The sequence below is a fragment of the Rubrobacter tropicus genome (genome assembly GCF_011492945.1).
GTDB lineage: Bacteria > Actinomycetota > Rubrobacteria > Rubrobacterales > Rubrobacteraceae > Rubrobacter_D > Rubrobacter_D tropicus.
On sequence record NZ_CP045119.1, the window covers coordinates 169,738 to 227,408 of the forward strand.

At 68.5% G+C, this 57,671-nt stretch carries 44 protein-coding genes (2 of these 44 only partly in view); 39 read left to right on the top strand and 5 right to left on the bottom strand.

Annotated elements, in window-relative coordinates:
• Positions 1 to 969: the 5' portion of a helix-turn-helix transcriptional regulator gene (locus GBA63_RS00895; protein ID WP_166172600.1), read on the bottom strand. The gene continues 414 nt to the left of window position 1, outside the view; the window shows 969 of its 1,383 coding nt (coding positions 1-969); the start codon lies at positions 967 to 969; its stop codon lies beyond the left edge, outside the window.
• Positions 970 to 1,114: 145 nt separating this feature from the next.
• Between GBA63_RS00895 and GBA63_RS00900 the strand changes: the two genes are divergently transcribed.
• From GBA63_RS00900 to GBA63_RS00955, 12 genes are all read left to right on the top strand, one after another.
• Positions 1,115 to 1,762 (top strand): V-type ATP synthase subunit D, encoded by a 648-nt coding sequence (locus GBA63_RS00900; RefSeq protein ID WP_166172602.1) that lies wholly within the window; start codon positions 1,115 to 1,117, stop codon positions 1,760 to 1,762.
• The gene (locus GBA63_RS00905) at positions 1,759 to 2,112 is read left to right on the top strand and encodes a V-type ATPase subunit subunit G family protein (RefSeq protein WP_166172604.1); all 354 of its coding nucleotides are present in this window, start codon (positions 1,759 to 1,761) and stop codon (positions 2,110 to 2,112) included. Before GBA63_RS00900 ends, GBA63_RS00905 begins: the two co-directional genes overlap by 4 nt.
• Positions 2,113 to 4,080, top strand: coding sequence for a V-type ATP synthase subunit I (locus tag GBA63_RS00910; protein WP_166172606.1), 1,968 nt, complete (start codon positions 2,113 to 2,115; stop codon positions 4,078 to 4,080).
• Positions 4,081 to 4,157: 77 nt separating this feature from the next.
• Positions 4,158 to 4,376: an ATPase gene (locus GBA63_RS00915; RefSeq protein WP_166172608.1), complete on the top strand. Its 219-nt coding sequence runs from the start codon at positions 4,158 to 4,160 to the stop codon at positions 4,374 to 4,376.
• A gap of 13 nt (positions 4,377 to 4,389) precedes the next feature.
• Positions 4,390 to 4,989 carry a V-type ATP synthase subunit E gene (locus tag GBA63_RS00920; RefSeq protein WP_166172610.1) on the top strand — a complete coding sequence of 200 codons (600 nt, stop codon included), beginning with the start codon at positions 4,390 to 4,392 and terminating at the stop codon, positions 4,987 to 4,989.
• Positions 4,986 to 6,095, top strand: a complete 1,110-nt coding sequence (locus tag GBA63_RS00925) for a V-type ATPase subunit (protein ID WP_166172612.1) — start codon at positions 4,986 to 4,988, stop codon at positions 6,093 to 6,095. Before GBA63_RS00920 ends, GBA63_RS00925 begins: the two co-directional genes overlap by 4 nt.
• A 135-nt stretch (positions 6,096 to 6,230) precedes the next feature.
• On the top strand, positions 6,231 to 6,437 hold the full coding sequence (locus GBA63_RS00930) for a hypothetical protein (protein WP_166172614.1): 207 nt from the start codon (positions 6,231 to 6,233) through the stop codon (positions 6,435 to 6,437).
• On the top strand, positions 6,434 to 8,227 hold the full coding sequence (locus GBA63_RS00935) for a V-type ATP synthase subunit A (RefSeq protein ID WP_207957007.1): 1,794 nt from the start codon (positions 6,434 to 6,436) through the stop codon (positions 8,225 to 8,227). Before GBA63_RS00930 ends, GBA63_RS00935 begins: the two co-directional genes overlap by 4 nt.
• Positions 8,224 to 9,678, top strand: coding sequence for a V-type ATP synthase subunit B (locus tag GBA63_RS00940; RefSeq protein WP_166172616.1), 1,455 nt, complete (start codon positions 8,224 to 8,226; stop codon positions 9,676 to 9,678). Before GBA63_RS00935 ends, GBA63_RS00940 begins: the two co-directional genes overlap by 4 nt.
• A 62-nt stretch (positions 9,679 to 9,740) precedes the next feature.
• Complete coding sequence (locus GBA63_RS00945) at positions 9,741 to 10,130, top strand: hypothetical protein (protein ID WP_166172618.1); 390 nt, start codon at positions 9,741 to 9,743, stop codon at positions 10,128 to 10,130.
• Between the two features lie 25 nt (positions 10,131 to 10,155).
• Positions 10,156 to 10,458: a hypothetical protein gene (locus tag GBA63_RS00950; RefSeq protein ID WP_166172620.1), complete on the top strand. Its 303-nt coding sequence runs from the start codon at positions 10,156 to 10,158 to the stop codon at positions 10,456 to 10,458.
• Positions 10,455 to 11,075 (top strand): hypothetical protein, encoded by a 621-nt coding sequence (locus GBA63_RS00955; RefSeq protein WP_166172622.1) that lies wholly within the window; start codon positions 10,455 to 10,457, stop codon positions 11,073 to 11,075. The genes GBA63_RS00950 and GBA63_RS00955 overlap by 4 nt, the downstream gene beginning before the upstream one ends.
• Before the next feature lie 399 nt (positions 11,076 to 11,474).
• Here the strand turns inward: GBA63_RS00955 and GBA63_RS00960 are convergent, their stop codons facing one another.
• On the bottom strand, positions 11,475 to 12,041 hold the full coding sequence (locus tag GBA63_RS00960) for a YqhA family protein (protein ID WP_166172624.1): 567 nt from the start codon (positions 12,039 to 12,041) through the stop codon (positions 11,475 to 11,477).
• An 85-nt stretch (positions 12,042 to 12,126) separates the two neighbouring features.
• Between GBA63_RS00960 and GBA63_RS00965 the strand changes: the two genes are divergently transcribed.
• The 3 genes from GBA63_RS00965 (at position 12,127) to GBA63_RS00975 (ending at position 17,282) form a co-directional block, all read left to right on the top strand.
• Entirely contained in the window at positions 12,127 to 13,059 is a 933-nt protein-coding gene (locus GBA63_RS00965) for a TerC family protein (RefSeq protein ID WP_166172626.1), read from the top strand.
• Positions 13,060 to 13,247: 188 nt separating this feature from the next.
• Positions 13,248 to 16,013, top strand: a complete 2,766-nt coding sequence (locus tag GBA63_RS00970) for a cation-translocating P-type ATPase (protein WP_166172629.1) — start codon at positions 13,248 to 13,250, stop codon at positions 16,011 to 16,013.
• A gap of 57 nt (positions 16,014 to 16,070) precedes the next feature.
• On the top strand, positions 16,071 to 17,282 hold the full coding sequence (locus GBA63_RS00975; protein ID WP_166172631.1) for a universal stress protein: 1,212 nt from the start codon (positions 16,071 to 16,073) through the stop codon (positions 17,280 to 17,282).
• Here the strand turns inward: GBA63_RS00975 and GBA63_RS00980 are convergent.
• Positions 17,279 to 17,971: a carotenoid biosynthesis protein gene (locus GBA63_RS00980; RefSeq protein WP_166172633.1), complete on the bottom strand. Its 693-nt coding sequence runs from the start codon at positions 17,969 to 17,971 to the stop codon at positions 17,279 to 17,281. The genes GBA63_RS00975 and GBA63_RS00980 overlap by 4 nt on opposite strands.
• A gap of 73 nt (positions 17,972 to 18,044) precedes the next feature.
• Between GBA63_RS00980 and mutS the strand changes: the two genes are divergently transcribed.
• Positions 18,045 to 20,402: a DNA mismatch repair protein MutS gene (gene mutS, locus GBA63_RS00985; protein ID WP_166172635.1), complete on the top strand. Its 2,358-nt coding sequence runs from the start codon at positions 18,045 to 18,047 to the stop codon at positions 20,400 to 20,402.
• The gene (gene mutL / locus GBA63_RS00990; RefSeq protein ID WP_166172637.1) at positions 20,399 to 21,991 is read left to right on the top strand and encodes a DNA mismatch repair endonuclease MutL; all 1,593 of its coding nucleotides are present in this window, start codon (positions 20,399 to 20,401) and stop codon (positions 21,989 to 21,991) included. Before mutS ends, mutL begins: the two co-directional genes overlap by 4 nt.
• A gap of 180 nt (positions 21,992 to 22,171) precedes the next feature.
• Here the strand turns inward: mutL and GBA63_RS00995 are convergent, their stop codons facing one another.
• Positions 22,172 to 22,336, bottom strand: a complete 165-nt coding sequence (locus tag GBA63_RS00995) for a hypothetical protein (protein ID WP_166172639.1) — start codon at positions 22,334 to 22,336, stop codon at positions 22,172 to 22,174.
• A gap of 94 nt (positions 22,337 to 22,430) precedes the next feature.
• Here GBA63_RS00995 and ggt point away from each other — a divergent pair, with 94 nt between their 5' ends.
• From ggt to GBA63_RS01025, 6 genes are all read left to right on the top strand, one after another.
• Positions 22,431 to 24,101, top strand: coding sequence for a gamma-glutamyltransferase (gene ggt, locus GBA63_RS01000; protein WP_166172641.1), 1,671 nt, complete (start codon positions 22,431 to 22,433; stop codon positions 24,099 to 24,101).
• Positions 24,102 to 24,148: 47 nt separating this feature from the next.
• Entirely contained in the window at positions 24,149 to 24,586 is a 438-nt protein-coding gene (locus tag GBA63_RS01005) for a QueT transporter family protein (protein WP_207957008.1), read from the top strand.
• A 66-nt stretch (positions 24,587 to 24,652) separates the two neighbouring features.
• Entirely contained in the window at positions 24,653 to 25,045 is a 393-nt protein-coding gene (gene queF / locus GBA63_RS01010; RefSeq protein ID WP_166172645.1) for a preQ(1) synthase, read from the top strand.
• Positions 25,046 to 25,146: 101 nt separating this feature from the next.
• Complete coding sequence (locus tag GBA63_RS01015) at positions 25,147 to 26,442, top strand: Nramp family divalent metal transporter (protein WP_166172647.1); 1,296 nt, start codon at positions 25,147 to 25,149, stop codon at positions 26,440 to 26,442.
• Between the two features lie 234 nt (positions 26,443 to 26,676).
• Positions 26,677 to 28,290 carry a BCCT family transporter gene (locus GBA63_RS01020; RefSeq protein ID WP_166172649.1) on the top strand — a complete coding sequence of 538 codons (1,614 nt, stop codon included), beginning with the start codon at positions 26,677 to 26,679 and terminating at the stop codon, positions 28,288 to 28,290.
• Between the two features lie 7 nt (positions 28,291 to 28,297).
• Entirely contained in the window at positions 28,298 to 31,360 is a 3,063-nt protein-coding gene (locus GBA63_RS01025; RefSeq protein WP_166172651.1) for a non-ribosomal peptide synthetase, read from the top strand.
• Positions 31,361 to 31,403: 43 nt separating this feature from the next.
• Here GBA63_RS01025 and GBA63_RS01030 read toward each other — a convergent pair whose 3' ends face one another.
• Positions 31,404 to 32,081: a PRC-barrel domain-containing protein gene (locus GBA63_RS01030; protein ID WP_166172653.1), complete on the bottom strand. Its 678-nt coding sequence runs from the start codon at positions 32,079 to 32,081 to the stop codon at positions 31,404 to 31,406.
• Between the two features lie 196 nt (positions 32,082 to 32,277).
• On the opposite strand from GBA63_RS01030, the gene GBA63_RS01035 reads away from it, so the two are divergent.
• From GBA63_RS01035 to GBA63_RS01110, 16 genes are all read left to right on the top strand, one after another.
• Positions 32,278 to 34,971 (top strand): ATP-dependent Clp protease ATP-binding subunit, encoded by a 2,694-nt coding sequence (locus tag GBA63_RS01035; RefSeq protein WP_228282252.1) that lies wholly within the window; start codon positions 32,278 to 32,280, stop codon positions 34,969 to 34,971.
• Positions 34,972 to 35,136: 165 nt separating this feature from the next.
• The gene (locus GBA63_RS01040; protein WP_166172655.1) at positions 35,137 to 36,105 is read left to right on the top strand and encodes a GNAT family N-acetyltransferase; all 969 of its coding nucleotides are present in this window, start codon (positions 35,137 to 35,139) and stop codon (positions 36,103 to 36,105) included.
• Positions 36,106 to 36,391: 286 nt separating this feature from the next.
• Positions 36,392 to 38,224, top strand: a complete 1,833-nt coding sequence (locus GBA63_RS01045; protein ID WP_166172657.1) for a CHASE domain-containing protein — start codon at positions 36,392 to 36,394, stop codon at positions 38,222 to 38,224.
• Positions 38,224 to 43,833 carry a PAS domain S-box protein gene (locus tag GBA63_RS01050; RefSeq protein ID WP_228282428.1) on the top strand — a complete coding sequence of 1,870 codons (5,610 nt, stop codon included), beginning with the start codon at positions 38,224 to 38,226 and terminating at the stop codon, positions 43,831 to 43,833. Before GBA63_RS01045 ends, GBA63_RS01050 begins: the two co-directional genes overlap by 1 nt.
• A 100-nt stretch (positions 43,834 to 43,933) precedes the next feature.
• Positions 43,934 to 44,623, top strand: a complete 690-nt coding sequence (locus GBA63_RS01055; RefSeq protein WP_228282253.1) for a response regulator — start codon at positions 43,934 to 43,936, stop codon at positions 44,621 to 44,623.
• Positions 44,624 to 44,786: 163 nt separating this feature from the next.
• Complete coding sequence (locus GBA63_RS01060) at positions 44,787 to 45,137, top strand: hypothetical protein (RefSeq protein WP_166172663.1); 351 nt, start codon at positions 44,787 to 44,789, stop codon at positions 45,135 to 45,137.
• Positions 45,138 to 45,209: 72 nt separating this feature from the next.
• On the top strand, positions 45,210 to 45,551 hold the full coding sequence (locus GBA63_RS01065) for a hypothetical protein (protein ID WP_166172665.1): 342 nt from the start codon (positions 45,210 to 45,212) through the stop codon (positions 45,549 to 45,551).
• A gap of 178 nt (positions 45,552 to 45,729) precedes the next feature.
• A complete protein-coding gene (locus tag GBA63_RS01070) occupies positions 45,730 to 49,158 on the top strand; it encodes a PAS domain S-box protein (protein ID WP_166172667.1) in 3,429 nt (1,142 codons plus the stop codon).
• A gap of 175 nt (positions 49,159 to 49,333) precedes the next feature.
• Positions 49,334 to 50,206, top strand: coding sequence for a sensor histidine kinase (locus GBA63_RS01075; protein WP_166172669.1), 873 nt, complete (start codon positions 49,334 to 49,336; stop codon positions 50,204 to 50,206).
• On the top strand, positions 50,203 to 50,853 hold the full coding sequence (locus tag GBA63_RS01080) for a response regulator (protein ID WP_166172671.1): 651 nt from the start codon (positions 50,203 to 50,205) through the stop codon (positions 50,851 to 50,853). The genes GBA63_RS01075 and GBA63_RS01080 overlap by 4 nt, the downstream gene beginning before the upstream one ends.
• Positions 50,854 to 50,955: 102 nt before the next feature.
• Positions 50,956 to 51,558 (top strand): DUF1775 domain-containing protein, encoded by a 603-nt coding sequence (locus GBA63_RS01085; RefSeq protein WP_166172673.1) that lies wholly within the window; start codon positions 50,956 to 50,958, stop codon positions 51,556 to 51,558.
• Positions 51,555 to 52,088 carry a copper resistance CopC family protein gene (locus GBA63_RS01090; RefSeq protein WP_166172675.1) on the top strand — a complete coding sequence of 178 codons (534 nt, stop codon included), beginning with the start codon at positions 51,555 to 51,557 and terminating at the stop codon, positions 52,086 to 52,088. The genes GBA63_RS01085 and GBA63_RS01090 overlap by 4 nt, the downstream gene beginning before the upstream one ends.
• A gap of 37 nt (positions 52,089 to 52,125) precedes the next feature.
• On the top strand, positions 52,126 to 53,079 hold the full coding sequence (locus tag GBA63_RS01095) for a CopD family protein (protein WP_166172677.1): 954 nt from the start codon (positions 52,126 to 52,128) through the stop codon (positions 53,077 to 53,079).
• Positions 53,080 to 53,416: 337 nt separating this feature from the next.
• Positions 53,417 to 55,060 carry a multicopper oxidase family protein gene (locus GBA63_RS01100; protein WP_166172678.1) on the top strand — a complete coding sequence of 548 codons (1,644 nt, stop codon included), beginning with the start codon at positions 53,417 to 53,419 and terminating at the stop codon, positions 55,058 to 55,060.
• A gap of 298 nt (positions 55,061 to 55,358) precedes the next feature.
• Positions 55,359 to 57,296 (top strand): multicopper oxidase domain-containing protein, encoded by a 1,938-nt coding sequence (locus tag GBA63_RS01105; protein WP_166172680.1) that lies wholly within the window; start codon positions 55,359 to 55,361, stop codon positions 57,294 to 57,296.
• Between the two features lie 29 nt (positions 57,297 to 57,325).
• On the top strand, positions 57,326 to 57,671 hold the 5' portion of the coding sequence (locus tag GBA63_RS01110; protein WP_166172682.1) for a hypothetical protein. It continues 173 nt past the right edge of the window; only the first 346 of its 519 coding nucleotides appear in the window; its start codon is at positions 57,326 to 57,328; its stop codon lies beyond the right edge, outside the window.

The following is a 57,671-nucleotide window of genomic DNA, read 5'->3' on the forward strand; positions in this document are numbered from 1 at the left end:
CACGCAGATAAACGAGCCGGCGTCGGGCGGCAGGTCGTCGCCGAGGTGCTCCCGCAGCCCGGCGAGGTCGAGGAGACGCTCCGGGCGGCCCGTCTTGAGCACGAGCGGCGTGCCGTGGTTCGCGGCCGCCTCCAGGGGGCGCCGGGACTCCTTCAAGTCTATGGCGCCATTCTCCCTGAGCGCGGCGGCGGTGCGTTGGATGGTCGAGCCGTCCTGCAAAAGGTCGACAAAGCACCACTCGGAGAGCTCGGGGATCGCGAGGCGCGCCGCGTTGGCGAGGACCGTCGGGCGGTCCGGTGAGGCCGAGAGCAGGGCGTTTGATTCCGTCAGGAACTCGAAGCGGCGTTCGGCGGCCTCGGCGCGCTCCGTGAGCTCCGCCAGCGCGTAGCGGGAGCGTTTGTCGGCGAGATCCCGGCGCATCGCCGCTCCGAGGACGTCGGCCACGTCCTGCACGAAGCGCACCTCCGATGCGTCGAAGACGCGTCGCCGGGAAGTGTGGGCCCCGATCACGCCGTAGTGCCGGCCGTCCACCCTGATGTTGGCGGTGACGCCGCTCGTGATCCCATGCTCGTGTAGCAGCGGCGCACCCTTGAACCTTACCTCCTCCCGGAGGTTCTCGGAGACCACCGGGGCGTCCGAGATGAGCGTGTAACCCGCCTGCGACTCGAGATTCGTCCCGACGGTGGCGTGCCCGACGTAGCCGTCCCGCCACCCCACGCCCGCGCGCAACAAGAGCCTCTCACCGTCGGGCATCACCTCCAGTACCTTCACGAATCCCACGTCGAGCGTCCCCGCGACCACCCTCACGGCCTCGTCGAGCAGACCCGGAAGCTCCTTACCGGAGAGCGCGGTGAACCCCAGCCTCGCCACCGCCTCTTGCTGGCGGACACGCTCCCTGAGCTCGTCCTCGGCCGACTTGTTCACTACCGCGAGGTGCTTTACGGTCTTCTGTGATCCCGTCCGATTCATCCACGGATCACTATACGCCGCGGCTCGAAAATAACCAACTTTCGCCGCGAAAATGGCCGAGTTTGGTCACGTCGTTGGGGATGCGCCGTGTGAGACTCCTTTGCGTGAGGAGTCGAAAAAGATCAGATGATCGGGGGATGGGCTGGTGGACCGGGTAAGCGCCACGCGCAGCGAGCTTTTGGTCCGCCGGGCCCAGATCGGGCTTGCCGTGCAGGGCCGCGACCTCCTGAAAGAGAAGCGCACCGCGCTCATGCGCGAGTTCAACCGCCTGAGCCAGAACGCCCTGGCCGCGATGAAGGACCTCGAAGAGCGCGCCCGGGACGCCCGCGGCGCCCTGAGCGAGACGACCGCCCTAGACGGCCCCGAGGCCGTGGGCTCTGCGGCGCTCGCCTCCGGCGGCGAGATCGGGGTCGGCCTCAAGAGCAAGAGCGTCGCCGGCGTGAAGATAGTGGAGCTGGAGCACGACCCCGTCGGCCGCGCCCGAACCGACCGCGGCTACAGCCTGGCGGCGACCACGCCCCGCATAGACGGGGTGGCCGAGGGTTTCGAGGCGGTGCTCGACGGGCTGCTTGACTTCGTGGCGGTCGAGCTGTCGCTGCGGCGGCTGGCGGAAGAGATCACACGCACCACCCGCCGCGTCAACGCCCTCGAGCACGTGGTAGTCCCTGGCCTCGAAGGGGAGAGGGATTTTATAGCGATGGTGCTCGAAGAACGCGAGCTGGAGAACCGCGTGCGTCTGATGCGCGCGAAGGCCCGGGCCAACAAGGAGACCACGGAGAGAGGCCCCGCTTGAACGCCACGGAGGCGACTTTGGACAAGAACAGGGACACCACCGCGCTCGAATCGGTGCGCCGCCTGGAGGAGAGGCTCGACGACCGGCGCGCGGCCGAAGAGGCGGCCGAGGCCCGCGTCGCAGCCGCGCGTGAGGAGGCCGGACGCGTGGTGCGCGGGGCCCGCGAGCGGGCCGAAAAGGACGCCGCCGAACACCGGAGGGCGACCCTCGCCCGCGCCGACAAAGAGGCCGCGCGCGTGCTCGCCGGTGCGAAGAGCCGGGCCGGGACGCTACGCGCCCTGGCCGAGGGCGACCGGGCGGATGCCGCGCGGGAGGTCGTCGGGATGGTCCTGCCGGGGCGGGGGGCTTAGGTGGCGCTCGTTCGGATGGCGAAGGTCCGCATCCTCGGGCCGAAGCGGCGGCTAGAAGACGCGCTGGAAGAGCTGCACCGGCTCGAGCTCGTCCACCTCGGGGACGTCGAGGAAGAGGGCTACGCCGTGGAGCCGCTGCCTGCGGAGGCCGGCCGTTCGGCGCGGGCAGACGAGCTGCGTTTCCTGGCCGCCGAGCTCGAAGCCCTGCTCGACCTGCTCGGCCCGGACAGTTCCCACCGCGAGGCGCGCGCCGACCTGGTCCCCGGCGCCGTCGATCTCGGGGCCATTCGGGCGAGGCTCGATGGCGTGATCCCCGAGGTCGAGACGCTGCAGTCCCGGCTCGAAGCGCTGCGCGACGAGGAGGTGGTGCTGCCGCGCTACGTCGAGCCGCTGGAGCAGTTGTTGCCGCTCGTGCCCGAGCTGGCCGAGATGGACGAGGAGGACCTCGACCGTCTGCGGCTCGACACCGTCGCGCTCGTGCTCAACACGGACGATGAGTCCCTGATCCAGGCGCTGCGCGAGGAGTTGGCGGGTGAGATCGGGGCCCGCTTCGAGCTGGTACACAAGAAGATCGAAGCCGGCGTCATAGGCTGCGTGCTCGTCTTTACGCACGACGACTCACGCGCCGTCCATTCGTTGCTCGGCAAGGAGCACGTCCGGCACGTGGCCCTCCCCGAGGAGTACGATAAGCACTCGCTGGCCGCGACCGTCTCGATGATGCGCGGGCGCATGGGGGCGGTGCCGGGCGAGATAGAGGCGGCCGAGAGACGGCTCGAAGCCGTTCTCAGGCCGCGGGAGGAAGAGTGGCGCCGCCAGCTCGCGGGCCTGCGGGCCGAGCTGGAACAGCTCGAAGCCGTGGGCCTCGCCGGCGGCACCGGCCGCGCCTTCGTCGTCGCCTGCTGGGCCCCGAAGAACGAGCTGGCGCGCCTGCGCACGGAGCTCGAAAAACGCGTCGGCGTCGCGGTCGTGGTCGAGGAGCTTACCGGCGACCGCCACGACGCCCGCGCCCCCGTCCTGATGAAGAACGCGAGGGTGGCCAAGCCGTTCGAGTTCTTGGTCCGGTTCATGGACCTTCCGAAGCCCGGCACGTTGGACCCCACGGGCCTCATGACGCTGTTCTTGCCCATTATCTTCGGCGCGATGGTCGCCGATGTCGTCTACGGCCTGCTGCTCCTGGCGGTCGCGGTTATCGTCAAGCGCCGCCACAGGGAGCCCGGGGCCGTCCGCGACCTCTCCTCCGTGCTGCTCGTGGGTTCGGCGTGGTCGATAGTCTTCGGCTTCGTCTTCGGCGAGGCTTTGGGCAACCTGGGCAAGGACCTGCTCGGCCACGACTTCGCGTGGTGGTTCTACCGTCCGGACGGGCTGGTGCCGCTGCTCCTCTTCGCCATCGCCCTCGGCGCCACGCACGTGGTCCTCGGGCTGTTGCTCGGCATCTGGCAGGGCTTCCAGGAGCGCCACCGCGGTGAGGTCACGGAACGGTTCGGGACGCTGCTGGCGATCATGGGCGTCTTCGGCCTGGCCGGGCTCGCCGCCGGGATGCTACCGGGCGGGGCGGTAACGCCGGCGGTGGCCGCCATCGTCGTCGGGCTCGTGCTGATGATGGTCTCCCACGGCAGGATGGGGCTCCTGATGGGCCCGCTGGAGCTGATCGGGGCGATAGGCAATATCCTTTCGTACCTGCGTATTGCGGCCGTAGGCCTCGCGAGCGCTTATCTGGCGATAGTCGCCAACGAGTTCGCGACCGTGGGGCCGCTCTGGCTCGGGGTCATCATCGCGGCGTTCTTCCACGCGCTCAACCTGGCGCTCGCCGGGTTCAGCCCCATGATCCAGGCCATGCGCCTGCACTACGTCGAGTTCTTCTCCAAGTTCTACTCCGGCGGCGGCAAGGCTTTCCGGCCCTTCGGGTCGCGCGCCATCCCGCCCGAGACCACCGAGAAACCTCTGGATTACGGGACGGTGGCCCCATGAAATAAGGGTTCGTGGGCGGCGCGCCCGACGGCCCGCGCCGGGGAAGGGTAGTGGACACTCCAGGAGAGGAGAGCGTAATGGAACTAGGGTTGATCGCGATAGGCGCCGGGCTCGCCATCGGGCTTGCGGCGCTGGCCTCAGGTCTGGCACAGGCCCGCGTCGGGTCGGCGGCGATGGGCGCCATCGCGGAGAAGCCGGAGCTTACCGGCCGGGCCATCCTGCTCATGGCCATCCCCGAGACGCTCGTCGTCCTCGGCTTCGCCGTGGCCGCCATGATAATCCTCCTACTCGGCTGACGGAGGCCCGACGTTGCCGCTCAAAGACCTGCTGAACGCGATAGAGGCTGAGGCGGACGAAGAGAGGGCCCGCCTGCAGAGCGAGAGCCGGGCTGAGGCCGAGACCATCCTGGCCGGGGCCCGCGCCGACGCGGAGAGGGCGCGCGAGAGAGTCCTGCGCGCCCACGCCCCGGCTACCGCCGACGAGGCGAACCGCCGCGTCGCCCTGGCCCGTCTCGAAGCCTCCCGCCTCGAACGCGAAGTCCGCGAGGAGGCCTTCTCGCTGCTTATCGACGAGGCCCGGTCCAGGCTCGCCGCCGCCCGCGACGAGCCTGGATACCGCGACACGCTGCGCGACCTGATGACCGGGGCGCTCGCCGCCCTCCCCGATGCCTCGACCGCCCGCGTAAACCCGCTCGACGAAACGCTCGCCGTCGAGCTGGCGCGGGAGGTCGGGGCCAACGTTTCCGTCGCGCCGGACCCCGACGTAGGCGGCGGAGTCGTGCTCCGGAGCGCGGGCGGGCGCGTGGTCAGGAACACCTTCGAGGAGCGGCTCGCGACCGCCGCGCCGCAGCTACGGCCCTGGTACGGACAGAGGTTGCGGGCCATCGAGAGCTCCGCGGTGGGGCTTTGAAGCTTCTCACGCGGCGGGCCGACTTCGGGTACGGCAACGCGCGGTTGCGGGCGCGCAGGGCGGACCTGCTCGGCCGGGCCGGGTACGAGGCCCTGATCGGCAAGGACGTGGACGCCATACTCGGCGCCCTCTCCGAGACGCCCTACGGCCCCGAGGTAGAGGCGGCCCTCACCCGCCACCACGGCGCCCACAGGTTGCGCGAGGCCGTGCGCCACCACCTCGCCCGCGTCCTGGAGGAGATGCGATCCTTCTACAAGGATCGCGCCGGTGACCTCCTGGACGTCCTGCTCTCGCGCTGGGACCTCCACAACACCGTAACCCTGTTGCGCGGCGAGGCCGTCGCCCCGCACACCGAAGACGCCCTGCTCCACGTCTACCCGATGGGCGCGCTGGGCGACGCCCTCGCGCGCGAGGTTGCCCGCCAGAACGAGTTTGCCGCCGCCGTGCAGCTCCTGGTGCGCTGGAAGCTCCCCGACCCCGAGACGGCCCGCGGCCTCGGCGAGGCGTGGCCCGACTACGAACGCACCGAAGACTTCCCCGCCTTGGAGCACGCCGTGACCGCCAACTGGACAGCCCGAACCGATGGCATCCTGACGACCACCGGGAACGACGGCGCCCCCCTGCGGCGCTTCTTCGGGCGCGAGACCGACGAGAAAAACCTGCTCGTGGCCCTGCGCCTGCGCGAGGCGCTGCGGCGCGGCGAGACGGACGGCCTGCCCGTCCTCGAAGGTTATGGTGTCTACTTGCCCGGAGGGTCCACAAAAATAGCCCGCTTCGACGACGCCATCCGGCTCCCCGACGCGGGCAACGCCGCCACCGCGCTCGCCGCCGGCCACGAGGAGTGGCGCCGGCCGCTGGAGCGCTGGGCGGACTCAGGCGATCTGGCCGGGCTCCAATACGAGCTGGAGGCCCGCCGCGTCCGGGACGCGGCGGGCCTCTTCGCCACCGGAGACCCGCTCGGGGTGGACATACCCATCGCCTACGCCGTCGCCAAGGAGACCGAGGCGAGGAACCTGCGCCTCATCGGCGAGGGGGCCGCCCGCGGCCTCGACCCCGCGCGGGTCAGGGCGCGCCTCGTGCTCTTCGACGAAGGGGGCGTGCCGTGAGCCGGCTGGTCGTGCTGACCACCCCGGACCTCGCTCCCGGGTACCGGCTCGCCGGAGCCACCACCGTTCCGGTCGCCTCCAAAGAGGAATCGGCCTCGGAATTGCTCTCGCTCGTGGACGGGCGGGGGAGCGGGGGTGATAGCCGTACACGAGCCGTTCCATTCGGCCCTAGACAAGGAGTTGCGGCGCCGCTTCGACGCGACCACCGAGCCTTTGGTGGTCGCGTTGCCGGCCGGCGAGCCGGGTGAGGGCGACGGGGGGCGGCGGGAGCGGTTGATGAAGATGCTCTGGCAGGCGGTTGGGTACGAGATCACGTTCGACGCCGAGGGAGGCAAAGAGTGACGGATACGATAACGACGGGAAGCTCCCGCACCCCCGAGACCGGCGACGCCGGCGCGGTCTGGCGGGTCGCGGGGCCGGTGGTGGTGGCGAAGGGGCTCAGGGACGCGCGGTTGTACAACGTGGTCTTTGTCGGGGAGGAGCGGTTGCCGGGGGAGGTGATCCGTCTGGACGGGGAGCGCGTCACGATCCAGGTCTACGAGGAGACCTCCGGCATCCGGGTCGGAGAACCCGTCGAGGACTCCGGCGCCCCGCTTCAGGTCGAACTCGGTCCCGGCCTGTTGGGCGCGATCTTCGACGGCACCCAACGCCCCCTGCCCAGGATGGCGGAGCGTGACGGCGATCCCTTCGGCGCCCCCACCATGGCCCGCGGTATCTCGATCCCGGCCATCGACCGCGAAAAGGAGTGGGAGTTCGTACCGACCGTCGGCGTTGGCGATGAGGTGGTCCCGGGCGACGTGCTCGGCACGGTCGAGGAGACGTCCTCGCTGGTCCACAAGGTGCTCGTCCCGAACGGCGTCTCCGGCCCGGTAACGAGCGTTGAGGCCGGGCCGGCGCGGGTCGAGGATGCGGTGGCCCACGTGGGCGGCGAACCGGTCGCGATGCTCCGGCGCTGGGCGGTGCGCGAGCCGCGCCCGGCGGCGCGCAAGCTCGACCCGGACGTGCCGCTCGTTACCGGGCAGCGCATAGTCGATACGCTGTTTCCGGTGGCCCGCGGCGGTTCGGCGACCATACCCGGCGGCTTCGGGACCGGCAAGACGGTGCTCGAGCAGTCGCTCGCCAAGTACTCCGAGGCCGACGTCGTCGTCTACGTGGGGTGCGGGGAGCGTGGCAACGAGCTCACCGAGGTGCTCGAAGAATTTCCCGAGCTTCTCGACCCGAAGACCGGGGCGCCCTTGATGCAGCGGACGATCCTGATCGCCAACACCTCCAACATGCCGGTCGCCGCACGCGAGGCGTCCATCTACACGGGCATAACCATCGCCGAGTATTTTCGCGACCAGGGCTACGACGTCGCCATCATGGCCGACTCGACGAGCCGCTGGGGCGAGGCCCTGCGCGAGGTCTCGGGACGTTTGGAGGAGATGCCCGCGGAAGAAGGCTACCCGGCGTACCTGGCGACCCGCATCGCCGAGTTCTACGAGCGGGCGGGTTCGGTGGTGTGCCTCGGCTCCGACGGGCGCGAGGGCTCTGTTACCGTCGTCGGCGCCGTCTCGCCGCCCGGCGGGGACTTCTCCGAGCCGATCACGCAGTACAGCCTGCGCCTCGCGGGCACGTTCTGGGCGCTCGACACCTCGCTTGCCCGCAGCCGCCACTTCCCCTCCATCAACTGGGGCACGAGCTACACGCTCTACGACCTGGACGAATGGTTCGAGAGCGCGGTGCGGCCCGGATGGACGGAGAACCGGGCGTGGGCGCGCGACCTGTTGCAGCAAGAACGTACGCTGCTGGAGATCGTGCAGCTACTCGGCGCCGACGCCTTGGCACCACCGCAGCGCGTCATCCTGGCCACCGGACGCCTGCTGCGGGAGGACTTCCTGCAACAGTCCGCCTTCGACGAGGTGGACGCCTACTGCTCGCCCGAGAAGCAGTTCCACATGATGCGCGTTATTCGGGCGGCCCACGAAGGGATACAGGAGGCCGTTGGGCGAGACGTGGCCGTCGAGGCGTCGGCGGCGGTCCCGGCGGTCGCCGAGATAGGCCGCATGAAGTACTGGCCCGACGCCGGGGCGGAGAAGAACGCGGACGACCTCATACGGCGTGTGCGGCGCGAGATGGGAGGGTTGAATTGACGGAAAAGACGGAACAGAACGGCGGGGCCGTCGGCCTCGACCGGCTCTTCGCCGTCGAGCACCGGACCGTGAGCTACGTTTCGGGCCCGCTGCTCGTGGCGGAGGGCGCCTCTAACGTCGGATACGACGAGGTAGTGGACGTGGTGACCCCGGCCGGCGAGGAGCGCCGGGGGCAGGTCCTCGAAGTCGAGGGCGACCGGATGGTCGTGCAGGTCCTCGGCGGGACGCGGGGCCTCGACCGGCCCGGCACCAACGTAAGGACGCGCGGCGAGGTCGCCCGGATGGCCGTCGGCCCCGACCTCGTGGGGCGCATCCTCGACGGGTCCGGCACCCCCATAGACGACGGTCCCCCGTTGCAGCCGGCGGCGTACCACCCCGTAGGCGGCGAGCCCCTCAACCCGTTCGCCAGGGCTCACCCTTCCGACTTTATCGAGACGGGTATCTCCGCCATAGACGGGCTCAACACGCTCGTGCGGGGGCAGAAGTTGCCGATCTTCTCCGGCTTCGGGCTCCCGGCCATGGAGCTCGCAGCCCAGATCGCCGAGGGCGCCAGGGTCCCGGGGTCCTCTGGCGACGCCCCCGACGAGTTCGTCGTCGTCTTCGCGGCCATAGGCGTTACGCAGCGGGAGGCCGCGTTCTTCCGCAAGCGGTTCGCCGGGAGCGCCGCGCTCGAGCGCTCCGTGCTCTTTATCAACCAGGCCGACGACCCTACGATCGAGCGGCTGTTGACGCCGCGCGCCGCGCTAACCGCGGCCGAGTACCTGGCGTGGGAGGAGGGGCGTCACGTGCTCGTGATCCTCGCGGACATCACCAACTACTGCGAGGCCCTGCGCGAGGTCTCGGCGGCCCGCGGGGAGATACCGGGCAGGCGCGGATACCCCGGCTACATGTACACCGATCTCGCCTCGCTCTTCGAGCGGGCCGGACGCGTACACGGCAAGGAGGGGTCGGTGACACAGATCATGATCCTCTCGATGCCGGACGACGACATAACCCACCCCATCCCGGACCTCACGGGCTACATAACGGAGGGCCAGATCGTGCTCTCCCGTGACCTGGACCGCCGCAACGTCTACCCCCCGATAGACGTGCTCCCCTCCCTCTCGCGCCTGATGAACGCCGGTATCGGCGACGGCAAGACCCGCTACGACCACAGGCAGGTGGCGGACCAGCTCTACGCCGCCTTCGCCCGCGGCAAGGAGCTCCGACGCCTCGTCTCCATCGTCGGGGAGCAGGCGCTCTCTGAGGAGGACCGCCGCTACCTGGCCTTCGCCGACGACTTCGAGAACGAGTTCGTGGGCCAGGGCTCCGCCAGCCGCGCCATCGAGGAGACTCTAGAGACCGCCTGGCGCCTGCTCGACCGCTTTCCGCCGGCGGAGCTCAAGCGCATAAAGCGCGAGACCCTGGAGCGGCGCGGCATGGCCGGGTCCGCGGGGACGCCGGAGGTGTAACGGGCGTGGCCGTCGGGGAGGCGCGCGGTCGTAGGTCGGGGTGGGGCGGCCAACGGCCGACGGTGAACGAAACCCGCGGGGGACAGCCAGCCACCGGCTCGGGGCGGGATCCCCCCGACGCATTGCGCGTCTTGATCTCCTTCACCCCGGAGTACGCGGCCTACGGCGAGGCCTTCTTCCTGGGACTCCTCGGCTCCCGGCCGAAGGCGCATACGCGCCTCGTTCCCTTCCGGGAGGCCGGGGAGGCCGTCGAGCGCTTTCAGCCCCACCTCGTCATCTCCGACGGGGCCGTCGCGGCGCCGGGGGCGGCGAAGGCGAGGATAGCCTCGGAGCCCACAGAGCCTTCGACCATGCGTCTGGGGGGCGTGGTCCGCACGGTCGTAAACCCGTCGGTCGAGGACCTGCTGGCTTTCGTCGAGGAGGTGGCGGAATTCGTGGGAAAGGGCCGGTAGCCGGCGGAACAGGAGAGGAGGAGTGGTGTACGCGAGGATCAGCACCTTCGGGGGACCGTCGGAGCAGACGGCCGAGGGGATAAGGGTGGCCCGCCGGCAGTTCTTGCCGGCCGCCAGGTTGCAGGAGGGCTTCCGGGGCATGTACCTGATGTTTGACGCGGCAAACGGGCGTTCGCTCGCCATGACCTTGTGGGAGACGGAGGAGGACATGGCTCGCAGCGAGGAGGCCGTGCGCCGGGCGCGGGCCGAGAGCGCCGAAGCCTCGGGCGAGACGGTGGTCTCCGTAGAGCGCTACGAGGTCGCCTTCGGGGAGCTCGTCGACTCTTGACGGCCAGGCTCTACGCGCGGACGGCCGGACCGCTCCTCGTGCTGCTCGGGATCGCGGGAATCTTCTCCGGCGGGTTCCCCCTGTTCGGGGTGCTCAACGTGGACCCCTTCGAGAACCTTCTGCACCTCGCCTCGGGCTTCGTGCTCCTCTACGCCGGCTTCTTTCCCCGGGGCGGACGCCTGGCCGGCGTCGTGAGCCTGGTGGCGGGGGCCCTCTACGCCTTCGTCGGGGTCGCTGGCATCGTCGTGCCGAACCTTTTCGGGCTCACGCCGGGGGGCTTGGGACTCGCGGACGATCTGGTCCACCTCTCTTTGGGCGTCTTCGGGATCGCCTCTGCCGACCTCGACCGCCGCGACGCGCCCCCGACCGGGGGCGCCGGCAGAAGAACCGTGGGATACGCGGCCGGAGCGTGCCTGCTGGGGGGCCCGGTCCTGGCCCTCCTCACCGGCGGTGGGGGGGGCGGGGTGCTCGTCTTCTGCGTGGGTCTTATCCTCGTCGGCGTGCGGACCTTGATGGGTGGTGGGGACCGGACGGTGGGCTGGGTAATGGTCTTCGTCGGCGCCCTGGCGGCCGTGGCCGACCTGACGAGGTTGCTGCTCGGCGTCGGCGCGGGGTAGCCGGGATTACAGCGGTTTGCGTAAGGACCGGCCCTCGCCGGCCGCGAGGCACCGAGGTCTCCAGGGGCGCGCCACGAAACCCCATGCAAGCCCCGATCCTCCACCCCTGACAGAGCGAAGTTCACAAGGATCGATCCACCCCACCCCGCGATCCCGGGGTGACGACCACGGTACGCCCGAAAAGTCCTTGCTGATGCCCGAAACCCGATACCCGTAGCCAGGCTAGCGGAAGGGTCGATCCTTGCGCTAGCCGCTGTCAGAACCTGAGGACCCGAAAGCCTTTTCGCGGTGGGCTCGACACTTCCGCGAACCGCTCTGGGCCCGTTACGCCGGGGTTCGTACGACCCGCGCTGGCGTCGCGCCCTTTACGGGGCCGCACTGCGCGTCCTTACCGGTCCCTTACCGGTCTCCGCCCTTGCCGGACCCGGCGGTTGGCAAGCGTCTGGTGGTCAGGTAGATGGCGGCGCTCACGAAGAGGATGCCGAGGCCGAGGTAGAGGAGATCGAGGGCGGTCTCGTAGGGGATGCGCAGCGCGCGCTGGAAGAACTCTATAAGGAGGACCAGCAGGATCAGGCGCGCCACCCGCTCCTTGAGGTCGTCGAGGTCGTGTACCTGGAGCAGGCGCGGGGATGCCTCGGAGAAACGGGCCACGTCTATCCGGTTCACGAAAAGCTCGTAGAGACCCAAGGAGACGATGATCAGGATGGCCGAGATAAGGAACCCGTCGAGCACCTTGACGATGGCCGTGATCACGTCCGCGCGCAAGTCGTTGCGCCCCGCCGCGCCCACCCCGAGGTCGCCGTAGTCCAGGACGAGGCCGAAAAAGTACACGAGGTCCACGAGCGCCAGGTAGAACGTCCCGAGCGCGAGCAGCACGCCGGCCACGACGGCGACGAGCATCAGGAGCCTGCTGTCCCACAGCACCCGCTCGAAGAAGCGCTCAAGCAAACCGGGCCGACGTTCCACCCCGCGCACTCTACCGGGCGCCTTGCGTCCCCGCCACCCGGGTCGTGTAACATCAGGCGAGTCCGAACAGGAATAAGGAGACCACTTGACGACGTTCCCGCTCTGGGCCTGGGCCGGTTTTCTGGTCCTCTTGGCGCTGTTGCTCGTGCTCGACCTCGCCGTGCTAGCGCGGGGGGCGAGGGTGATCTCTTTCAGGCGCGCGGCGGGCCTGAGCGCGTTCTGGATCGGGGTCGCCGCCGTCTTCGGCCTCGTACTCCTCGTCGTGGCCGGCCCCGAACGCGGCGGCGAGTACTTCGCCGGCTATCTCGTCGAGAAGAGCCTCTCGGTCGATAACGTCTTCGTCTTCGCCCTGATCTTCACCTACTTCGCCGTCCCGGACGAGTACCAGTACAGGGTTCTGTTCTGGGGGGTCGTGGGGGCGCTAATCCTGCGCGGCGTCTTCGTCCTGATCGGGGCGGAGCTCTTGAACCGCTACGAGTGGATGGTCTTCGTCTTCGGGGCGTTCCTGATCTACACCGGCATCAGGATGGCCTTCCACCGCGACTCGGAAGTCCACCCCGAACGCAACCCCGTCCTCCGCATCGTCCGCCGCCTCGTCCCCATGACCAAGGACTTCCACGGCCCGAACTTCTTTACCCGCCACTCGGGCAAGATCGTGGCGACCCCCCTCTTCGCGGTCATCATCGTCGTCGGCACCACGGACGTCGTCTTCGCCGTCGACTCCATACCGGCGATCTTCGCCATCACCTCAAGCGCTTTTATCGTGTGGACGGCGAACGCCTTCGCCGTGCTCGGCCTGCGCCCGCTCTACTTCATGCTCGCCGGCATGATGGACCGCTTCGTCTACCTCCAGACCGGGCTCGCCGTCATCCTCGTCTTTGTCGGCGCCAAGTTCATCTACTCCTACTTTTTCGGGAAGCTGCCTATCTGGATCTCCCTCCCCTTTATCGCGACGGTCGTCGCCGTCTCCATCGGGGCCTCCCTCTACAAGACCCGCGGCGCGATCTCCAACCCCTGACCGCCGCAAAATAGCCAACTTTCGCCGGGTTTTTGGTCGAACATGGTCAGGACGTATGCCCGGGCGCGCAGGATACTTCTCTACGTGAGACGAGACCCGGCGCCCCGGCCTACCCACCTCCCCTTCGAGGGGCGCCGGGCCTCGCTCTATCGAGAAACCCACGACGGCCACGACGGAGGACGTATCTCGTGAACCCCAAGACCGTGGTACCCCAAGGCTCGCATTCGCCCTGGCACGCCGTAAGGATCGAAGAGGTCCTGAGGAAACTCGGGAGTTCGGAGGAAGGACTGGGTGTTGCCGAGGCCGAGGGGCGGCTCGCCGAGGTCGGGCCGAACGTGCTGCAGCGGGCCAGGGGCGACGGGCCGTTAAAGATCCTGTGGCGCCAGGTCAACGACCCGCTCATCTACGTCCTGCTCGGCGCCGTTGCCCTCGCCATCTTGATGGGCAAGGTCGTCGACGGCCTGGTCGTCCTCGGCGTCGTGGTCCTCAACACGATAATAGGTTTCGTCCAGGAGTACCGGGCCGGCAAGGCCATAGAGGCGCTGATGGACATGGTTCCCCAGACCGCGACGGTGATCAGGGAAGGCCGCAAGACGACGTTGCAGGCGTCGGAGATAGTGCCGGGCGACATAGTGGAGCTCGCCCCCGGCGACAGGGTGCCGGCCGACATGCGCCTCTTGCGCGTCCGCAGCCTGAAGGTCGAGGAGGCCGCCCTGACGGGCGAGTCCGTGCCTACCGACAAGGCGACCGCGGAGCTCGACGAGAACACCTCGCTGGCCGACCGCGGGAACATGGTCTACGGCGGCACGCTCGTCTCCTACGGGACCGGCACGGCCGTCGTGGTGGCGACGGCCGGGGAGACCGAGCTCGGGCGCATCTCCTCGATGCTGCGAGAGACCACCCACGTCGAGACGCCGCTTACCAGGCAGCTCGCCGTGGTCGGCAAGTGGCTCACGGTTGCCATAGTCATCGTTGCTGCGATCCTCTTCGTGGTCGGGACGCTCAGGGGTTACCCGGCCGCCGACGCGGTGCTCGCCGCCATAACGCTCGCCGTCGGCGCGATCCCGGAGGGCCTGCCGGCCATAGTCACCATAGCGCTCGCCATAGGCGTCAGGCGCATGGCCGGCCGCCGCGCCGTCATAAGGCGCTTGCCGGCGGTCGAGACGCTAGGCTCCACGACCGTGATCTGCTCGGACAAGACCGGCACCCTCACCAAGAACGAGATGACCGTGACCGAGCTGTGGACCGCCGGCGGCAATTCCTACGCCGTCGGCGGCGTCGGCTACGCCCCCGAAGGCGACCTCACGGGACCGGGAGGCGAGAAGCTCCCCGAAGTGCCCGACGACGCGCGCCGCCTGCTGCTCGCCGGCGCCCTTTGCAACGACGCGGCCCTCGTTCATGGCGAGGAGGGCTGGCGCGTCAGCGGCGACCCGACCGAGGGCGCCTTGCTAACCGCGGCCAAAAAGCTCGGCGTGGACCCCGAGCAGACCAAGGGCTCCCACCCGCGCCTCGATGCCATCCCCTTCGACTCGGGGAGCAAGTACATGGCCACCCTCAACGAGACGGAGGCCGATGGAAGGGAGATCCTCGTCAAGGGGGCGCCCGAGGTGGTGCTCTCCCGGTGCTCCGCCCTCGAAGGCGGCGGACCTCTGGATACCGGGGCCGTGCTTGCGCGGGTCGAGGCCCTGGCCGCGCGGGGGATGCGGGTCCTCGCGCTCGCCTCGCGCCGGGTGGATGAGAAGATGGAGACCCTTCAAGAGAAAGACGTTGCGGGCGGGTTGGAGCTCGTCGGGTTGCAGGGCATGATCGACCCCCCGAGACCCGAGGCCGTGGACGCCGTCGAGGCGTGCAAGAAGGCGGGCATCTCGGTAAAGATGATCACCGGCGACCACAAGAGCACGGCCCGCGCCATCGGCGAGCAACTCGGTCTCGAGACCGGCTCCGGGGCCGTGACCGGCGCCGAATTGGACGGGCTCTCGGACGAGGAACTCCAGGGGGTCGTCGCCCGAACCGGTGTCTTCGCCCGGGTCGCGCCGGAGCACAAGATAAGGCTCGTCAGGAGCCTGCAGGCGCAGGGCCACGTCGTCGCCATGACCGGCGACGGCGTCAACGACGCCCCGGCCCTCAAGCAGGCGGACATCGGGGTGGCGATGGGCATAACGGGCACCGACGTCTCCAAGGAGTCCTCGGACATCGTGCTCACGGACGACAACTTCGCCTCCATCGAGGCGGCCGTGGAGGAAGGGAGGAGGGTCTACGACAACCTGATCAAGGCGCTCGCCTTCGTTTTGCCGACCAACATCGGGCTCGCCGTGATACTCACGGCGGCCGTCGCCTTCTTCCCGATCATAGGGGGGGAGCCGTTGCTGCCGATGCTCCCGACGCAGATACTCTGGATCAACCTGGTAGCGGCGGTCGCCCTCGCCCTGCCCCTGGCCTTCGAGGCCAAGGAGCCCGACCTGATGCTCCGGTCCCCGCGCGACCCGGACGCCCCCGTCCTTAGCCGCTTCGTAATCTTCAGGACCGTCCTCGTGGCCCTGCTGATGGCGGCCGGCGCCCTCGGGCTCTTCCTCGTGGAGTTTGCCGCGGAGGCGGGAAGGGGCGTGGGCACCGGGGCCGCGCTCGCCGAGGCCCAGACCACGGCCGTGACGACGGTGATACTGTTCCAGATCTTCTACCTGCTCAACTGCCGCTCCCTGCGCGACTCGGTGATGAAGATCGGGCTGTGGAGCAACCCCTGGATCTACGTCGGTATCGGAGCCCTCCTGCTGCTGCAGGCCGGCTTTATCTACCTGCCGTTCATGAACGCGGTTTTCGGCACGGCCCCCCTGCCGGCCGGTGCCCTCCTCCAGGCCTTCGTGGTCGCCCTCGTGGTGCTGCCCGTCATCGGCGCCGAGAAGTGGCTCCGAAACCGGGGCGGTCGAAAGTCCCCGACGACGAAAGAAGGGGACTGATCATATGCTAGTCAGATAGAACGCCCGGACGAGCCTCTCGCGGGGAAAGGAAGGACGATGACGGAGACGGGCTACTTCCCGGCAAAGATACTGCTCGCGACCGACGGTTCGGAGGACGCCTCCGCGGCGACCCGGGCGGCGGTGGATCTGGCGAAGAGGAGCGGCTCGGAGCTGCACGTGGTTCACGCCTTCGAGTTCATCCCGCCCCGCGAGTACATGAGCGTCGCGCTCAGGCTCCGTACGGCCCAGGGGGCTTCGGCCAGAGGACAGGAGCTTCTGGACGAGCAGGTCGAGCGGATCGAGAGGTATGGAGTGAAGGTTGCGGGCGCGCAGGTGAGGGCGGGGTCGCCGGTCGACCAGATCCTCTCCGCGGCCGAGGAGATCGGGGCCGGGCTCGTGGTTATCGGCCGCAGGGGCCTCGGCGGCGTCAGGCGCCTCCTGATGGGCAGCGTCTCGGAAGGCGTTATACACAACGCCCGCTGTCCCGTCCTGGTGCTCCGCGGCGAGGAAGGCGCCTGGCCGCCCTCGTACGTGATCATGGCCGACGACTCATCCGCGGATTCGAGGAGCGCCGCGAGGCTTGCGGCGACCATGGGCGGCCTTCTCGGGGTCGAGGGCATGCTCGTGCAGATCTACCCGAGGCTGCTGAAGACCTCGCGGGACGCCGGACCCCTTCAGGCCAGCATGGTAGATCACGCCCTGCTGGGGGCCGAGGCGGAGTTGAACGTCCTCGCGGACGAGCTGGAGCGCCTCCTGGGGCGCCGCCCCGGGGTGAAGCTCGTCCCGGACGAGGGTGCCGACGGGATCGATGGCATAGCTCTAACCCTCATGGACGAGGCCCAGGAGGCCGGCGGAACGGCTCTTATCTCCGTCGGCAGCCGGGGCGTGGGCGGGATCCAACGCGCGCGGGTAGGGAGCGTCTCGACCAAGGTGGTCCGGGCGGCGGACGGGCCCGTCCTGATCTACCCCCAAACCCCTGAACGTCCGACCATCCAGGAAGAGGCCGCCCTGGAGGAGTCGTCTTTCTGGTCCAAGCTGTTCGACGACCGGTACCGCTCCGGCAGGCAGGAGAGGGTCATCTCCTACATCGCCCACCGCCTCGGCGACGGCGCGAACCTCAAGGAGGTGACGCAGGAGGAGTACGTCCGGCGCCTCGCCTCGTCGACCGAGGTGGACGAGATCCTCAGAAACCCCAAACTCGTGGAGGCCGCCCGCCGGAAGATGCAGGAGGGCTTTGAGGAGGCGGGCAAGGACCTCGGCTCCGTCTAACGCCGGGTCTCCCCGCCGGCCGCCAGCGCGACGGGGAACAGGGCGGAATACAGAACGTACCGGACCTTCCCGCGCCTTACCGCCCAGGCCACGGCCGCCAGGTAGGGGGGCAACAGGAGCAACGCCGGGAGCCGGCCCACCGGTCGGCTCTCCGCGAAGGTCCGGTTGTGGGCCGAAGCGACGCCCCCGACGAGCAGTAGCCAGCCCGCGTAGTTGACGAGCGGCACCCCGTTTCGCCCGTTGGCGCCGGCCACCTCGGCGGCGTAAGATCCATCGCCGCTCCACTCCCACAGGCCGGCGTCGAGCCCGGCGGGGTCGAGCACGAGGTCGAGGCTCGTCCCGACGAGCGCCGCGCCGGGCGGCAGGAGCCTCTCTCTGGTGGCATCCTCAAGGTGAAGGGCGTCGAGGGCTTTCTCCGCGACGGCGAGGGAGCCGTTTGTGGCGCAGTACCAGCCGAGAAGAACGGCGACCGGGACATTCGCCACCCGCGGTCGCGTGCGGTGGCGCAGGAGGCCAAGCGGTCCCGTCGCCAAGAGCTCGCCGACCGCCGGCAGGCCGACGCCGAGGGCGAAGAGGCCTGCGGCGCGGCGCGGTCCTCGCGTCCGCACCGAAGAGGCCAGGTTCAGGGCCGCGCCGAGAACCGAGCCGGCGAGCAGGAGCCTGGAAAGCTTCGGGTCAACGTCGTCCATGCGTCCAGGATACATGCTCCGCCCGCCGTCTTTCGGGGCTGACGAACAGGGGGCGCCCCCGTAGAATAGCCCCATGCTGGATCGTTACGCAGAGTTGAAAGCGCAGTTGCCGCGAGGCACCATCCTCTTCTACCAGGTCGGGACCTTCTTCGAGACCTTCGAGGAGGATGCAAAGAAGATCTCGCAGGCCCTCTCCATCCGCCTGACGAGCCGCGAGGCCGCGGGCTACGCCGGCGGGCGCGTCCCTCTGGCCGGGGTGCCCGGACACTCTTTGCAAGAGCACCTGGCGACGCTGCTCAGGAAGGGCCACTCCGTCGCCGTCGCCGAGCAGCGCCAGCACCCGACGAAGCCCAAGCAGTTCACCCGCGAGGTCACCCGCATCCTCACGCCCGGCACGGTCATAGAGGACAACGTCCTCTCGGCCGGGCAGGCGAACTACCTGGCGGCCTTCGTGGTCAAGGACGGTTCGGCCGGTATCGCGGTCGTCGAGGCGTCCACCGGCGAATTTACCGGCACCGAAGTGCCGGAAGAACAGTTGGCCGCGGAACTCGAGCGGTGGTCGCCGCGGGAGCTGGTCGTACCGGAGCGGACCGCCGCGGAGAACCTGCCGAGGGTTCGGGCCACCGTCAGCTCCGTGCCCCGCTGGACGTTCGAGCCGTCGGCGGGGGAGCAGGCGCTCAAGAGGCATTTTCGGGTGTCCGGGCTCAAGGGGTTCGGGCTGGAAGGCAAGCCGGCGCTCGTCGGGGCCGCGGGGGCCCTGGTCCAGTACCTCGCGTCCCTCCGCGGCGCCGCCCCCGAGCAGGTGGTCACCTTCCGTCCCTACGATCCCGGCACGGGGATGGTGCTGGACGCCGCGACCAGGCGAAACCTCGGCCTCGACGAACTTATCGGGACCGTAGACCGCACGAAGACGCCGATGGGCGAGAGGGCGCTGAGGCGCTGGCTGGAGCGCCCTTTGCTCGAGGTCGGACGCATCCGCCAGCGGCTCGAAGCCGTGGACACGCTCGTGCCCGACTACATGCTTCGCGAGGAGGTGCGGGAGCACCTCGGCGGCATCCCCGACGTGGAGCGGATAGCCACCAGGATAGTCCGACTCTCCGCCTCGCCGAACGACCTGCTCTCGCTGCGCGGGGCGCTCGAAGCCATCGGACCGTTGAAGGAGACGCTCGCTCCCGCGGCTGAAAGTAGTTCCCTTATAGACCGGGTGCTCGGGGCGATGGAGGAGCCGCCCGGGGTGAGGGAGCTCATAGCGGCGGCGATCTCCGAGGAGTCCGGTGAGATCATACGCGCCGGCTACTCGGCCGAACTCGACGAGGCCCGCGAGTTCAGCGACGGCGCCCACGAGTGGCTCACCCGCTTCGAGGCCGAGGAGCGCCTCAAGACCGGCCTCAAGGGCCTCAAGGTCGGATACCGGGACGGCGAGGGGTACTTTATAGAGGTGGCGGGCAAGGACGCCTCCTCCGTGCCAGAGCGCTACCAGCACCGCAAGGCGCTCAAGCACAACGCCCGCTACGTCACGGTAGAGCTCAAAGAGCACGAGTCGAGGATGCTGACCGCGCGCGACGAGGTCGAGCGGCTGGAGCGGGGGATACTCGGTGAGATCCGGGCCGCCGTAAAGGAGGCCGCCCCCGAGCTCCAGAAGGTCGCCCGCGCCGTCGCCGTCGTCGACGTCATCTCTTCCTTCGCCGCCGCCGCGACGGAGCTTCGCTACTGCCGGCCCGAGGTAACGGAGCGGCGGGGCATCCGCGTCGCGGGCGGCCGTCACCCGGTGGTCGAGCACAACACCGGGACGCCCTTCGTGCCGAACGATTCCGAGGTGGACGGCGACTCCAGGTTGCAGATCATCACAGGCCCTAACATGGCCGGCAAGTCCGTCTACCTGCGCCAGGTCGCCCTCGTTGCCCTCCTCGCCCAGACCGGCTCCTACGTCCCCGCCGAGGAGGCATCTTTGGGCGTCGTCGACCGCATCTTCACCCGCGTCGGGGCGGAGGACCGGCTGGCCAGTGGCGAATCCACCTTCATGGTCGAGATGACCGAGGCCGCGAGCATCCTGAACGGGGCCACGGAGCGCTCGCTCGTAATACTGGACGAGGTAGGGCGGGGCACGTCCACCTACGATGGGATGAGCCTCGCGTGGGCGATGGCCGAGTACCTGCACGACGACGTCCAGTCCCTCACCCTCTTCGCCACCCACTACCACGAGCTGACGCGCCTCGAAGGGCTGCTCCCCGGCTGCCGCAACTACAAGGCCAGCGTCGAGGACGTCGGTGGGGAGATAGTCTTCCTGCACAGGATAGAGGCGGGCGCCGAGTCCTCCTCCTACGGCGTCCACGTCGCCAGGCTCGCGGGACTTCCGCGACAGGTCACTGACCGGGCCGATGAGATCCTGACGCGCCTCGAAGCCGAGGGCGTCAAGGACTTTGCCGGGTGAGACTCTTTCCCAAAATCGTGGCCGAAGAGACGGCCGAGTACGGGGGACGGGTACGTGTCCTGGCGCCGGAGGTGGCGCACAGAATAGCGGCCGGGGAGGTCATCGAGCGGCCGGCGAGCGCCGTGAAGGAACTGGTCGAGAACTCACTGGACGCGGGGGCGACGCGGGTCGAGGTCGACGTCGAGGACGGCGGGATCTCCCTGATCCGGGTCACAGACGACGGCCACGGCATGTCCGCCGACGACGCCGAACGTGCGGTGGCCGAGCACGCGACGAGCAAGATCCGGACCGCCGACGACCTCGCCCGCGTAGAATCTCTGGGCTTCCGCGGCGAGGCCCTGCACGCTATCGGATCCGTCTCCCACCTTGCCCTGACGACGAACGCCCGCGGCACGGCGGGCCCCGGCTTCCGCGTCGGGGTCCGGGCCGGGGAGACGGTCGAGGCCGGCCCCGCCTCCCACCCGCCCGGCACTACGGTGGAGGCGCGAGAGCTCTTCCTGAACCTTCCAGTTCGCCGGGGATTCTTGGGCACCGTGAGGGCGGAGGCCAACGCGGTAGCGACGGTCGTGCAGGCCCTCGCCCTCGGCCGCCCGGACGTGGGCTTCTTCCTGCGCTCGGACGGGCGCGGCGTGCTGGCGCTGCCGGCCGCGGCGGATTTGCGGGAGAGGGTCGCCCAGGTACACGGCCTCTCGCTCGCCAGGGGCCTCGTCACGCTGGAGGACCCGGTCGTGTGGGGTTTGGTGAGCCCGCTCGAGGTGAGTTTCCCGACCCGCCGCCACCTGCACGTCTGCGTGAACGGCCGGGTCGTCGACACCGACTCCTTCGCGCCCGCGATCGCGAGGGCCTACGCGGACCTTCTCCCGAAAGGACGTCACCCGGCCGCTTTTCTGAGGTTGGACCTCGGCCCCGGCGAGGTGGACGTGAACGTGCATCCCGCCAAGAGCGCGGTGCGGCTGCGCGGAGGCCGGTCGGCGTACCCGCTCGTCGTCGGGACCATCAGGGCCGCCCTCTCCCCGGAGCGTGGTCCCGGCATCGGCGTTCCCGTGGACGAAGGGGACAACGATTTGGTCCCCATCGGCCAGTTCGCGGGCAGATGCATCGTCGCCCGGGAGGGTGAGGACCTCGTAATCCTCGACCAGCACGGCGCCCACGAACGCATCCTCTACGAGAGGCTGCGGGAGAACCCGAGGGCCGCGCCGGTCTCGTTGGAGAACCCCGCGGTGGCGATGCTCCCCGAAGACCTGGCCCCCGAGGCGTGGGCGTTCGAGGCGGAGTTGGGTTCCCTCGGTTTTCTTTTCGAGCCGTTCGGGGCGGACGCGGTGAGGCTAACCGCAGCGCCCGGAACCGCCGTCGACCCGGAGGCGGCTTTCCTGGCCGCCGTACACGCGCTCGCCGGCGGCGAGGATCTCGCGAAGGCGCTCGCCTGCAAGGGTTCGACGAAGTTCGGCGAGAGCCTCTCGAAAGAAGAGATGGCCGCGCTCTTGCAAGCATGGTCCAAATGTCGATTCAGGGACGTCTGCCCGCACGGGCGTCCGATCGTGAAGCGGGTGGCTCTGGCCGACCTGCTGCGGGAGTTCGGCCGGCTCTAAAGAGGTTTCAAGTACCTGTAGGGGTTGAAGCGGTATTCAGAGGCAAAAGCCTTTGAATACCGCGCTGTCAGCGATCAGCCTTCTTTGCTCTTGCTGATGGCTGACAGCTGATGGCTTAAAGCTCTGCAAAAACGGACCGACCCGGAGGTCGGCCCGCTATGGGTTATCGGGTGTCTTTGCCTACGAGGGGTCGTCGTCGATCAGGGTCTGGCCCAGGTTGAGGATGGTCGGGGCCCAGAGGCCCACGAAGATCGCCAGGTTCTGCCGATCGCTGCGGTAGAGCGAGATCGAGATCAAAATCGAGATTAGGGTTGCCCCTATGTATACGGCTTTCCCTGCGCCCATGTATTGCCTCCTTCTAGGTTTGTGCGGATGACTATACCCGGCGAAGGGTTCTGTAAACTGTATGAGCGATCATAGACCGGGAGGGTGAAAACCTTTGTTCAAGAGTGAGAGCGAGACGAAAAGGGAGCGCGTCCGGCGCCCCGACCGGGGGGGCCGCTCGACGGTCTTCGGGACGCGGGGCGCCGTGGCCTGCGAGCATCCGGCCGCGGCCGTAGCCGGCCTGCGCGCGCTGGACGAGGGCGGTACCGCCGCCGACGCCTGCGTGGCGATGGCGGCCGCGATGGCCGTCGTCGGCCCTATGGCCACGGGCATGGGCGGGGACGCCTTCTTGCTCTACTACGAGGCCGAGACGGGACGCGTCCTCGGCGCGAACGGTTCGGGCGCGGCCCCGAAGGCGGCCACAATCGAGAAGCTGCGGGGGGCTGGCTTCGACGAGATGCCGGAACGGGGCGGGCCGCCGATCACGGTCCCCGGCGCCGTCCGTCTGTGGGAGGACGCGGCGAACGCTCTGGGCAACCTGCCGCTCGCCCGCCTCCTCGAACCGGCCTACGAGCTCGCCGAGAACGGCTCCCCCGTTTCGGAGGTCTTCGCCCGCTACTGGGAGGTCGCCGAGGACCTGCTCCGCGGGAACGAGGCCGCCTCGAAGGCGCTCCTCGTGGACGGGCGGGCCCCAGGGCCCGGCGAGGTCTTCGCCCAGCCCGACATAGCGGGCACCCTCTCGGCCGTCGCCGAGGGCGGGGCCGACGCCTTCTACAACGGCCGCATCGCCCGAAGCATGGCGGAGGCCGCGCAGGCGTCAGGTGGATACCTTGCCGAGGAGGACCTTGCGGCCCACGAGACGCTGTGGGTGGAGCCCATCTCCACGGACTACAGGGGCGTCCGGGTGTACGAGATCCCACCCCCGGGCCAGGGCATCGCGGCCCTGGAGATGCTCAACCTGCTCGAAGGCTTCGATATGGCGGCCCTCGACCCTTTGGGAGCCGACCGCGTCCACCTGGAGGCCGAGGCGAAGAAGCTGGCCTACAGGGACCTCTACAACGAGATAGGCGACCCCGAGTTCTGGCTCGACCCGCCGGTCCCCACGGGGCGCCTGATCTCGAAAGAATACGCCGACTCTCTGCGCGAGAGCATCTCCCCCGAGCGCGCGGCGGACGCTTCGGCGGAGCCGCCTTTGGGCGAAGACACCACCTACCTCTGCGCCGTGGACGCCGAGGGCAACGGTTGCTCCTTCATAAACAGCCTCTACATGGGCTTCGGCAGCGGCGTCGTGGCCCCCGGCACCGGCGTCTGCCTCCAGAACCGGGGCTTGTCGTTTCGCCTGGACCCGAACCACCCGAACGGTCTCGCCCCCGGCAAGCGCCCGATGCACACGATCATCCCGGGCCTCGCCACCAGCTCCGCTACGGGCGCCCTGTGGGCCGTGTTCGGGAACATGGGCGGGCCCATGCAGCCCCAGGGCCACGCCCAGGTCCTCTCGAACCTCATAGACCACGGGATGACCCCCCAGGAGGCCGTCGACCATCCCCGCCACCTCCACCTCGACGGCACCCTGCTCGTCGAGGGCCGCCTGCCGGATCACGAGGTCGGGCGGCTCAGGGAGAAGGGTCACGAGGTCGAGGTCGGCGAGGACTACGTCGTCCCTGTCGGCGGCGCGCAGGTGATAAGGGTCCACGAAGACGGCGTCCGCGCCTGCGGCAGCGATCCCCGCAAGGACGGTTGCGCCCTCGCACAGGGCCCGGGGGATTCGGGTGACGGGAGGCGGTGACGTTCGGGCGTAATCAAGTCGGAGGTAGCCCGGCCCGGCGGGTCGCCGTGGCCGGGGTGGTCGGGGCACTCTACGTGGTCCTCAGCCTGCTGGTGGCCCCACTGGCTTTCGGACCCGTACAGTTCAGGCTCGGGGAGGTTCTCAAGCCGCTGGTCATAAGGTACCCGGCGACCATCCCAGCCTTCGCGGTCGGGGTGGGGCTCGTCAACCTGTTCAGCCCGGTGGCCGGCGGGCTGGAGCTTCTTCTGATGCCCCTCGTTAACCTCGTGGGCGGCGCGCTCTGCTGGCTCGTCGCGCACCGGGTAGGGGGGAGGGCGGGGACGTACCTCGCCAGCACGCTCTTCGCGCTCGTCATCGCCGCCGGCGTGGCGACGGTGCTGCACTTCGCCGCGGGGCTCCCCTACCTCGTCGCCTTCGGCTCGGTCGCCGTCTCGGAGCTGGTGCTCCTGCTCCTGGGCAACGCCGTGCTGGTGCGGAGGCTGTAGGGAACTTCGCCCGGACGGGGGTCGGTTAACATGGTCCGGAGAGCTAACCATTACCAGGAGGCTTCCATGCAACGAGGAGACGAGCGGGTGCTGGGCCGAGATGCCCGGGGTCCTATAAGGGCGGACGAGATAGACACCGTCCCCTGGGCCCACGGCGGCAAGGACGCCGTCGTCGAGTTCGCGACGGACGAGCTTACCGCGATCTGCCCGGTAACGGGCCAGCCCGACTTCTACGACCTGAAGCTGACGTACCGCCCGAGGGAGCGCCTCCTGGAGTCCAAGGCCATGAAGCTCTACCTCTGGGGTTTTCGTGAGAAGGGCGCCTTCGCCGAGGACCTGGCGGCGACGCTCCTCGACGACCTCGTCGCCGCCTGCGACCCAGTCGAGATGACCGTGGACCTCACGCAGCAGGTGCGGGGAGGGCTCAAGATCCGGACCGTCGTCCGTCATACCGGGTAGCGGACCGTTGCCGCGGGGTCCCGTACGTCCCCCGGTTTGTGCGGACGCCGGATCTGTTGTGTAATGCGGCCAGGGAAACGGTTTTCGGGAGGGGAGAACCCATGGCGGACGTTACCGGGAGGCCTGTCGGGGAGGCAGAAGCGGGGGAGGCCCCGTCCACCTGGGGGAGCAGGCTCAGGCTCATCGGGCCGGGTCTGGTCGTCGCCGCGACGGGGGTCGGGGCCGGGGACATGGTCTCCTCGCTCACCGCCGGCACGGAGTTCGGGACCGTCCTGATCTGGGCCGTCGTCCTCGGCGCCGCGCTGAAGTTCGCGCTCACGGAGGGGCTCGGCCGCTGGTACATGGCGACGAAGACGACGATCCTCGAAGGCTGGCACTCGATGGGCTGGTGGGCGAGCATCTACTTTATGGTCTACCTGGCGCTCGTCACGTTCTTCTTCGGCGCCGCCGCCCCCTCCGCCTCCGCGCTGGCGACGGATGCGATGTTCCCGGGCCTCCTGCCGTTCTGGTTGTGGGCCGTCCTGCACTCCGTCGTCTTCGGGTTCGGCATCTGCATCATCGGCCGGTACGGGCTCTTCGAGCGGGTGATGGAGGTCTTCGTGGGCCTGATGTTCCTGACGGTGGTCGGCCTCGCGGTCCTGCTCACCCCGAGCCTGGGCGAGCTCGCCCTCGGGACGGTGGTGCCGCGGATGCCCGAGGGGTCGCTACCCTTCGTGCTCGCCGTTATAGGCGGCGTGGGCGGGACTTTTACGCTCGTCTCCTACACCTACTGGGTGCGCGAGCGCGGCTGGCGGCGGCCGGCCTGGATCCCGATGATGCGCACCGACCTGGCCGTCGGCTACATAATGACCGGCGTCTTCATGGTCGCGATGCTGGTGATCGGCGCCGAGCTCCTGTTCGCCAACGGGACGAGCATCGAAGGCGAGGACGGACTCGTGGCCCTCTCGAACCCGATCTCCGAACGCTTCGGCCCGGTGGCGAGCTGGCTGTTCCTCATCGGCTTCTGGGCTGCTGCGACGAGCTCCATCACGGGTGCCTGGAACGGCGGCGCCTACCTCTTCGGCGACCTGGTGAGGACCATCAGGCGGGTGCCGGAGGAGGAGGGCGAGGAGTACCTTTCGGAGACGGGCGTCTTTTTCCGCCTCTTCCTGGCCTGGATCACGTTCCCGCCCATGCTGCTGCTCGCCTTCGACGAGCCGGTTACCATCGTGATCGTTTACGCTTCCCTCGGCGCCCTGTTCATGCCGTTCCTCGCCGTTACGCTCCTCTGGCTCCTGAACCTCCGCGTCCCGCGCGAGTTCCGCAGCGGCCTGCTCTCCAACGCGATCCTCGGCGTCTCCTTGCTGATCTTCCTCTACGTCGGAGCCCAGGAGATACTGGGCGCCCTGGGAGGGTGATTCTCCGAACAAGTTAACGAAACTTAATAAAACTTTAAAGCTATCCTCATCATAACCGCTGGAACCTGCGCGTTTACGGGGTACTATGTGCACCGTCGTATCCGGGCTGCTTCGCCCGCAACGGTCTTCGACCGGGGCGTGGTCCTGACACTTCTCACGCGGCGTCCTGTCGCAACCTGAAACATCACGGCAATGTTTTTGTAGTGAACAGAGATCAGGGAAGGACGGTAGCGCATGAGAAGGTCCGCGGGTTCGACGGTTGACATGGGCGTCTTTGGGGTGTCGGTAGGCATCGCGGCGTTGTTCGTGTTGTGGGGTGTTCTCTTCGCGGAGAACCTTTCGGCGGTCGCGTCCGCGGCGTTGAACTTTTTGATAGGTTCCTTCGGCTGGGTCTTTATCCTCTCGACGTTCGGGTTCCTGATCTTCGTGGTCTACCTGGCCTTCTCGCGCCACGGAAGGGTAAAGCTCGGTGCCGACGACGACGAGCCGGAGTTCAAGACCGTCTCTTGGGTGGCCATGATGTTCAGCGTCGGCATGGGCATCGGCCTCATGTTCTTCGGCGTCGCGGAGCCCATCTCCCACTACGCCGCCCCGCCCCACGGCCTGGCCAAGGCGGAGACCGAGGGCGCCGCGCTGCTGGCGATGGAGTACTCGTACTTTCACTGGGCTTTCCACCCGTGGGCCATCTACGCCGTCGTGGGCCTGGCGCTCGCGTACTTCACGTTCCGAAAGGGGCGCAAGAACCTCATAAGCTCCGCGTTCTACCCGATACTCGGGGACAAGGTAGACGGGCCCATAGGCAAGGGCATAGACACTTTAGCGATCTTCGCGACGCTCTTCGGGACGGCGACTTCCCTGGGGCTCGGGGCGCTCCAGATCACGGGCGGTCTCAACTTCTTGACCGACGCCGTTCCGGCCGACTCGAACGCGTGGGCCATCGGGATTATCGCGTTCATGACCGTGGCGTTCATCCTGTCGGCGGTCTCAGGCATCCACCGGGGCATCCAGTGGCTCTCGAACGTGAACATGGTGCTTGCCGTGGCGCTGGTCCTGTTCCTGTTCGTCGTGGGCCCCACGGTCTTCGTCCTGAACACCTTCACGGAGTCCGTCGGCGGCTACTTCGCCAACCTGGTCCCGATGAGCTTCAGGACGGCGGCGTTCGGGGACGCGGCCTGGCTCGCCTCGTGGACCGTCTTCTACTGGGCGTGGTGGATCAGCTGGACCCCGTTCGTCGGGACTTTTATAGCCAGGATCTCGCGCGGGCGCACCATCAGGGAGTTCGTGCTCGGCGTGCTCGTCGTGCCGAGCCTGGTCACGTTCGTGTGGTTCGGCGTCCTCGGCGGGTCGGCCCTCAACCTGGAGCTTACCGGCAACCCCGGGATAGTGGATGCGGTCTCCGAGAGCTCGACCGTAGCCCTCTTCGCCACCCTCGGCGAGTTCCCGCTGGCGGGTCTTATGTCCCTGATCGCCATAGTCCTCGTCGCGCTCTTCTTTATTAGCGGGGCGGACGCGGGGGCTGTCGTGATGGGAATGCTCTCCTCGCGGGGCGCCCTGGAGCCGAACCGGGCGGTCGTCGTGGTCTGGGGGACCCTCGCCGGCGCCACCGCCGCGATCTGCCTCCTCGCAAACGGCCTCGAAGGCCTGCAGCAGGCGGCCATCATCTCCGCGGCACCCTTCGTACTCGTCATGATCGCGATGTGCTACTCCCTGATGAAGGAACTCCGCGCGGAGCCCGGGACCGCCCCCGAGCGCCGAACCGCCCCCGAGCCGGAACGGGCCGCCACCCGTCCGCCCGGCGTCCCCGCGCCCCAGCACATGCGCTCGGAACGCGACGCGCGGGAGCGCTAGGCCGATCATGGACGAACGTAACCTCTGCCTGCACGAGCTCTTCGAGCGCCAGGTCCGGAGAACCCCGGACGCGACGGCCGTGGTCGACGCGCGGACCACGCTGACCTACGCGGAACTGGACCGGCGGGCCGACGTGCTTGCCGCCCACCTGCGGAGCGCGGGCGTCGCGCCGGACGCGGCGGTCGGCGTGTACATGGAGCGCTGCGCGGAGTATGTGGTGGCGATCCTGGCCGCCATGAAGGCCGGCGGCGCCTTCGTCCCCCTGGAGCTCGCCTACCCGCCCTCGCAACTCGAGGACGTTCTATCAGACTGCGAGCCTATCGTCGTGCTCACCAAAGAGGCCCACGCCGGACGCCTGCCCGACTGGCAGCGAGGCTTCCGGATGGACGTGGAGGAGCCAGCGACGTCCGACGAAACCCCCGAACCTCCCCGGGTGGACCGGGAGAACCTGGCTTTCATCCCGTACTCGTCGGGAACCACGGGCAAGCCGAAGGGCATCGCGAACCCGCACCGGGCCCCCGTGCTCTCGTACCTGTGGCGCTACGGTATCAGCGACTATGGGCCGGATGACCGGGTCGGGTGCAGCGTCTTCTTCGTGTGGGAGGTGTTGAGGCCGCTCTTGCGGGGCGGGGCCTCGTACGTCATCGGGGACGACGTCATCTACGACCCGCCGGCCCTCGTTCGATACCTGGAAGAGCACCGCATCACAGAGATCCAGATGACATCCTCGCTGACGGAGGCCGTCCTCGACGCGAGCGGCCCTGACCTCGCCGAACGCCTCCCCGACCTCAAGACGGTCTGGGTCTGCGGCGAGGTGGTCACGAAGACCCTGGCCCGCCGCCTGCTAGAAGCGCTGCCCCACACCTGTTCTTACAACCTCTACAGCATCGCCGAGACCCACGAGGTCGCGGTAACGGAGCTCGGTGAAGCCCTGGGCCACCCCGAGTCCACGTACTGCCCCGTTGGCCGTCCCGCCCGCCCGGAGCGCCTGTACGTCCTGGACGACGGGCTTCGGCGCGTGCCCGAGGGGGAACCGGGCGAGGTCGTCGTCGGGGGAGAGATGCTCGCCCGCGGCTTCGTCAACCTGCCGGAGAAGACCGCGGAGCGCTTCGTGCCGGACCCGTTCGCCGGCGAGGGCGGGGCGCGGATGTACAGGACCGGCGACAGGGGACGGATGCTCTCAGACGGGCACCTGGAGATACTCGGACGCGCGGACTTCCGCGTGCGGATAAGGGGCTACAACGTCGAGCTCGGCGCGGTCGAGGCCGCCATCGAGACCCGCCTCGCCGTCCGGGCCTGCGTCGTGGTCTCCGAGGGCGACGAGGGCGAGGACAAGCGCCTCGTCGCCTACGTGGTCCCCGAGCCCGAAGACGACCACCGCTTCTCCGGTTGGGACCTCGACCCGAAGACGGGGCGCAGCAAGGAGATCCGCAGCGCCCTGCGCGACGCCCTGCCACACTACGCGGTACCCGCAGTCTACGTCGAGCTCGACGCCCTCCCCATACAGGACACCTCCGGCAAGGTCGACCGCAAGAAGCTCCCGCCTTCCCCGCCCCGCCAGGCCCGCCCCGGCCGCGACGGGGATCTCTCCGGCGTACGGCTCACCGCCGACGCCTCCCGCTCCGAGAAAGAGGACCTGCTCAAGAGGATCTGGGAAGAGACGCTGCGCCTGGACGAAGACGAGGTCGAAACCGACGACAACTTCTTCGACCTCGGCGGTCACTCGCTCGCCGCGGCCCAGCTCTCGGGCCGCGTGGAGGAGGGCTTCGGCGTCCACGTCTCGATGCCATTGTTCATGGAGGACCCGACGGTGGGCGGGCTGTGCGACAGGATCGAAGCCCTCCAGCGCGACGAAGACGGCGAAGCGCGCCCATCTGAGGTAGACCTTCGCGCCGAGGCGGTCCTGGAACCGGAGATCTTGCCGGAGGGAGGAGAGACGAAGGACCTGCGCAACGCAGAGAACGTCTTCCTGACGGGTGCCACGGGCTTTCTCGGGGCCTTCCTCCTCGACGGCCTGCTCTCCTCGACGGGGGCCCGCGTCCACTGCCTCGTCCGGGAGCGCGAGGACGAGGACCCCATCGAGACCATCGCCTCGAACCTCGAAAGCTACGGGCTCCCGGTGGACGGTATGGACCGCGTCGTGCCGGTCGTGGGGGATCTCGGGGAGCCTTTGCTCGGTATGGACCCGGAGAAGTTCGACGCGCTGGCGCGGGAGGCGGACCTCGTGATCCACGCCGCCGCCGCCGTGAACCTCGTCTACCCTTATCCCGCGCTGAAGGCGCCGAACGTCGGTGGCACGCGCGAGGCGCTGCGCCTCGCCTGCCGCCGCAGAACCAAGCCGTTCCACTTCGTCTCGACCGACGGCATCTTCCCCCCAGACGCGGAACTCTGCGAGGAGGACACGGATCTCGACTCCCTCGCCGAAGCCCGCGAGGACGGCTACGGCCGGTCCAAATGGGTGGCCGAGAAGCTCGTGCGGGAGGCGGCCGGGCGAGGTCTTCCGGCCTGCGTCTACAGGCCGGGCTTCATCTCGGGGCACTCCGAGACCGGCGCCTCGAACCCGCGCGACCTGCAGGGAGCGGTACTCTCGGAGTCGTTGCGCCTGGGGGCCGCGCCCGAGGTCGATGGCTGGAGGCTCGAGATGACGCCCGTAGACTTCGTGGCCGCCGCGATCCTCGACGTCGCCTCCAAACCCGAAGCCCTCGGCGGGACCTACCACCTCGCCAACCCGGAGCCCGTTCCCGCGGAGACGGTCTTCGACTGGCTGGAGGAAGGAGGATACGTGTTGGATCTCGTCCCCCACGAGGAATGGTCGAACCGCCTGGAGGCCGCGCCGCCCGAAGACGAAAACGGGCCCGGCGGCGTCCTGCGCGGGGCCTCCCCGGACGCCGCAGACCTCTCGGACAACAACGTCTACGACGACCGGAACACCCGGCGAATCCTGGGCGAAGACGGCCCGACAAGGCCGGATCTGAACGAGGACCTCATCCTGACCTACGCCCGGTACTTCGCCGCACGAGGTTGGGCGCCGGAACCAGCGTCCCTACAGGAGAGCGGACGCCAGGGTTAGCGGTCAGCCAGAAGGCTGACAGCGCGGTTCGCTGCGCGAACCGCTACCCCACGTCCACGTCCGTGGTGTCCACGTCAAGGACGCCGTCGAGTCCCCTGACCTCCTCCACGTTCCCGGCCAGATCCTCCCGGGTGGCAGCCGACCCGCCTAGTTGAACGACGCCGTCTTTTACGGCCAGGACGGTCAGGCCCGTGCCGTTTACTAGGTCCCTCACGTCGGCGCCGAGGGAGTCGTTTTCCTCTAGCTGTGGGTCCACCTGCTCTTCCCCCGTTTCGGGGTCTATGTAGACGTCGGTGCGCGGGTAGCCGGAGTCGGCGGTGGTCGAGCCTTCGTCCTCCCACCCGCCCGCCTCGTCCGCCTCGGTCGATGCTTCTTCGTCCAGGGAGACGGCCTCGTCTGGGTCCGTCGGGGTGGTGACGAACTGGCCCTCGTGCTCGCCGTCGTCCACGTCGGATTCGTTCGGGGCGTAGCCCTGGGGCGTCTCCTCGTCGCCGACGTGGTCGCCGGGCTCGTCGTCCGAGGGGTCGGCGTGGAAAGTGGCGAAGTCCGCGTCCCGGTCCAACGTCAACGCCGTGATCGGGACCTCCAGGCTCTCCTCATCCCGCTCGACGACGACGTGCGTGATCGACCCATCCTCGTCCTCTATGACCTCCGAGATGCGCCCGACCGCCTCACCGTCCGCCGCCCGCGCCTCTATGCCTACCAGCCCGCGATCTTCCATTTCGTACCTCCGAGTAGAACTGAAACGGGGTTTCGGAAACCCCATCTTACCCACACGCCCCGCTTCCCTAAGCCGCCTTGAACTACCGGTGTTCGGTAATAAAATCTTAGCGTTGCAGACTAAGATTTAGCCTGACGACGCTTCCCCGCGAGGGGGAAGAGGGTTATAGATTTTATCCCAGAGGAGGCTTCGGCTGATGATATGCGAGAACTGCGGGGTCAGGCCGGCGAGCGTGCAGGTCTTTCGGCAGCAGGGGGATCAGCGCGCGACGAGCTACTTATGCACGCAGTGCGCGCGGCAGCTCGGCATGTTCGGCGGCGCTTACGGCGGGGGGAACCCGTTCGAGATGCTGCAGAACCTCGTGCAGCAGCAGGGCGGCCAGGGGCCGAACAACTTCTTCGAGGCCCTCAGCGGCGAGGCCAGGGAGGCCGTGATGCGGGCCCGCGAGGCTTCGGCCGGGACGACGCGGACCAACGCGATCGGGACCGACCACCTGCTGGCGGGCATCGTCACCGGCGAGAACGTGGCGACCGAGGCGCTCAAGCGGGCCGGGGCGAACGTGGACGAGATGCGCTCCACCTTCGGCGCGCAGCGCGGCGACCCTGGCGAGGCCGTCTACACCTTTACGCCGAGCGCCAAGCACGCCCTGCAGCTCGCCTTCCAGGCCGCGCGGCAGATGGGGGCCGCCCAGATCGGCAGCGAGCACCTCTTGCTCGGGCTTCTCGGCGAGGGCGACGGCAACGCGTACCAGATCCTGGCCCGCAACGGGGCCGGCGACGCGGAGGCCTTGAGGCGTGAGATCCTCCGTCTCCTCCAGCAGCGCGGCGGCGCTGTCCCCGGCGCAGCCGGACCGGGCGGTCCCGGTGGCGGCGGCAACTTCGGCGGCGGCTTCGGCGCCGGGGGCGGTCAGCCCGGTCCGCAGAGCAAGACGCCGACCCTGGATCAGGTAACCCGCGACCTTACCGAGGCGGCGCGCAACGGCGAGCTCGACCCGGTCATGGGCCGCGCAGAGGAGATAGCCCGCTCCGTCCGCATCCTGAGCCGCAGGACCAAGAACAACCCCGTGCTCATAGGGGAGCCCGGCGTCGGCAAGACCGCCATCGTCGAAGGGCTGGCGCAGAGGATCGTCTCCGACGACGTGCCCGAGTCGCTCAGGGGCAAGCGCGTGCTCGCGCTCGACACCGGGTCTCTCGTGGCCGGCACCCGTTTCCGCGGGGACTTCGAGGAGCGGATGAGCCAGATGATCCAGGAGCTCCAGGGCGAGGAGCGGGACATAGTCCTCTTCATAGACGAGCTCCACACCATCGTGGGCGCCGGCGGGGCCGAGGGCGCCGTGAACGCCTCGAACATGCTCAAGCCTGCCTTGGCAAGAGGCGAGCTGCAGGTCATAGGCGCGACCACGCTCGACGAGTACCGCAAGCACGTCGAGAAGGACGCGGCACTCGAGCGTCGCTTCCAGCCCGTGCTCGTGGACGAGCCGACCGTTGACGAGTCGGTCGGCATCCTCTTCGGCCTGAGGGACCGCTACGAGGCCCATCACAAGGTCCGTATCTCCGACGAGGCCATAGTCGCCGCGGCGCAGCTCGGCGACCGCTACATCACCGACCGCTACCTCCCGGACAAGGCCATAGACTTGCTGGACGAGGCCGCGGCCGAGGTGAGGCTCCGTTCGGCGGTGCCGCCGGTGGACGTGAGGCGCATAGAGGAGGAGATAGCGCAGCTAGAGCGCGAGAAGGACGACGCCGTGCGCGGCGAGGACTACGAGAAGGCCGCCAACCTCAAGCAGCGCCAGGAGCAGCTCAAGGCCGAGCTGCGCGAGCAGCAGGAGGGCTGGGTCGGCCGGCGCGAGGACAACTCCCCCGAGGTCGGGCGCGAGGACATAGCCCGCATCCTCGAGGAGTGGACCGGGGTGCCCGCGACCAACATCGTCCAGGAGGAGGCGGAGAGGCTCCTCAACCTCGAGGGCGTGCTCCACGAGCGGGTCGTCGGGCAGGACAGGGCCGTGAAGTCCGTCTCCGAGGCCGTCAGGCGGGCGCGGGCCGGCATAAAGGATCCCAACCGTCCCGTCGGATCCTTCATCTTCCTCGGCCCGACCGGGGTCGGCAAGACCGAGCTCGCCCGTACCCTCGCCGAGTACCTCTTCGGCGAGGAGGACGCCATGATCCGGATAGACATGTCCGAGTTCCAGGAGCGCCACACGGTCTCCAGGCTCGTCGGCGCCCCTCCGGGCTACGTCGGCTACGACGAGGCCGGCCAGCTCACCGAGGCCGTGCGCCGCAGGCCGTACAGCGTGGTCCTTTTTGATGAGATCGAGAAGGCCCACCCCGACGTCTTCAACACGCTGCTCCAGTTGCTCGACGACGGGAGGCTGACGGACGCGCAGGGCAGGACCGTGAACTTCCAGAACACGGTGATCATCATGACCTCCAACGTCGGGAGCCAGCACCTCGTCTCGACCAAGCAGTTCGGGTTCACTTCATCCGACGGCGTGGACTTCCAGGAGACCGAGCGGCGGGCCATGGACGCCCTGGAGCGGGCCTTCAGGCCGGAGTTCATAAACAGGGTCGACGAGATCATAGTCTTCGAGCCGCTCACGCGCGAGAACGTCCTCGAGATCGTCGGCATCATGCTCTCCCGCCTGAACAAGCACCTGGAGAGCCAGCGGATCTCCGTCGAGGTCACCGACGCCGCCAAGGCGTTCCTGGCCGAGACGGGCTACGACCCGAAGTTCGGCGCGAGGCCCCTGGCCCGGGCGATAAGGCGTTACGTCGAGAACCCGCTCTCCAGCCGGATAATCGGCGGCGACTTCGACCCCGGCGACACCGTCGTCGTGGACCGCGCGGGCGACGGGCTGACCTTCGAGAAGAAGGTGTCCGTCACGCAGCAGTAAATCGGCCGCAACGATGACCACTGAAGGGCCCCCGATCCGGGGGGCCCTTCACTTTGCCCGTCCGGCGTTCCCTGCCGTGTACGACTCGCAGCAGGCGCCGACGGGTGGGAGGGGCTTCGCCCGTCGTGTAGCAGCGCCGTTCGGCGCGGTGTTAGGCTTTGCGTCATGGAAGGGTTGCCGGCAGGGTTCTCCCGGAGGCCGCCCACGCCGGAAGACGCGGGCGCGGTCGCCGGCCTCATGGCCGCGTGCGTGCGGGTGGACGGCGGCGCGCAGGGCACGAGCGTCGAGCACGTCCTGGACGATTGGCGCGAGGTGGACCTCGCGGAGGAGGCCGTGCTCGTGTCCGCCCCGGACGGGACCGTCGCAGGCTACGCTGACGTGGTCAACCGCGCGTTCGTCTCGTTGAGCGTCTACGGTTACGTCCACCCGGAACACCGGGGGCGTGGGATCGGTGCTTGGCTCGTCGGATGGGGCGAGGACTGGATACGCGACCGCACGCACCTCGCGCCGGCGGGTGTCAGGATCGTGGTCAAGCATTACGTGATCTCGACCTCAGAGGACACCCGGAGACTCCTCGAAAGCAAGGGCTACGAGGCCGTGCGCGGGACCTACGTCATGGAGGTAGACCTGGAGGGGCCTCCTCCGTCCCCGGCGTGGCCGGAAGGGCTGGGGCCGCGCGCCTTCGTCCCGGGCCGGGACGATCGAGAGGTTTTCGAGGCGGTGGAAGACGCTTTCCGGGACGTTTGGGGCCGTCCCGGGGGGACGTTCGAACGCTTCGCGGGCAGGATGGCGGGCGAGGACTTCGACCCCTCGATGTGGTTTCTGGCGACGGATGGCAACGAGATAGCCGGGTCGGTGCTGTGCAAGACGGTGGCCGGCGAAGGATGGGTCGAGGTGGTCGGCGTGCGGCGGCCGTGGCGGGGCCGGGGGCTCGGGCTGGCGCTGCTGCGCCACGCTTTCGCCGAGTACCATCGCCGCGGCATCCGCAAGGTGGGGCTCAGCGTCGACGCGCAGAGCGTGACGGGCGCCCCGAGGCTCTACGGCCGGGCGGGGATGCGGACCACGAGCAGCTACGTCGTCTACCAGAAGGAGCTGCGTCCCGGCGAGGACTTCGGCCCGACCCCGGCCCCGTAGCGCCGGGGTCTTATCGGGCGTGGTGTCGGCTATTGCCGCGCGAAAGGGAGAAGAGATCCCAAATGCGCGGCCGCCCTCTCGAAGCCTGGCCCGTGCTTCGCCGGGTTTCGCGGGTGTTGCGGGCCGTGTGTGCGCCGGGTAACATGGGCCGCAAGGCGTGCCTCTCGGGGGAGGTGTCCGACCACGTTTCGGTTAGAGAGGTTTTTGCAGGGGTGAGCGAGGCGTTTTCGGCTGGGGACACGTCCCGCGCGGCGCCTTGCGGATCGCCCCCCTCCGGGGGCTTCGCTTGAGAGCATCGGGAGGGTGGCACGGGCCGGAGCGCCTCTGGCGCCATCTGCGGCGGGGGGCGGCCGCCTACGGGGTGCTCCTGATCTCGCTGCTCCTCACGGCGCTCGCCTGGTACTACGTGCGCGACACGGTCGAGAAGCAGAACGGCGTGCGCTTCGGCGAGACGGTGAGGGCCACCCAGGCGGCCGTGGACCGCCGCACGGACGATTACCTGGACGCGATGTTCGGCGCCCGCGGCCTGATCCTCGCCAGCGAATCCGTCACCCCCGCCGAGTGGGAGGAGTACGTGAAGGGCGTGGAGCCGGGGAGGCGCCTCGGGGGTCTCCAGACCCTCGCGTACGCGGAGCGCGTGGAGCCCTCCGAGCGCGAGGATTTCGTCCAGAGGATGATGGAGGAAGGGTTGCCCGGTCTTCGGCCCGATCTGGATCCGGGCGGGGAGCGCGGCGTCTACTTCCCCGTAAGCCTCGCGGCGCCCGCGAACGAGGCGAACCGCGAGATGTTCGGGCGCGACGAGTACCCGTACACCGTCTATAAGACGGCCATGAACCGGGCGAGGGACTCAGGCTCGCCGCAGGCCACGGAGACGACCTACGTGCTCACGGAGAACCCCCCTGGGGCGACCGCCGACCTCGCGCGGCTGCAGGGCTTCGCGGTTTACCTGCCGGTCTACGAGTCGGGCGAGCCCACGGGGACCGTCGCCGAGCGTCGTCGGGCCCTGCAGGGTTTCATAGTCGGCGCTTTCAGGAGTGACGACCTGCTCGACGCCGTCTTCGGCGGCAGCTTCGAACCGGCCATAGACTTCGAGGTGTACGACGGACTGGACGTCGAGGCAAGCGCCTTGCTCTACGACGCGGACGGGATACAGCGCGCCGGCATGGGGGGTGACGAGCTGTTCACCGAGAAGCGCAGGCTCGAGGTGGCCGGGCGGGACTGGAGCCTGTACTTCGCCACGTTGCGGGGCTTCGAGAGGAACGCGCAGAGCAACCTGCCCCTCTTCGTGCTGGCGACGGGGCTCGGGGTGAGCCTGCTGCTCTTCGGCATCTCCCTGATGCTCGTGCGCAGCCGCCTGCGCGCCGAGCGGGCGAGCGAGGAACTCGAAGACGTCAACCGGGAGCTCGAAGGGACCAACCGGGAGCTCGAAGCCTTCTCCTACTCCGTCTCCCACGACCTGAGGGCGCCTCTGCGCACCATAGACGGTTTCTCCCAGATCCTCTCGGAGGACTACGGCGACAAGCTCGACGACGAGGGCCTCGACTACCTGAGGCGGGTCCGGTCCGCGAGCAGGCACATGGCCGAGCTCATAGACGACCTGCTCGACCTCTCGCGGGTCGGCCGGAGGCCGCTGAGGCGCGAGAGCGTGAACCTGAGCGCGCTCGCCTCGGGCATCGCGGAAGATTTGAGGAGGACCGCCCCGGGGCGCAACGTGGAGTTCGACATCGAGGAAGGCGTCACGGCCAGGGGCGACGTCGGCCTGCTGAAGGTGGCCCTCGAAAACCTGCTCGGCAACGCCTGGAAGTTCACCTCCAGGGAGGAGCGCGCGACAATCCGCTTCGGCGTCTCCGGGGGCGCCTTCTACGTCTCGGACGACGGGGCGGGCTTCGAGGAGGCCTACAAGGACAAGCTCTTCGGCGCCTTCCAGCGGTTGCACGGGCCGGAGGAGTTCGAGGGGACCGGCATAGGGCTGGCAACGGTGGCGAGGATCATACACCGCCACGGCGGCGAGGTGTGGGCCGAGGGGGAGGTGGGTGAGGGGGCCACCTTCCGCTTCACGCTCGGCGGGAGGGACAGGCCCGCGGAAGAGGCCGCCGCCAGGAAGAGAGAGCCGGCGTGATGGGAGCGGGCGTCCCCGTGCGCTTGCTGCTCGTCGAGGACTCCGAGAACGACGCCATGCTCCTCCTGCGCGAGCTCCGGCGCGGCGGCTACGAACCGGACTACGAGCGGGTCTACACCCCCGAGGACATGGAGCGGGCGCTGAAAGACGCCGACGCCCGGGGGGGGCCGTTCGAGGTCGTCGTCTCCGACTACTACATGCCCCGCTTCAGGGCTCCGGACGCGTTGGAGCTCCTGCGGGGTCTCGGGTACGACGTGCCTTTCATAGTCGTCTCCGGCAAGATCGGGGAGGACGCGGCCGTCGGGATCATGAAGGCGGGCGCCAACGATTACCTGACCAAAGAGAACATGGCGCGGCTCTGCCCGGCCATCGCGCGCGAGCTCAAGGAGGCCGGGGTCCGCAGGGAGCGGGCGAGGGCCGAGGAGGCGCTGGCGCGCAGCGAGGAGCGGTTCCGTCGGCTCGTCGAGCAGGCCGCGGACGCGATGTTCGTGCACGACCTGGAGGGCAACCTGGTGGACGTCAACCGCCGGGCTTGCGAGTCGCTCGGGTACTCCAGGGAGGAGTTGCTCGGCATGAACGTGGCCGACGTCGAGGTCGGGATTCCCCCCGAGACCTTCCGCGGGGTGTGGGACAGGATCTCCTCCGGCGCGCCCGTCACGCTGGAGGGCAAGCACCGGCGCAAGGACGGGACGACCTTCCCCGTGGAGGTGCGCGTGGGCGCGTTCGAGTCGGGGGAGCAGACGCTCCACCTCGCCCTGGCGCGCGACGTCACGGGCCGCAGGGACGCCGAGAGAAAGGTGAGGGAGGCCGAGGCCCGCTACAGGACCCTCGTCGAGCAGATACCGGCCGTCACCTACGTCCAGCAGCTGACCGGCGACAAGCGCGTCACCTACGTCAGCCCGCAGGTCGAGAGCGTGCTCGGCTACCCGGCCGACAGGGAGTTGCTCGACGGGGATCACTGGACAAAGATCATGCACCCCGACGACCGCGAGAGGGTCCTCGCCGAGGACGAGCGCACAGACAAGACGGGCGAGCCGTTCAGGGCGGAGTACCGCCAGTTCGCCAGCGACGGGAGGATGGTCTGGATCAGGGACGAGGCCGTGCTCGTGCGCGACGAGGATGGGAACCCCCTCTACTGGCAGGGCGTCCAGTACGACATTACGGATCAGAAGCTCGCCGAAGAGGGCCTGCGCAGGAGCGAGGAGCGCTACAGGACCTTTATAGCGCAGAGCACAGAGGGGATCTGGTGCTTCGAGTTCGAGGAGCCGCTGCCGACGGACCTGTCAGACGACGAACAGTTGGACCACCTCTACCGCCACGCCTACCTCGCCGAGTGCAACGACGCCATGGCCCGGATGTACGGCTTCGGGGGCGCATCAGAGATCGTCGGCGCCAGGGTCGGCGACCTCCTGCCCCGCTCGAAGCCGGAGAACGTGGAGTTCTTGAGGGCGGCGACCCGGGCCGGCTACCGCATAACCGAAGGCGAGACGACCGAGCTCGACCGCGACGGCAGCGCCAGGGTCATCGTCAACAACCTCACCGGCATAGTCGAGGACGGATACGTGGTGCGGGTCTGGGGTACCCAGAGGGACGTAACGGAGCAGAAGGAGGCCGAGGAGCAGCTCGCGCGCCTGGCCTCATTCCCCGAGCTCAACCCGAACCCCATCATCGAGACCAGCGTCGCCGGCGAGCCGACCTACCTGAACCCCGTGGCCCAGGCCCGCTTCCCGGACCTTCGGAGGCTGGGGCCGGACCACCCGGCGCTCGCCGACCTCGAAGGGGTGAACCAGCGCATCTGGTCGGCGGGGGGGCGGCCTTTCACCCGCGAGATCGAGGTGGGCGGGCGCTACTACCAGCAGACCGTCTCGCGCACGCCCGAGGGCGGCCTCCTGCGCATCTACGGGATCGACGTTACCGAGCGGCGCCAGGCCGAGGACGCGCTGCGCAAGAGCGAGGAGCGGTTCCGGTCTTTGGTGCAGAACACCTCGGACATCATCATCGTGCTGGACGAGGATGGGACCGTCGTCTACGAGAGCCCGGCCATCGAGCGGGTGCTGGGTTACAAGCCGGAGGAGAGGATCGGGTCGAACGCGTTCGAGTTGATCCACCCCGACGACCGCGACCGCGTGGCCGGCGTGTTCTCCGCCTACCAGGACCATCCCGGCCCGTTTCCGCCCGTGGAGTACAGGGTCATGGACAAGAGCGGCGAGTGGCGCACCCTGGAAGCCGTCGGCGAGAACCTGCTCGACGACCCGGTGATCCAGGGCATAGTCGTAAACTCCCGCGACGTCACAGAACGCCGGCGGACGGAGGAGGCACTCAAGCAGAGCGAGGAGCTCCTGAGGACCGTCGTCACGAACGCCCCCGTCGCGCTCTTCTCCCTCGACGTGGAAGGCGTCTTTACCTTCTCCGCCGGGCGTGGGCTGAAGACTTTGGGCCTGGAGCCCGGCGAGTTGGCCGGCCGCTCCGCCTACGAAGTCTACGCCGGCGCGCCCGGCGTCCTCGAAGACATCCGGCGGGCGCTCGCGGGCGAGGAGTTCGTCGGCACGAGCGAGGTCGGGGGCCTCGTCTTCGAGACCTGGTACGGGCCCCTGCGCGCCGAAGACGGCGCGGTCAAGGGCGTGATCGGGGTCGCGACCGACGTGACGGAGAGGGCGGAGGCCGAGGACGGCCTGCGCAGGACGCTCAAGGAACTCGCCGACCTCAAGTTCGCCCTCGACGAGTCGGCCATAGTCGCCATAACGGACCAGAAGGGCGCGATCACCTACGTCAACGACAAGTTCTGCGAGATCTCCGGCTACTCGCAGGATGAACTCGTCGGCCAGGACCACCGCCTGGTCAACTCCGGCCACCACCCGCCCGAGTACATAAAGGGCCTCTGGAGGACCATCGCCAGGGGGCGCGTCTGGCGCGGGGAGCTCAAGAACCGGGCAAAGGACGGCTCGATCTACTGGGTGGACACCACGATCGTGCCTTTCCTGAACGAGCGGGGCAAGCCCTACCAGTACGCGGCGATCCGGTACGACGTCACCGCCCGCAAGGCGGCCGAGGAGGCGCTAAGGGAGAGCCAGGAGAGCCTGCAGGCCATCCTCGACAACACGACGGCCGTGATCTACGTCAAGGACGCCGAGGGCCGCTACGTCCTCGTGAACCGCCGCTTCGAGGATTTGTTCCACTTCGCCAAAGACCAGGTCATCGGCAAGACCGACCACGATATCTTCGGGAAGGAGTCGGCGGACGCCTACCGGAAGAACGACCTTGAGGTGCTCCGCTCGGAGGCCCCGCTCGAAGTCGAGGAGACGGTCTTCCAGGACGACGGCACGCACACCTACGTCTCCGTCAAGTTCCCGTTGAAGGGGCCGGACGGGTCCCCTTACGCGACGTGCGGCATCTCCACGGACATCACCCCGCGCAAGCGGACCGAGAGGGAGCTTCGGGAGAGCGAGGAGCGTTTTCGGGCCACGTTCGACCAGGCGGCCGTCGGGATGGCCCAGGTCGGGCTCGACGGCAGGTGGCTGCGCGTCAACCGGAGGCTCTGCGAGATCCTCGGCCACACCGAAGAAGAGTTGCTGGACCTCGACTTCCAGCGGATAACCCACCCAGACGACCTCGACAAGGACCTCGAGTCGTTGGGGCGGCTGATCTCGGGTGAGATAGAGACCTTCTGGATGGAGAAGCGCTACTTCCACAAGCGCGGCTCGACCGTCTGGGTCAACCAGACGGTCTCGCTGGTACGCGGGCCCTCGGAGGCGTCCGAGTACCTGATAGCGGTGGTCGAGGACATAACCGAAAGACGCAGGGCGGAAGAGGCCCTGCGCGAGTCCGAAGAGCGTTACCGGACGCTTTTCACGACCATAGACGAGGGGTTCTGCCTGTGCGAGATGGTCGTCGACGAAGACGGCACGCCGGCGGACTATCGTTTCCTCGACGTGAACCCGAAGTTCGAGGAGATGACCGGCCTCGCCGACGCGGTGGGCAAGACGATCACGGAGCTCGTGCCGGGGCTCGAGGGCCGCTGGGTCGAGACGTACGGGCGGGTGGGGCTCGGCGGCGAGACGCTCCGCTTCGAGGACGGCTCGGAGGCGATGGGCCGCTGGTTCGACGTGTACGCCTCCCCGGTCGAGCCGAAGGGGGGCGGGAGGTTCACCCTCGTCTTCAAGGACATAACCGAGCGCAAGCGGGCCGAGGAGGCCCTGCGCCTGAGCGAGGCGCGCGCCAACCTGGCCCTCGGCGTCGCCAGGTTGGGCACCTGGAGCTGGGACCCGGGCCGCGACGAGATCTTCGCCGACGCCCGCACCCGTGAGATCTGCGGCCTCGACCCCGACACGCCGCTCTCGCTCTCCGGCATCACGCCCCTCGTCCATCCCGAAGACCGGCCGCGCGTCGAGGCGGCCATGGGGGCCGCCCTTCAGCCCGACGGCGACGGGCTCTACGCCGAGGAATTCCGGTTCGTCCGCCCGGACGGCGATTTGCGCTGGGTGATCTCGCGCGGGCAGACGCTCTTCGAGGGCGAGCAGCGGCGGCCCGACCTCCTGCTCGGCACCGTCCTCGACATCACGGAGCGCAAGCGGGCGGAGGAGTCCCTCAGGCAGAGCGAAGAGCTCTACAGGAGCGTGATAGAGCAGGCGGTCGAGAGCATCTTCCTTTTGGACATCGAATCCTTGCGCGTGTTGGAGGCCAACGCCGCGCTGGGCGAGACCCTGGGGTATACGCCCGAGGAGCTCAAGGGCATGTCGTTTTACGACATAAGCGCCCACGACCGGGAGAGCGTCGGGCGCAACGTCGAGCGCGTGGTGCGCGAGGGACGGCTCTCCCTCGGCGTGAGGCAGTACAGGCGCAAGGACGGCGGGCTCGTGGACGTCGAGATCAGCATCAGCACCGTGCCCTACGGCGGCCGGCGGGCGATGTGCGTGGTGGCCCACGACGTGACCGGGCGCCGGCGGGCCGAGAAGGCGCTCGAGGGCATCAGGGAGGCCGAGCGAAACCGGATAGCCCGCGAACTCCACGACAGCATCCTGCAGGACATCGTCTACGCCCTGCAGGAGATACAGGTACTCCAGGTTACGGGCCAGAACGGCGACGACCCGGCCCTGCAGGACTCGGCCGACGCCCTCAGACGCTCGGTGGAGGGGCTGCGCGGCGCCATCTTCGAACTGCGGCTGAAGGAGACGACGGAGCGGTCCTTCGTCTCCTCGCTAAAGAGCCTCGTGGACCTGAGCCGCCGCATGGCGCGCGGGAAGTACGAGCTGGACCTGGTGGTCGGGAGCGGCGTGCCGCAGAGACTGCCCGAGGGGTACGGGAGGGAGGTCGTGCGGATCGTCCAGGAGGCGCTTACCAACGTCCGCCGCCACGCCGCCGCAAGCCGCGTCCGGGTCGAGATCGGCGTCGATGGGGATAACCTGTACGCCGAGGTCGTCGACGACGGCCGCGGCTTCGATCCGGAAGACTCGCACTCGGGCGTCGGGCAGTACTCCATGCGTCAGAGGGCGCTGGATCTGGGCGGGGAGCTCAAGGTCGAGAGCGGGGTCGGCGGGGGCACGCGGGTGCTCTTGCGCGTGCCGCTCTCCCGGCTGGCCGAAGAAATCTCGGCAAAGGAACAAGATTTCTAGTACAAAAGGACCAGGATAAGATCCGGCGACTCGATTATAGTTGTGTCGACGCGTCGGGGCTGCGGAGTTGGCGTGGCTTTTCATGATCCGGGGGTAGATGGTGACCGTAGAGAACGGTGTGGAGAAAGAGCAGACCCGCATCCTCCTCGTGGAGGACCATGCCTCTTTCCGTCAGGCGCTCGCCTTCATGTTCGAGCGGGAGGACGAGTTCGTCGTGGTGGGACAGGCCGGCACGCTCGCCGAGGCGCGAGAGTTCCTGAACGGGTCGGCGGACGCCACCGACGTGGCCGTCTGCGACCTGGCCCTGCCGGACGGAGACGGTTTCGACCTTATAGAGGAGCTCGCCGAGAAGGGCAGCGCGGTAACCACGCTCGTCCTCAGCGCGAGCCTGGAGCCGGCCCGCTTCGCCCGGGCCGTCGAGGCGGGCGCCTCCGGCGTGCTCCACAAGGCAGCCGCCATAGGCGACATCGTGGACGCGGTGAGGCGCCTGAAGGCCGGCGAGGCCCTGCTCTCGCCGAACGAGATCATCGAGATGCTGCGCATGGTGAGCCGCAAGCGCCAGGAGGAGCTGGAGGCGCAGAAGGCAATAGACAGGCTGACGCGGCGCGAGAAAGAGGTGCTGCAGGCGCTCGCGGAGGGCCTGGACAGCAAGGACATAGCCCAGAAGCTGCACATTACCGTGGAGACCGAGCGTACCCACATGGTCAACATCCTCAACAAGCTCGACGTCCACTCGCGCCTGCAGGCCCTCGTCTTCGCCGCGCGCAACGGCGTCGTCGAGATCCGCTAGCCCCTCTTCCCGTACTATCCGGGCGGGGGCCGCCATGCTAGAATTCCCGACGGTCCGGGCAGATTGCCCGCATGGCTGTACGGATGGCAGGGTGTGTTCCATGAGGGGGCAGGGGGGGGGCTTGCCAGAACCGACGGGCAGAGAACCGACGAGTCGGGCGGAAGTGGAGCGTTCACGCCACCGTAACGGTGGGTTGCGGGTCTTGCTGGCAAACGAGCCGCGTTCCTACAGGGAGAGCATAGCGGCCGTCTTCCGCCAGTTGCGCCCCGAGCTGGATCTCGAGGTCGCGGAGCCGGAGGACCTCGAAAGTTGCATTTCCAGCTATTCCCCGGACGTCGCGATCTGCAGCCGCATCACGGACGAAGTGCGAGACCGGGTGCCGGTCTGGGTGGAGCTCTATCCGGGACACGCGGCACATTCGGTTGCCTTCGAGCGGGGAAGGATGACGGAATTCGCGGATATACAGCTTGGAGACTTGCTCTCCATAGTGGACCGTGCCTCGGGCTCGGCGTAGCCCAAAATGGTTAGTGAAACTTCACCCTTTTTCGTGATGCCGCGGTGCCTCGGCCACCATAATATATCCGGCATGGAAGCCTTGAGACACATATTGGTGGCGAACGAATTGGCGTCATACAGGGAGAGCATCGCGGCGGTTTTGCGGATCTCCCTCCCGGACATCGAGGTGTTCGAGGCGGACTCGGGAGACCTGAACCGGGAGGTACTGCGCCTGAGGCCCGACCTCGTGATCTGCAGCAGGCTCACGCCCCTCGTGGAGGACAGGGTCCCGAACTGGGTAGAGCTCTACCCCGATTGCGACCCCTTCTCGACGTTCTACGTCGGGGGTGAACGTTCCACCAGGGAGCAAGTAGACCTCTCCGACCTGCTCGACGCCGTCTCCCAGGCCCGGCCGGCCGCCCGCACCGTCTAAGGCCCCGCAGCCCCGCGCGCAAGAAATAACGCATTTGCGGTATGCACCGCTCCGGCGTCGGTGAGACCCTTATTCGTGGGTGATCCCGAACCAGGAGAAGCACGACACCGATGCAAGACAAGCCATCGAAGGTCGTCCGGGGTGGTCCGGATCCTTGCCGCCGGGAACGGGGCCTGGAATGACGGGTCTTCTAGGCTCACCGCTCGCGCGTTACGGCGTGGCCGTGGCCGCCGTCGGTATCGTGACGGTAACGAAGATCTTTATCGACCCCTTCATGGAATCCGAGAGCCCGTTCCTGCTCTTCGCCCTCGCGACGATGCTGGTCGCCTGGTTCGGCGGGCTGGGACCGGGGTTGTTCGCCACCGCGCTCGCGTTGCTGGTGGTCAACTACCTGATCCTGGCCCCAGCCTACTCGTTCAAGATCGACAGCCCCGGTCATCTGCTGAATCTCCTGGTGTTCGCCCTGGTGGGGGGCGCGATCAGCGCGCTCGTGGCCTCCATGCGCGCCGCCAGGCGCCGGTCCGCCTCCAGCGAGGAGCGTTTCCGCCTGCTAGTCCAGGGCGCGAAGGACTACGCGATCGTGATGCTCGACGCGGGAGGATACGTTCGGGACTGGAACGAGGGCGCCCATCGCATTCTCGGCTACTCCGAGGAGGAGATTCTGGGCGAGCACTTCTCCGTGTTCTTTACGCCGGAGGACAGGCGGGACGGCGTACCCGAGCGCCAGCTTCGGGCCGCCATCGACGGCGAGACGGTCTCCGAGGAGACGTGGGCCGTGCGAAAAGACGGAAACCGCATCTGGGCCAACGGCTCTACAGACGCCGTGCGGGACGAGGGGGGCAACCTCAAGGGCGTGGTCAAGGTGCTGCGCGACAGGACGGAGGCCAGGCGGGCCGAGGAAGAGCTGCGCCTGCGGGACCGGGCCATGGCCTCGAGCGCCAACGGCATCGTCATAACGGACCCTAACCAACCCGACAACCCCATCGTCTACACGAACCCCGCGTTTGCGAGGATCACGGGCTACTCCGAAGCCGAGGTCATTGGCCTCAACTGCCGCTTCCTGCAGGGAGAGGAGCGCGGCCAGCCGGCCGTTGGCGAGTTGCGCGAGGCGATCCGGGAGGGGAGGACCCGCGAGGTCGTCCTGCGCAACTACAAGAAGGACGGAACCCTCTTCTTCAACAGGCTCACCGTCTCGCCCGTCTTCGACGACGACGGCGGGATCACCCGCTTCGTCGGCATCCAGGACGACGTCACCGAGCAGGTGCGGGCCGAGGAGACCCTGCACGTACAGGCCGAAGCCGGCGAGGTCCTCGCCGCCCCCCTCTCCTACGAAGAACGGCTGGCGAGCGTCGCCCGCCTGGTAGTGCCCCGCCTCGCCGACTGGTGCGCCGTGGACGTCGTCGGCGACGACGGCTCCATCCGCCGGCTGGCGGTCGAGCACGAGGACCCCGAGAAGGTGGCGCTCGCCTACGAGCTCCAGCGCCGGTACCCCGCGGACCCGGATTCGCCCCGCGGGGTGCACCAGGTTATAAGGACCGGCGAGCCCGAGATGATGCGCGAGATCCCCGACGAGTTGCTGCGCGAGGCGGTCCGGGACGCAGAGCAGGCAAGCATTCTCCGGGAGCTCGGGCTGCGCTCTTACATGATAGTGCCGATGGTCGCGCGGGGGCGGACGCTCGGGGCGATCACGCTCGTCTCGGCCGAGTCGGGGAGGCTCTACGAAGAGAAGGACCTGGAGCAGGCCCAGATCCTCGTCCGGCGGGCGGCCATGGCCGTGGACAACGCCAGGCTCTACGAGGAGGCCCAGCGCGAGATCTCCGAGCGCGAGAGGGCCGAGAGGGAGCTGCGGGCGAGCGACGAGCGGCTGCGCCTGGCGACCGAGGCGACCCAACTCGGGACCTTCGACTACGACCCCGTAAGCGGCGGGCTGATCTGGGACGAGCGGTGCAGGCAGATCTTCGGCCTTCCGCCCGGCGCCGAGGTCGACTACGAGACGTTCCTCGACGGGCTACACCCGGACGACCGCGAAAAAGCCGAGGAGGCCGTGCGGCGGGTGCTCGACCCGGCAGGAGACGGCGAGTTCGAGCTGGAGTACCGGGTCGTTGGAAAGGGCGATGGGCAGGAGCGCTGGGTGGACGCCCGCGGCAGGGCGTACTTCGAGGACGGGCGCGCCGTGCGCTTTATAGGGACGGTCCTGGACGTGACGGAGGAGAAGCGGGCCGAGGAGGCCCTCAAGCGCAGCGAGGAGCGCTACAGGGCGGTCATAGAGCAGTCCACCGAGGGTATCTACCTCATAGACGCCCAGACCCGGCGCCTGATCGAGACCAACCCGGCCTTCCAGGCGATGTTCGGCTACACCGCGGAAGAGCTGCGCGGGATGGAGCTCTACGACCTGATAGCCCACACCCGCGAGGACGTGGACGCCAACATCGGGCGCACGCTGGAGGCTGGGCGGCGCCTGGTCGGGGAGCGGAGCTACAGGCGCAAGGACGGCACCATAGTCGAGGTCGAGGTCGGCGTGAGCACCATCTCCTACAACAGCCACAGGACCATCTGCGCCACGGTTCGGGACATCACCGCCCGAAAGCGGGCCGAGGAGTCCCTCAGGACCAGCGAGGAGCGGTTCCGCTCGCTGGTCCGCTACGCCTCGGACATCATCGTCGTGCTGGACGCCGACGGCACGATCCTCTACGAGAGCCCCGCCGTGGAACGCGTGCTCGGCTTCGACTCCGAGGAGCGCATCGGCTCGAACGCCTTCGGCTTCCTCCACCCTGAGGACAGGGGGTCCGTGGCGGAGCGGTTCGCCAAGCTCGCGGAGGAGACAGACGGGCGCATCTCCGCCGAATACAGGGTGAGGGACAGCAACGGGGGCTGGCGGCACTTCGAGGCAATAGGGGCCAACCTGCTGGGGGACCCCGTGATCCAGGGCATAGTCGTGAACTCCCGCGACGTCACCGAGCGCAAACGCACCGAGAGGGCGTTGGCCGAGATCCGGGACGCCGAACGCAACCGCATAGCCCGGGAGCTGCACGACGGCGTCCTCCAGGATCTCTCCTACACCGTCCAGGCGATGGAGGTGACCCGGGTGAAATACGATGGCACGGGGGTCGAGACTGACCTGGGCGAAGCCACGGAGGCCATCCGCCGCGCCGCCAGGGACCTTCGGGGGGTCATCTACGACCTGCGCGCCTACAGGCACGGCGGGCAGGGCGCCCGTCAGCTCCTCGATTCGCTCGTCGATCTGAACCGGAACCGGATGCCGGACTGCAACCTGACGAGCGAGTTGGAGGAAGGCCTCCTCGAAGAGTTCTCCGAGAGGGGCACCGCGGAGCTGCTGCGGGTCGTCCAGGAGGCGCTTACCAACGTCCGCCGCCACTCCGGCGCCGAGAACGTACACGTTACCCTTTTCTCAGCCGGTGACAGCGTCGTGGCCCGGGTCTCGGACGACGGGCGGGGTTTCGACCCCGAGGAGCTCCCACCCGGTGTGGGCACGCTCGGGATGCGCGAGAGGACCGTCGGCCTCGGCGGCAGGCTGGAGATAGAGAGCGAGCCAGGCGCCGGCACCACCGTGCGTTTCGAGGTTCCCCTGGAGAACATCCGGCGCTGAAGCGGTTCGCTTCGCAAACCGCGCCGTCAACGATCAGCCCGCTCCGGCCTGCTTCGCAGGCCTCCGCCATTAGCTTTCAGCAAAAAGAGCTGAAAGCTGATGGCGGATAGCTTTGCGGAAGATATACCCCATATGGACCATGCACCGCCGTCCCGGCTTGCTTAAGATGTCTCGCGTGATAGGCAAGCCAAAAACCCCGGGTCTGGGCCGACTCCGCCTGCTGGCGGTCCTGCTGCCCGCGGGCGCGATGGGGGTCTTCGAGTTTCTGCGCCACCAGTGGCTCTCGCACGCCCTGCCGGGCTGGCTGGCTGAAGGGTGGGCCGGCAACGTCCTGGGCGCCCTGGTCGTTGGCGGCGTGGTCTACGGTTTCGTGCGCGTCTTCGGGGGGCTGGTCCAGAGGTCTGCCGGCGAGACGGCGCGGGCGCGGGAGGAGGCCGCGGTTCTCTCCGAGCGCCAACGCCTGGCCCGCGAGATGCACGACGGGGTAGCCCAGACGCTCTTCTACCTCGGCGCCAACCTGCGGGAGGTCCGCGCGCTCCTCGAGTCGGGCGAGGAGGTGGAGGCGCTAGACGGGGTTCGGACCGCCGAGCTGCACCTGGAGGAGGCCCACGAGAGGGTAAGGGCGGCCATCGCGGACTCGCGCCAAAACGGGACGCGGGACCTCGGCGAGTCGCTGCGCCGCGCCGCGGTCGAGGCCTCAGGCCGCCTCGGGATGCGGGTGGTCTGCGAGGTAGAGGGACGCCCCTCCGTGCCGGCCTCCTCCCAGAGGCAGGTCCTGGCGATAGTCCACGAGGCCCTCACCAACGCGCACAGGCACGGCCGGGCGCGCGAGGCGCTCGTGCGCGTGGACGCGGATGAAGGGAGCGTCTGTGTCGAGGTCTCCGACGACGGCGGCGGGTTCGACCCGCGGGCGCGCCAGGGCGAGAGTAGCTACGGGTTGGAGATCATGGCCGAAAGGGCAATGATGCTCGAAGGCGAACTGAGCCTCGCCTCCTCGCCCGGGGGCGGGACGAAGGTGACGGTGCGCCTCCCGGAGACCGGCACGTGAGCCCGGCCGGGGTCAGGCGGGTGCTACTCGCCGACGATAGCGCCCTCGCCCGCCGGGCGGTATCGACGCTGCTCAAGCGGGAGCCCGGGTTCGAGGTGGTCGGGGAGGCCGAGGACGGCTACGGGGCGCTCGCCCTGGCGCGGGACCTGAGGCCGGACCTCGTCCTCATGGACATCAACATGCCGCGGTGCGACGGCCTGCTGGCGACCCGGCTCCTCAAGCGGGAGCTGCCCGAGACAACCGTGGTCGTGCTCACCGTATCGGGGGACGCGGGGGACCTCTTCGAGGCGATCCGGAGCGGCGCGCAGGGGTACCTGCTCAAGAGCCTGGACCCGGAGAGCTGGCTCGAGTGCCTGAGGGGTCTCGCGAGCGGCGAGGCCATGCCAAAGGATCTGGCCCGGCGCATCCTTACCGAGTTCGCGGCCCGGGCCGCCCCGGCGGACCCCGACGCCCGCCTGACGGAGAGGGAGCGCGAGATACTCAACCTCGTCGCCTCCGCCATGACGAACAAGCAGGTCGCCGAGGCTCTGTACATCTCCGAGCAGACGGTAAAGAACCACGTGAAGAAGATCATGCAAAAACTGCGCCTGAAGAACCGCGTGGAGCTGGCGCTGCACGCCCGGCGGGTCGCGTTGGGGGGGCCATGATGGCCCCGGCGGAAGATAGCCCCAAAGGGTCATGGAAGGTCTTCCGCCGGGGCCCTAAACTACGAGCGGCAGTAAAATCACCCGAAGGCTAGGAGATCAACCATGCGCAAGACCGGGCTTCGAGTCGTACTTTTGAGCGTGTTGCTGACCTTCGGGCTAGCCGGAGCGGCCCTGGCCCACGTCGAGGTCTCCCCGGACCAGGTCCCCGCGGGCGCCACAGAGACGTTCACGATCGAGGTCCCCACGGAAAAGGAGATCCCGACCACCGAGGTTCGTATCGAGCTTCCCGAGGGCTTCGAGGCCGGCGGCGCCGAGGCGCCCTCCGGTTGGCGGGGCGAGGTTCAGGGCAACGCGCTGGTGTGGACGGGGGGCGAGATCCCGGTCGCGAACTCGGAAGAGTTCTCCTTCGAGGCCACGGTCCCCGACGAAGCCGGCAGCTTCAGGCTGAGCGCCATTCAGACCTACGAGGACGGTAGCGTGGCCGAGTGGACCGGCGCCCCGGACTCCGAGGAGCCGGCCCCCGTGATCGAGGTTGCCTCTGGTGGAGGAGCCTCGGGTGAGATGGACGAGCCGCAGCACGGCGACACGCAAGGCTCTCACGAAGAGGTCCCCGACACTGGTGGCGTAAACGCTGGCCTGCTTCTCGGGGTGTGCGTCGCGGTCTTCGCGGCGGCGTCTCTGCTCTTGAGGTCGGCCGTTCGGTGACGGCCGGGGCGGTCGGCCGGCGGCTGGGCGTCCTTCTGGGCCTGGCGACGCTCCTGGTGGTCCTGTGCGGCTCTCCGGTGCTCGCCCACGCCGAGCTCTTGCGCGCGACGCCCGCAAACGGTAAAGCCCTTTCGAAGCAGCCCGGGGAGGTGCGGCTCGTCTTCGACGAACCCGTGCGGGCCGAGTTCGACCCGGTAAAGGTCACCCACGAGAACGGCGACCGGGTCGACGACGGCGAGGCCGACACGCTGACGGAGGACCCCGACGTGCTGGTGGCGGAGTTGGGCGACCTCCCCGCCGGCGATTATACGGTCGAGTGGCGCGTCACCTCGGCCGACGGCGACCCCATCTCTGGCGAGTACGGGTTCTCCGTCAGCGAGTCCGCGGTCGAAACCCCGGAAGACGGCGGTGGCGCCGCTGCCCCGGAGGAGCAAGACGCGGTCGGCGGGGGGACCCTCGGTGTGGTCCTGGGTGTTCTGGTCATCGGCGGTGTCGCGGTCGCCGGCTTCGTGATGCTGCGCAGGGGTTAGGCCGGTGTCGAGGAGATCACGGCTCGCGGCGACCGTCATGACCGCGGCCGCTGCGCTGGCGGCCTCGCCCACCGCCGCGTTCGCGCAGGAGTCTCACGCGGGGGGCGGGAGGCTCCCGACTGTGGAGCTGCTGGCCGGCGTTACGCACGGCATCGTGCAGGGCGCCGCGGTGCTGCTGGTGGGGCTGGTCGCGTTCGTGGCGCTGGTGTGGCTTCCCATAAGTCGGGCCGCGGGAACCGACGGGGGCTCGGGCGCCGTCTTCGCCCGCGGGGCCTGGGCCCTGTTCGCCGCGCTGGCCCTCGTTGGCCTGGCCGACGTGGCCGTCTACACGGCGTGGGCCACGGGGCGGCCGCTAGGTCTCGGGCTGTACCTCGAGGGGCTCTTCGGGACCACGGCCGGACAGGTGGCGCTGGCGCGGCTCGGCACGGGGCTCCTCGTCGCGTTCGCGGTGGCGTGGGCTGCCGGGGGGGGTGGGATCGGGCGCTGGTGGGCCGCCGCGGGCGCGGGTGGCCTGCTCCTCGCCACCCTGGTCCCCGAGAGCCACGCCGTGGCCCAGGGGCTACTCGCGATAACGGTCATCTGGCTGCACCTGGTGGCCGCGGCCTTCTGGACGGGCGGCCTGCTCGCCTTCCCGATTCTCCTGCTCGGCCCCCTGCGCGCCCTGGGCCTCGACGAGCGTGCCGACCTTCGCCGCCGCACCGTGCGCCGGTTCTCGAAGGTTGCCACCGTCGCGGTCCTCGTCCTCGTCGCGACCGGCCTCTACAGCACCCTGCTCAACGTCGCCGGTCTCGGCGCGCTCGTCGGCACCGCCTACGGCAGGGCCCTCGTCATGAAGCTCGGGATGACCGTGCTGCTGCTCGCCACGGGCGGCCTCAACCTCATAGACAAGGGGGACGGACCGCTCGGCAGGATGGTCGGCCTGGAACTCGCCCTCGCCGCCGGCATCTTCGTGGCGGCCGGTTTCCTGACCAGCCTGCCGCCGGCAAACTAGGGCGGCCCGCTTCGCGGACCGCCGCCGTCAGCTTTCAGCCGTCAGCTATCAGCAAACGCTCAAGGCCGCACCAGCAACCCGGAATCCTGTCCCCGTTGCAACCGTGGCGGTTCCCTTCCCGGCGATCATCGGCCTCCCGCCAGGTACTTGCTAAAAGCTGATAGCTTACCTAGCCCAAATTATCTACCGGCGATGGGTTAGGGAAAGATCACGCATCGGTCCGATGTCGGGGGAGGGGGTTCGGGTGTAAAAAAGGGTCAAGAACAGAGATTCGGGCGGTCCGTCAGGGTTTGGCGACGCCGGCGGACCGCCCGTTACAGAGACAAGGAGGACCCCCTTGACTCCTGCCGCGCATTATACCCGCCGGGGAACGAGGTTAACCCGCAAGGAGGTGCTCAAGCTGGGCCTGCTCGGGGGCGCCGCGCTCCTGCTGCCGCTGGAGCGGGCGGCCCGGACGAAGTCTCTGGCGGATCGTATCCCGACGAGCCGGCTCCCCCGGCCGTTCACCTCCCCGTTCGCCGTCCCGCCCGTCTTGAAACCCCAAACCGTCGGGAACACCGACTACTACCGCATGACCATGACCAACGCCCCCGTGCGGGTGCTGCCGGGGTTCCCGAAGACCGAGATATGGGGCTACAACGGCATCACGCCCGGTCCCACCATAATCCAGGAGAGGGGCAGGGAGACCGTCGTTCGCCAGATAAACGCCATCCGCAGCCCGGACCACCTGCACACCTCGGTGCACCTGCACGGGAACGCCACAAAGCCCCAGTACGACGGCTACGCAAACGACGTCACGAAGCCGGGCTGGGGGAAGGACTACCGCTACCCGAACGGCCAGCCAGCCCGCACGCTGTGGTACCACGACCACGGCGTCCACGTCACCTCCGAGAACGCCTACAGGGGCCTGGCGGGCCTCTACATCACCCACGACGAGCACGAGAGGGGACTCGGCCTGCCGAAGGGGTACCACGACCCGGTCGCCCGCACCGGGTACGACGTGCCGCTCGTGATAAGGGATGCCGTCTTCGCGACGAACGGCTCGCTCATCTTCGACCGCGAAGAGCAGGGGAGCCTGTTCGGGGACGTGATCCTGGTAAACGGCGTCCCGTGGCCGGTGATGAAGGTCGAGAGGCGCAAGTACCGCTTCCGCGTCTTGAACGCCTCGATCTCCCGCTCGTACAAGCTCGCCCTGAGCAGCGGTGACCCCATGACGGTGATCGGGAGCGACGGCGGGCTCATGCCGCACCCCGTCCGGACCGGCTCCGTGCGCGTGGGGATGGCCGAGCGCTACGAGATAGTCATAGACTTCGCCAGGTACAAGGTCGGGACGAGCATCGTCCTGCGCAACGGGGATCTCCCGAACAACCGCGAGGAGAAGAACACGAACGTCGTCATGCGTTTCGACGTGGTCTCGGACGCCACCGACACCTCTGGCAACAGGGTGCCCTGGAATCTCGGCAAGGTCGGGGACGGCGACTACGACCCCATGCCGCTCCTCCCGTCCCAGTCCACGCACACCGAGAGGTTCGTCTTCGAGCGCAAGAACGGCAACTGGGTCATAAACGACGGTACCTGGAAGGATATCGAGGATTCCGGCAACCAGTTGAACGCCGCGGTGTGCAAGAAGGACGAGATCGAGATCTGGGAGTTCCAGAACAAGAGCGGCGGTTGGTTCCACCCGATCCACGTCCACCTCATAGACTTCAAGATCCTCTCCCGCACCGGCGGCAAGTCCCCCGGCGTCCTGCCCTACGAGAGAGGACCGAAGGACACGGCCTACGTCGGGGAGAACGAGACGGTGCGCGTCCTGGCGAAGTTCGGACCCCACCAGGGCCGCTACATGATGCACTGCCACAACCTGACCCACGAGGACCACGACATGATGACCCAGTTCCAGGTCGGAACGGGCGGCGAGCGCTGGGACTCCGCCCCCCCGAGACCCGCCTCCGAGCTACCCCCGCTTCTGCCGGGTCTCTAGGACAAAACGGGGGCGTCTGTAGCCCCCCGTCGTGCATCGATCCTCGTGGCCTCCAGCGTCGAATCGGGCGAAACGGTTTCGAGAGCGCTTCTGCGAGGGAAGCGTTCCGAAGCCTTGATCCGCGGGTCACAAATACCCCAAACGGCGTAGACGCCTTGTACCGGATTTGCGCTAGGCAAAGATCGCTGCTTTAGACGATGTCTAAGAGCTTCCCGCGGGCGATCATTCTGGTCATGAGGAGCGACTTTTTCAGAAGAGGCGTTTTCGCCAGTGATAATACAGAGACCGGGGGGGCGCGATGCAAGCAGTAAGGACCAAGATCAGCCGCAAGGACATGCTGAAGATGGGCCTGCTCGGCAGCGCCGCCGTGGCCCTCCCGCTGGAGCGCGCGGCCCGGACGCAGTTGGCGGCGGCCCGCCTGCCCGAGAACCAGTTGCCCCGGCCTTTTCAGACCGAATTTACGGTACCGCCGGTCGCGAAGCCCGCCTACCAGGACGACACGACCGACTATTACGAGATGGCCATGCGGTCGGCGTTCCTCCAGATCCTCCCCGCCCCCCTCCCCAAGACCGAGGTCTGGGGCTACGAGGGCATCACGCCCGGTCCCACGATCATGGCCAGGCGCGGCCGCAACGTCGTCGTCAGGCACAAGAACTGGATCCAGAGCCCGGGGCACGAGCACACCTCGGTCCACCTGCACGGCAACGCCACAAAGCCCCAGTACGACGGCTACGCCAACGACACCACCAACCCCGGCGAGTACAAGGACTACCACTACCCAAACGGCCAGGACGCGAGGACCCTCTGGTACCACGACCACGGCGTCCACGTTACCGCCTTCAACGCGTACATGGGTTGCGCCGCGTTCTACATAAGCCACGACGAGCACGAGATGAGCCTCCCCATTCCCAAGGGAAAGTACGACGTCCCGCTCGTGCTGCGCGACGCCATCTTCGGCACCGACGGGCAGATGATCTTCGACGACCAGGGCCACTCGAGCCTGTTCGGGGACGTGATCCTGGCAAACGGCGCCCCCTGGCCGGTGATGAAGGTCGAGAGGCGCAAGTACCGCTTCCGTATCCTCAACGCCTCGATCTCCCGCGGCTTCAACCTGGCCCTGAGCGATCGCGAGCCGATGACGATCATCGGCCACGACGGCGGGCTCGCCCCCGAGCCGGTCGAGGTCACTAGCTACCGCCACGGGATGGCCGAGCGCTACGAGGTCGTCATAGACTTCGCCAGGTACAACGTCGGAGAGAGCGTCGAGCTCAGGAACCTCGGGCTGCCCAACACGCAGGACTTCGCGACGACGAACCGGGTGATGCGCTTCGACGTGGTCTCCGAGGCGACCGACCTCTCCAACAACGAGATACCGGGCGTCCTCGGCAACAGCGAGCACCCCTACAGCCCGATGAAGCTCCAGGAGTCGCAGTCCGTCAGGACCCGCCGGTTCGAGTTCGGGCGCGAGATCGTCAACGGCAGCGAGATGTGGACCGTCGCCACGGACGGCGGGCCGGGCCGGATCTGGGACCCCAACCGCGTGGACGCGAACCCGGGGCTTGACGACGTGGAGATCTGGGAGTTCACCAACAACGGCGGCGGCTGGTTCCACCCGATCCACGTCCACCTCATAGACTTCAAGATCCTCGACCGCGACGGGGCGCCCCCGCATCCGTGGGAGCGCGGCCCGAAGGACACGGTCTACGTCGGCGAGGGCGAGACGGTGCGCATGATCATGAAGTTCGGCCCGCACAAGGGCCGGTACATGATCCACTGCCACAACCTCGTCCACGAGGACCACGACATGATGGCCCAGTTCGAGGTCGGTTCGGGCGGGGACGACCCGATCGCCTCGGCCCCCGCCAGGCCGACTAGCGAGGCGCCGCCGCTGTACACGGTGAAAGAGGACCCGCCGGACAAGCCGGACCCGCCCCTGCCCCCGAACGTGGCGCCGAAGGTCTCCATCCTGCGCCCCGCGCAGGGCTCCGTGACCCGCTCCCGGAGGCCCACCGTCGTCGCCCGCGTCACCGACGACAAGCAGCTGAGCAAGAGCAAGATCCAGCTCTTCCTGGACGGACGGCGCGTCGGCGAGTACGACTACCGCAACGACACCGGCGTCCTGACCTACGTGTGCCCGAAGCTCAAGCTCGGCTGGCACCGGGTGCAGATCCTCGCCACCGATGACCGGGGACTCAAGACGGCCCGGACCCAGAGCTTCCGCGTGGTGCTCCGGTAGAAGGGCCCACGGGCAGAAAGGAGCCGGCCGTGACCATAAAGAACGCGCAACTACTCCCTGCCGGATCCCGGCTCCTGCCGCGCCCGGCACGGGACGCGGCCCAAACGGAGGTCTCGCAGGCGGGCGTCGCCGCGGCGGTCCTCTCTCTGGCGGTCGCCATGATCCACCTGTGGACCGCGCCCGGGTACTTCGAGGTCTGGTGGGGCTACGGGACTTTCTTCCTCGGGGTCGCCGCCGCGCAGGGCCTCTTCTCTGTGGGGTTGTTGCGCTGGCCGGGACGGGTCCTCTCCCTGGCCGGCATCTTCGGCAACCTCTCCGTCATCATGGTCTACGTCCTCAGCCGCACCTCCGGCGTGCCCTTCGGGCCGCACGCCG

Coding starts and splice junctions, on each gene's coding strand:
- GBA63_RS00995 (WP_166172639.1), bottom strand. CDS start 22,336: ATGGGCGCAGGGAAAGCCGTATACATAGGGGCAACCCTAATCTCGATT.
- GBA63_RS01025 (WP_166172651.1), top strand. CDS start 28,298: ATGGACGAACGTAACCTCTGCCTGCACGAGCTCTTCGAGCGCCAGGTC.
- GBA63_RS01040 (WP_166172655.1), top strand. CDS start 35,137: ATGGAAGGGTTGCCGGCAGGGTTCTCCCGGAGGCCGCCCACGCCGGAA.
- GBA63_RS01070 (WP_166172667.1), top strand. CDS start 45,730: ATGACGGGTCTTCTAGGCTCACCGCTCGCGCGTTACGGCGTGGCCGTG.
- GBA63_RS00980 (WP_166172633.1), bottom strand. CDS start 17,971: ATGGACGACGTTGACCCGAAGCTTTCCAGGCTCCTGCTCGCCGGCTCG.
- GBA63_RS01085 (WP_166172673.1), top strand. CDS start 50,956: ATGCGCAAGACCGGGCTTCGAGTCGTACTTTTGAGCGTGTTGCTGACC.
- GBA63_RS00975 (WP_166172631.1), top strand. CDS start 16,071: ATGACGGAGACGGGCTACTTCCCGGCAAAGATACTGCTCGCGACCGAC.
- queF (WP_166172645.1), top strand. CDS start 24,653: ATGCAACGAGGAGACGAGCGGGTGCTGGGCCGAGATGCCCGGGGTCCT.
- GBA63_RS01015 (WP_166172647.1), top strand. CDS start 25,147: ATGGCGGACGTTACCGGGAGGCCTGTCGGGGAGGCAGAAGCGGGGGAG.
- mutS (WP_166172635.1), top strand. CDS start 18,045: ATGCTGGATCGTTACGCAGAGTTGAAAGCGCAGTTGCCGCGAGGCACC.
- GBA63_RS01020 (WP_166172649.1), top strand. CDS start 26,677: ATGAGAAGGTCCGCGGGTTCGACGGTTGACATGGGCGTCTTTGGGGTG.
- GBA63_RS01105 (WP_166172680.1), top strand. CDS start 55,359: ATGCAAGCAGTAAGGACCAAGATCAGCCGCAAGGACATGCTGAAGATG.
- GBA63_RS01035 (WP_228282252.1), top strand. CDS start 32,278: ATGATATGCGAGAACTGCGGGGTCAGGCCGGCGAGCGTGCAGGTCTTT.
- GBA63_RS01050 (WP_228282428.1), top strand. CDS start 38,224: ATGGGAGCGGGCGTCCCCGTGCGCTTGCTGCTCGTCGAGGACTCCGAG.
- GBA63_RS01095 (WP_166172677.1), top strand. CDS start 52,126: ATGACCGCGGCCGCTGCGCTGGCGGCCTCGCCCACCGCCGCGTTCGCG.
- GBA63_RS01030 (WP_166172653.1), bottom strand. CDS start 32,081: ATGGAAGATCGCGGGCTGGTAGGCATAGAGGCGCGGGCGGCGGACGGT.
- GBA63_RS00915 (WP_166172608.1), top strand. CDS start 4,158: ATGGAACTAGGGTTGATCGCGATAGGCGCCGGGCTCGCCATCGGGCTT.
- GBA63_RS01065 (WP_166172665.1), top strand. CDS start 45,210: ATGGAAGCCTTGAGACACATATTGGTGGCGAACGAATTGGCGTCATAC.